Source organism: Centipeda flueggei ATCC 43531, from assembly GCF_000160695.1.
In the GTDB taxonomy this organism is placed as follows: Bacteria; Bacillota; Negativicutes; order Selenomonadales; family Selenomonadaceae; genus Centipeda; species Centipeda flueggei.
In genome coordinates this window covers 1-57553 of record NZ_GG694010.1, presented here as the reverse complement: position 1 = coordinate 57553, position 57553 = coordinate 1, and the positions used below count along the sequence as shown (strand labels likewise).

Annotated in this window: 55 protein-coding genes and 1 tRNA gene (1 of these 56 cut by a window edge); 49 read left to right on the top strand and 7 right to left on the bottom strand. The window is 57.0% G+C overall.

Annotated elements, in window-relative coordinates:
- The 24 genes from HMPREF0908_RS09580 to HMPREF0908_RS09465 form a co-directional block, all read left to right on the top strand.
- Positions 1-371, top strand: the final stretch of a protein-coding gene (locus HMPREF0908_RS09580) for a type I glutamate--ammonia ligase (protein WP_040572742.1). It extends 1519 nt beyond the left edge of the window; the window shows 371 of its 1890 coding nt (coding positions 1520-1890); the start codon falls outside the window, past its left edge; the stop codon is at positions 369-371.
- A gap of 131 nt (positions 372-502) precedes the next feature.
- Entirely contained in the window at positions 503-3076 is a 2574-nt protein-coding gene (clpB, locus tag HMPREF0908_RS09575) for an ATP-dependent chaperone ClpB (protein WP_006691295.1), read from the top strand.
- A gap of 165 nt (positions 3077-3241) precedes the next feature.
- Positions 3242-4687 carry a DUF438 domain-containing protein gene (locus tag HMPREF0908_RS09570; protein ID WP_006691294.1) on the top strand — a complete coding sequence of 482 codons (1446 nt, stop codon included), beginning with the start codon at positions 3242-3244 and terminating at the stop codon, positions 4685-4687.
- 145 nt (positions 4688-4832) lie between these two features.
- Positions 4833-5198, top strand: coding sequence for a YlxM family DNA-binding protein (gene ylxM / locus HMPREF0908_RS09565; protein ID WP_006691293.1), 366 nt, complete (start codon positions 4833-4835; stop codon positions 5196-5198).
- Positions 5195-6571 carry a signal recognition particle protein gene (ffh, locus tag HMPREF0908_RS09560; protein WP_006691292.1) on the top strand — a complete coding sequence of 459 codons (1377 nt, stop codon included), beginning with the start codon at positions 5195-5197 and terminating at the stop codon, positions 6569-6571. Before ylxM ends, ffh begins: the two co-directional genes overlap by 4 nt.
- Positions 6572-6603: 32 nt before the next feature.
- Positions 6604-6879 (top strand): 30S ribosomal protein S16, encoded by a 276-nt coding sequence (gene rpsP, locus HMPREF0908_RS09555; protein ID WP_006691291.1) that lies wholly within the window; start codon positions 6604-6606, stop codon positions 6877-6879.
- A gap of 90 nt (positions 6880-6969) precedes the next feature.
- Positions 6970-7197 (top strand): KH domain-containing protein, encoded by a 228-nt coding sequence (locus HMPREF0908_RS09550; protein WP_006306836.1) that lies wholly within the window; start codon positions 6970-6972, stop codon positions 7195-7197.
- Between the two features lie 80 nt (positions 7198-7277).
- Positions 7278-7688 carry a YlqD family protein gene (locus HMPREF0908_RS09545; protein ID WP_006691290.1) on the top strand — a complete coding sequence of 137 codons (411 nt, stop codon included), beginning with the start codon at positions 7278-7280 and terminating at the stop codon, positions 7686-7688.
- Positions 7660-8169, top strand: coding sequence for a ribosome maturation factor RimM (gene rimM, locus HMPREF0908_RS09540; protein WP_006691288.1), 510 nt, complete (start codon positions 7660-7662; stop codon positions 8167-8169). Before HMPREF0908_RS09545 ends, rimM begins: the two co-directional genes overlap by 29 nt.
- A 133-nt stretch (positions 8170-8302) precedes the next feature.
- Positions 8303-8779: a tRNA (adenosine(37)-N6)-threonylcarbamoyltransferase complex ATPase subunit type 1 TsaE gene (gene tsaE / locus HMPREF0908_RS09535; RefSeq protein ID WP_006691286.1), complete on the top strand. Its 477-nt coding sequence runs from the start codon at positions 8303-8305 to the stop codon at positions 8777-8779.
- Positions 8760-9482, top strand: a complete 723-nt coding sequence (gene tsaB, locus HMPREF0908_RS09530; protein ID WP_040572711.1) for a tRNA (adenosine(37)-N6)-threonylcarbamoyltransferase complex dimerization subunit type 1 TsaB — start codon at positions 8760-8762, stop codon at positions 9480-9482. The genes tsaE and tsaB overlap by 20 nt, the downstream gene beginning before the upstream one ends.
- A complete protein-coding gene (gene rimI / locus HMPREF0908_RS09525; RefSeq protein ID WP_006691284.1) occupies positions 9479-9970 on the top strand; it encodes a ribosomal protein S18-alanine N-acetyltransferase in 492 nt (163 codons plus the stop codon). The genes tsaB and rimI overlap by 4 nt, the downstream gene beginning before the upstream one ends.
- Entirely contained in the window at positions 9933-10955 is a 1023-nt protein-coding gene (tsaD, locus tag HMPREF0908_RS09520) for a tRNA (adenosine(37)-N6)-threonylcarbamoyltransferase complex transferase subunit TsaD (RefSeq protein ID WP_006691283.1), read from the top strand. The genes rimI and tsaD overlap by 38 nt, the downstream gene beginning before the upstream one ends.
- Positions 10956-11100: 145 nt before the next feature.
- The gene (locus HMPREF0908_RS09515) at positions 11101-13170 is read left to right on the top strand and encodes a BglG family transcription antiterminator (protein ID WP_040572710.1); all 2070 of its coding nucleotides are present in this window, start codon (positions 11101-11103) and stop codon (positions 13168-13170) included.
- Positions 13171-13254: 84 nt separating this feature from the next.
- On the top strand, positions 13255-15153 hold the full coding sequence (locus tag HMPREF0908_RS09510) for a PTS mannitol transporter subunit IICBA (RefSeq protein ID WP_040572709.1): 1899 nt from the start codon (positions 13255-13257) through the stop codon (positions 15151-15153).
- Between the two features lie 12 nt (positions 15154-15165).
- Positions 15166-16317: a mannitol-1-phosphate 5-dehydrogenase gene (locus HMPREF0908_RS09505; protein WP_040572708.1), complete on the top strand. Its 1152-nt coding sequence runs from the start codon at positions 15166-15168 to the stop codon at positions 16315-16317.
- Between the two features lie 261 nt (positions 16318-16578).
- On the top strand, positions 16579-17598 hold the full coding sequence (locus HMPREF0908_RS09500; protein WP_040572707.1) for an aldo/keto reductase: 1020 nt from the start codon (positions 16579-16581) through the stop codon (positions 17596-17598).
- Positions 17599-17814: 216 nt separating this feature from the next.
- Positions 17815-18456 (top strand): ABC transporter ATP-binding protein, encoded by a 642-nt coding sequence (locus HMPREF0908_RS09495; RefSeq protein ID WP_211204805.1) that lies wholly within the window; start codon positions 17815-17817, stop codon positions 18454-18456.
- On the top strand, positions 18413-19069 hold the full coding sequence (locus HMPREF0908_RS09490) for a heme exporter protein CcmB (RefSeq protein WP_040572706.1): 657 nt from the start codon (positions 18413-18415) through the stop codon (positions 19067-19069). Before HMPREF0908_RS09495 ends, HMPREF0908_RS09490 begins: the two co-directional genes overlap by 44 nt.
- A 12-nt stretch (positions 19070-19081) precedes the next feature.
- The gene (gene ccsA, locus HMPREF0908_RS09485; RefSeq protein ID WP_006691276.1) at positions 19082-19699 is read left to right on the top strand and encodes a cytochrome c biogenesis protein CcsA; all 618 of its coding nucleotides are present in this window, start codon (positions 19082-19084) and stop codon (positions 19697-19699) included.
- Positions 19692-20066: a cytochrome c maturation protein CcmE domain-containing protein gene (locus tag HMPREF0908_RS09480; RefSeq protein WP_006691275.1), complete on the top strand. Its 375-nt coding sequence runs from the start codon at positions 19692-19694 to the stop codon at positions 20064-20066. The genes ccsA (HMPREF0908_RS09485) and HMPREF0908_RS09480 overlap by 8 nt, the downstream gene beginning before the upstream one ends.
- The gene (ccsA, locus tag HMPREF0908_RS09475; protein WP_006691274.1) at positions 20063-22204 is read left to right on the top strand and encodes a cytochrome c biogenesis protein CcsA; all 2142 of its coding nucleotides are present in this window, start codon (positions 20063-20065) and stop codon (positions 22202-22204) included. Before HMPREF0908_RS09480 ends, ccsA (HMPREF0908_RS09475) begins: the two co-directional genes overlap by 4 nt.
- Before the next feature lie 16 nt (positions 22205-22220).
- Positions 22221-22703, top strand: coding sequence for a cytochrome c3 family protein (locus HMPREF0908_RS09470; RefSeq protein ID WP_006691273.1), 483 nt, complete (start codon positions 22221-22223; stop codon positions 22701-22703).
- Positions 22696-24000, top strand: a complete 1305-nt coding sequence (locus HMPREF0908_RS09465) for an ammonia-forming cytochrome c nitrite reductase subunit c552 (RefSeq protein ID WP_006691272.1) — start codon at positions 22696-22698, stop codon at positions 23998-24000. Before HMPREF0908_RS09470 ends, HMPREF0908_RS09465 begins: the two co-directional genes overlap by 8 nt.
- Before the next feature lie 92 nt (positions 24001-24092).
- Here the strand turns inward: HMPREF0908_RS09465 and HMPREF0908_RS09460 are convergent, their stop codons facing one another.
- Positions 24093-24437, bottom strand: a complete 345-nt coding sequence (locus HMPREF0908_RS09460; RefSeq protein WP_040572705.1) for a cupin domain-containing protein — start codon at positions 24435-24437, stop codon at positions 24093-24095.
- 181 nt (positions 24438-24618) lie between these two features.
- Here HMPREF0908_RS09460 and HMPREF0908_RS09455 point away from each other — a divergent pair, with 181 nt between their 5' ends.
- From HMPREF0908_RS09455 to HMPREF0908_RS09370, 18 genes are all read left to right on the top strand, one after another.
- On the top strand, positions 24619-24996 hold the full coding sequence (locus HMPREF0908_RS09455; protein ID WP_006691270.1) for a hypothetical protein: 378 nt from the start codon (positions 24619-24621) through the stop codon (positions 24994-24996).
- Between the two features lie 78 nt (positions 24997-25074).
- Positions 25075-27489: a replication restart helicase PriA gene (gene priA / locus HMPREF0908_RS09450; RefSeq protein ID WP_006691269.1), complete on the top strand. Its 2415-nt coding sequence runs from the start codon at positions 25075-25077 to the stop codon at positions 27487-27489.
- Positions 27490-27593: 104 nt separating this feature from the next.
- Positions 27594-28451, top strand: coding sequence for a 4-(cytidine 5'-diphospho)-2-C-methyl-D-erythritol kinase (gene ispE, locus HMPREF0908_RS09445; protein ID WP_040572704.1), 858 nt, complete (start codon positions 27594-27596; stop codon positions 28449-28451).
- Between the two features lie 23 nt (positions 28452-28474).
- A complete protein-coding gene (locus HMPREF0908_RS09440; protein ID WP_040572703.1) occupies positions 28475-29227 on the top strand; it encodes a GntR family transcriptional regulator in 753 nt (250 codons plus the stop codon).
- A 71-nt stretch (positions 29228-29298) separates the two neighbouring features.
- Complete coding sequence (gene glmU, locus HMPREF0908_RS09435) at positions 29299-30663, top strand: bifunctional UDP-N-acetylglucosamine diphosphorylase/glucosamine-1-phosphate N-acetyltransferase GlmU (RefSeq protein ID WP_006691266.1); 1365 nt, start codon at positions 29299-29301, stop codon at positions 30661-30663.
- 134 nt (positions 30664-30797) lie between these two features.
- A complete protein-coding gene (locus HMPREF0908_RS09430; protein WP_006691265.1) occupies positions 30798-31751 on the top strand; it encodes a ribose-phosphate diphosphokinase in 954 nt (317 codons plus the stop codon).
- Between the two features lie 69 nt (positions 31752-31820).
- Positions 31821-32681 (top strand): NAD(P)/FAD-dependent oxidoreductase, encoded by an 861-nt coding sequence (locus HMPREF0908_RS09425; protein ID WP_006691264.1) that lies wholly within the window; start codon positions 31821-31823, stop codon positions 32679-32681.
- A gap of 45 nt (positions 32682-32726) precedes the next feature.
- Complete coding sequence (locus HMPREF0908_RS09420; RefSeq protein ID WP_006691263.1) at positions 32727-33437, top strand: Crp/Fnr family transcriptional regulator; 711 nt, start codon at positions 32727-32729, stop codon at positions 33435-33437.
- A complete protein-coding gene (locus HMPREF0908_RS09415; RefSeq protein WP_006691262.1) occupies positions 33437-34138 on the top strand; it encodes a hypothetical protein in 702 nt (233 codons plus the stop codon). The genes HMPREF0908_RS09420 and HMPREF0908_RS09415 overlap by 1 nt, the downstream gene beginning before the upstream one ends.
- Positions 34139-34170: 32 nt before the next feature.
- Positions 34171-34245, top strand: a tRNA-Arg gene (locus HMPREF0908_RS09410).
- Positions 34246-34370: 125 nt separating this feature from the next.
- Positions 34371-37034, top strand: a complete 2664-nt coding sequence (locus tag HMPREF0908_RS09405) for an Hsp70 family protein (protein ID WP_006691261.1) — start codon at positions 34371-34373, stop codon at positions 37032-37034.
- A gap of 23 nt (positions 37035-37057) precedes the next feature.
- The gene (locus HMPREF0908_RS09400) at positions 37058-37351 is read left to right on the top strand and encodes a late competence development ComFB family protein (protein ID WP_040572741.1); all 294 of its coding nucleotides are present in this window, start codon (positions 37058-37060) and stop codon (positions 37349-37351) included.
- A gap of 167 nt (positions 37352-37518) precedes the next feature.
- Positions 37519-38253: a serine O-acetyltransferase gene (cysE, locus tag HMPREF0908_RS09395; RefSeq protein ID WP_006691259.1), complete on the top strand. Its 735-nt coding sequence runs from the start codon at positions 37519-37521 to the stop codon at positions 38251-38253.
- A complete protein-coding gene (gene cysS / locus HMPREF0908_RS09390; RefSeq protein ID WP_006691258.1) occupies positions 38250-39680 on the top strand; it encodes a cysteine--tRNA ligase in 1431 nt (476 codons plus the stop codon). Before cysE ends, cysS begins: the two co-directional genes overlap by 4 nt.
- 7 nt (positions 39681-39687) lie before the next feature.
- A complete protein-coding gene (locus HMPREF0908_RS09385) occupies positions 39688-40218 on the top strand; it encodes a Mini-ribonuclease 3 (protein ID WP_006691257.1) in 531 nt (176 codons plus the stop codon).
- On the top strand, positions 40178-40816 hold the full coding sequence (gene thyX, locus HMPREF0908_RS09380; protein WP_006691256.1) for an FAD-dependent thymidylate synthase: 639 nt from the start codon (positions 40178-40180) through the stop codon (positions 40814-40816). The genes HMPREF0908_RS09385 and thyX overlap by 41 nt, the downstream gene beginning before the upstream one ends.
- A 20-nt stretch (positions 40817-40836) precedes the next feature.
- Positions 40837-41634: a 23S rRNA (guanosine(2251)-2'-O)-methyltransferase RlmB gene (rlmB, locus tag HMPREF0908_RS09375; protein ID WP_040572740.1), complete on the top strand. Its 798-nt coding sequence runs from the start codon at positions 40837-40839 to the stop codon at positions 41632-41634.
- 1 nt (position 41635) lies between these two features.
- Positions 41636-42169, top strand: a complete 534-nt coding sequence (locus HMPREF0908_RS09370; RefSeq protein ID WP_006691254.1) for an NYN domain-containing protein — start codon at positions 41636-41638, stop codon at positions 42167-42169.
- A gap of 41 nt (positions 42170-42210) precedes the next feature.
- Here HMPREF0908_RS09370 and HMPREF0908_RS09365 read toward each other — a convergent pair whose 3' ends face one another.
- The 3 genes from HMPREF0908_RS09365 to trkA are packed head-to-tail and all read right to left on the bottom strand — an operon-like array spanning position 42211 to position 46454.
- Entirely contained in the window at positions 42211-43659 is a 1449-nt protein-coding gene (locus HMPREF0908_RS09365; protein ID WP_006691253.1) for a TrkH family potassium uptake protein, read from the bottom strand.
- A gap of 6 nt (positions 43660-43665) precedes the next feature.
- Positions 43666-45105 carry a TrkH family potassium uptake protein gene (locus HMPREF0908_RS09360; RefSeq protein ID WP_006691252.1) on the bottom strand — a complete coding sequence of 480 codons (1440 nt, stop codon included), beginning with the start codon at positions 45103-45105 and terminating at the stop codon, positions 43666-43668.
- Complete coding sequence (gene trkA / locus HMPREF0908_RS09355; RefSeq protein WP_006691251.1) at positions 45105-46454, bottom strand: Trk system potassium transporter TrkA; 1350 nt, start codon at positions 46452-46454, stop codon at positions 45105-45107. Before trkA ends, HMPREF0908_RS09360 begins: the two co-directional genes overlap by 1 nt.
- A gap of 240 nt (positions 46455-46694) precedes the next feature.
- Between trkA and tgt the strand changes: the two genes are divergently transcribed.
- The 7 genes from tgt to HMPREF0908_RS09320 all read left to right on the top strand — a co-directional run bounded on the left by tgt (position 46695) and on the right by HMPREF0908_RS09320 (position 55165).
- On the top strand, positions 46695-47819 hold the full coding sequence (gene tgt / locus HMPREF0908_RS09350) for a tRNA guanosine(34) transglycosylase Tgt (RefSeq protein WP_040572702.1): 1125 nt from the start codon (positions 46695-46697) through the stop codon (positions 47817-47819).
- Positions 47820-47832: 13 nt separating this feature from the next.
- Positions 47833-48114, top strand: coding sequence for a preprotein translocase subunit YajC (gene yajC / locus HMPREF0908_RS09345; protein ID WP_006691249.1), 282 nt, complete (start codon positions 47833-47835; stop codon positions 48112-48114).
- Positions 48115-48124: 10 nt separating this feature from the next.
- Positions 48125-48721 carry a 5-formyltetrahydrofolate cyclo-ligase gene (locus HMPREF0908_RS09340; RefSeq protein WP_006691248.1) on the top strand — a complete coding sequence of 199 codons (597 nt, stop codon included), beginning with the start codon at positions 48125-48127 and terminating at the stop codon, positions 48719-48721.
- A 33-nt stretch (positions 48722-48754) separates the two neighbouring features.
- Positions 48755-49984 carry a protein translocase subunit SecD gene (gene secD / locus HMPREF0908_RS09335; RefSeq protein WP_006691247.1) on the top strand — a complete coding sequence of 410 codons (1230 nt, stop codon included), beginning with the start codon at positions 48755-48757 and terminating at the stop codon, positions 49982-49984.
- Positions 49977-50894, top strand: coding sequence for a protein translocase subunit SecF (gene secF, locus HMPREF0908_RS09330; RefSeq protein WP_006691246.1), 918 nt, complete (start codon positions 49977-49979; stop codon positions 50892-50894). Before secD ends, secF begins: the two co-directional genes overlap by 8 nt.
- Before the next feature lie 73 nt (positions 50895-50967).
- Positions 50968-52956 (top strand): single-stranded-DNA-specific exonuclease RecJ, encoded by a 1989-nt coding sequence (gene recJ, locus HMPREF0908_RS09325; protein ID WP_245522947.1) that lies wholly within the window; start codon positions 50968-50970, stop codon positions 52954-52956.
- A complete protein-coding gene (locus HMPREF0908_RS09320; RefSeq protein ID WP_006691244.1) occupies positions 52946-55165 on the top strand; it encodes a RelA/SpoT family protein in 2220 nt (739 codons plus the stop codon). The genes recJ and HMPREF0908_RS09320 overlap by 11 nt, the downstream gene beginning before the upstream one ends.
- Positions 55166-55285: 120 nt before the next feature.
- Here HMPREF0908_RS09320 and HMPREF0908_RS09315 read toward each other — a convergent pair whose 3' ends face one another.
- The 3 genes from HMPREF0908_RS09315 to HMPREF0908_RS09305 are packed head-to-tail and all read right to left on the bottom strand — an operon-like array spanning position 55286 to position 57397.
- Entirely contained in the window at positions 55286-55837 is a 552-nt protein-coding gene (locus HMPREF0908_RS09315) for a hypothetical protein (protein WP_006691243.1), read from the bottom strand.
- Between the two features lie 21 nt (positions 55838-55858).
- Positions 55859-56641, bottom strand: a complete 783-nt coding sequence (locus HMPREF0908_RS09310) for a tRNA 2-thiocytidine biosynthesis TtcA family protein (protein WP_006691242.1) — start codon at positions 56639-56641, stop codon at positions 55859-55861.
- A gap of 18 nt (positions 56642-56659) precedes the next feature.
- A complete protein-coding gene (locus tag HMPREF0908_RS09305) occupies positions 56660-57397 on the bottom strand; it encodes a thiamine diphosphokinase (RefSeq protein ID WP_040572701.1) in 738 nt (245 codons plus the stop codon).
- Between the last annotated feature and the right edge of the window lie 156 nt (positions 57398-57553).

The following is a 57553-nucleotide window of genomic DNA, read 5'->3' as shown; positions in this document are numbered from 1 at the left end:
TCGCAGTGCTCACAGCCAGCGGGACGCTGACGGCGCGCATCATCGACTCGTTCCGTACCGGTGCCCTTCTGCGCTGGAAGATCGAGCTGATCAGCCGTATTATTCCGGAAAACCGTGATATCGTTCGCCGTATGACGGAGATCAAGAGCGATTTCGTGACGGATCAGGATGCCTATATGTGGAATAAGATTCGTGACCTGCGCGTCTACCTCGCGAAGGATACGATTGACGACAAGGCGCTCTTTACCCTGCTGATCAAGGCACTGAATGACGGCGATGATGCAACGGCATCGGCGCTGCAGCTCGAGATGTACGCGAAGATGGAGGAATTGAAGGGACTCTACGACAGCTATAAGAAGAATATGATCTGATATGAAAAAGGTTCTGCCGCGTATGCGGCAGATTTTTTTGCATAAAAGTCAAAAAAACAAAAATTATATTTGACTTTTTGACTTTATCTGTTATAATAGACACATAAAATAGGAACAGTGGAGGGATACCTATGGAACAGGATAAATATACTGCACGGACGCTGGCTGCGCTCCAATCGGCACAGCAGATTGCGGCGATGCGCTATCACCAGGAAATCACGTCGGCACATGTGCTGCTCGCACTTGCCAAAGAGCCCGAGGGGCTGCTCGCAACGATCTTTGAGGCCTGCAGCGTGGATCTGCCGATGCTCAAGGCTCGTCTGGAGAAGGAGCTCGCCTCCATCCCGAGCGTACACGGCTCGAACCGCCTCGGCATGGGGATGGATATGGTGCGCGTGCTCGGACGTGCCGAGGAGCTCGCAAAGTCCATGAAGGACGATTACGTATCGACGGAGCATCTGCTGCTCGCTATCGTGACGGACGGCAGCGAGGAGGTACAGGCGATTGCACGCGAGTTCGGTCTGACGAAGAGCAGCGTGCAGGATGCCATCCAGAAGAACCGCAAGCAAAACGTGACGAGTGATAACCCAGAGGAGGGCTATCAGTCGCTTGAGAAATATGGGCGCGACCTCACGGCGGCGGCTCGTGCGAACAAACTTGACCCCGTGATCGGCCGCGACGAAGAGATCCGCCGCACAATTGAGATCCTCTCGCGCCGTACCAAGAACAACCCTGTGCTCATCGGTGAGCCGGGCGTCGGCAAAACGGCGATTGTCGAAGGACTGGCACGCCGCATTGTGGCGGGCGATGTTCCCGAGTCACTGAAGAACAAGACACTATACTCTCTTGATATGGGCGCACTGGTTGCGGGGGCAAAATTCCGCGGCGAGTTTGAGGAGCGTCTCAAGGGCGTCCTCAACGAGATCGCAAAGTCCGAGGGGCAGATCCTCCTCTTCATCGACGAGGTGCACACGGTCGTCGGTGCGGGGGCTGCCGAGGGGGCAATGGATGCGGGCAACCTCCTAAAGCCGCTCCTCGCGCGCGGCGAACTTCGCTGCATCGGCGCTACGACACTGAACGAGTACCGCAAGTACATCGAGAAGGATACGGCACTTGAGCGACGTTTCCAGCCCGTCATGGTCGGCGAGCCGACGGTAGAGGACACTATCTCCATCCTGCGCGGCCTGAAGGATCGCTATGAGGTGCATCACGGCGTGCGCATCCGCGACGCAGCACTCGTTGCAGCGGCGACGCTCTCTGACCGCTATATTTCCGATCGATTCCTGCCCGATAAGGCGATTGACCTCGTCGATGAGGCAGCGGCAAAGCTGCGCACGGAGATTGAGTCCATGCCCGCACCGCTCGATGAGATTCGGCGCAAAATCCTCCAGCTCGACATCGAGGAAGAAGCACTGAAGAAAGAGACAGACGAGGACTCGAAGGAAAAGCTTGCGGCACTTGTCACCGAGAAGAAAGAACTTCACGCGGAGGAGCAGAAGCTCCAAGAGAAGTGGGAAGGTGAAAAGCAGGCGATCCTGCGCGTACGTGCCATCAAAAAGGAGATGGACGAGGTGCGCGGCGAGATGGAGGCGGCAGAGCGTGCCCAGAATCTCGCCCGTGCGTCGGAGCTGAAATACGGCAAGATGCCGGAGCTTGAGAAGAAGCTCGCCGACGAGGAAGCGGCACTCGCTGCAAAGGCGGATGGTGAACAGATGCTCAAGGAGGAGGTCGGCGAGGAGGATATTGCCCGCGTTGTCAGCCGCTGGACGGGTATCCCCGTCACGAAGATGATGACGGGCGAGCGCGAGAAGCTACTCCGTCTGGAGGATGTGCTTCATGAGCGCGTTGTCGGACAGGATGAGGCGGTGACCGCCGTCAGCGAGGCGATTCTGCGCGCACGTGCCGGCATCAAAGATCCGAACCGTCCGATCGGCTCGTTTATCTTCCTTGGTCCGACGGGTGTCGGCAAGACAGAGCTCGCCAAGACCCTTGCGGAGTCGCTCTTCGACGATGAGCGGAGCATGATCCGCATCGACATGAGCGAATACATGGAAAAGCACAGTGTTTCACGTCTCATCGGTGCGCCTCCGGGATACGTCGGCTATGACGAGGGCGGTCAGCTCACCGAGGCAGTGCGCCGTCGTCCGTACAGCGTCATTCTGCTCGATGAGATCGAAAAGGCGCATCGCGACGTGTTCAACGTGCTTCTTCAGATCCTCGACGACGGACGCCTGACGGACGGCAAGGGGCGTGTGGTGAACTTCAAGAACACCGTCATCATCATGACGAGCAATCTCGGCTCGCATGAGATCCTCAGCAAGGACTATGCGGAGGCAACGGCGGCAGTGAAGGCACTGCTCAAGGAGTATTTCCGCCCCGAGTTCCTGAACCGCGTCGACGACACCATCGTCTTTAAAGGGCTCACACAGGAGGATGTCAAGCGCATTGCGGCGATCATGCTGAAGTCGCTCAGCAAACGCCTTGAGCGTCAGGTGGACATCGCGCTCGCGTGGACGGATGATGCTCTGGAGGCACTAGCGAAGGAGGGCTTTGATCCTGACTTTGGTGCGCGTCCGCTGCGGCGTCTCCTCACGCATAAGATCGAGACGGCGCTCTCGAAGAAGATCATCGCAGGCGACGTGCGCGGCGGTGACACGGTCGAGCTTGGCTTCGACGGCACGGAGTTTACATTTAAGACGCTGTAAGCGATTTGGGAAGTACCGACGAATTTATCAGTGCTTCCTTAGGACTGCTCTTTTTTGAAGGACAGTCCTTTTTTCGTACCAACGGTTACAGCATTTCTTCACCGTCCTGCGTTATAATTGTCACATCAAGGTGAAAATTATAATTGATATAAAGGGGCTTTCATTATGGAAAAGACACTGGATCTGAAGAAGAGCGTTGCCGAACTGGTGGAGGAGTATCCAGAGGTGCGGGAGATCATGGCGGAGGTCGGATTCAAGGAGATCACCAATCCCATCGCGCTCAACGTGATGGGGCGCATCATGACGATCCCGCGCGGTGCGGCGGTGAAGGGAATTGATCTTGCGAAGGTGATTGCCGCCTTCGAGGAGCACGGCTATACCGTGCTCAGTGACGATGCACAGTCGCGGCAGGGACGTCTGCGCGGCTTTATCGAGCGCCTGTCGGATGGGGAGGAACTGGACTCCGTCCGCAAGGATTTTGTCAAGGAGTTCAGCCATGTCGAGGCGCATGAGATCATGGATGCCGAGCAGTCCCTCATCAAGGAGGGCATGCCAGTCAGTGAGGTGCAGCGTCTCTGTGACGTGCATTCTGCACTCTTTCATGGGACGGCGTCTGCTCCGCCCGCAGGTGCGCTTTCGCATGATGAGATTCACGCGCAGGCAGCATCGGTCGACCCGAATGATATGGACGCACTGCCCGAGGGACATCCGCTGACGATTTTGCGCGCGGAGAATCATGCCCTTGAACAGCTGCTCGATACGATTACGGCGGAGCTGGACGGCGCAAAGCGCATGGAGGTCATGCTGACGCACATGCTTTCCCTCGGCGATCTGCGGATGCACTACATCAAGAAGGAAGAGCTGCTGATGCCGGTGCTCTATGACTACGGTGTCACGGGACCGTCGCAGGTGATGTGGGGCATTGACGATGAGATGAAGCGCGAGCTCAGCATGATCATCAAGGCACTCAAGGCGGATGCAGAGACACTGCCGCTCTATGAGTCGCGCATTCGTGATCTTGTGCAGCGCGTGCGCGAGATGACCTTTAAGGAGGAGCGCATCCTGTTCCCGCTCAGCCTGCGGTATTTTACGCAGATGGAGTGGTACCGCGCCTACCACGATCTCGTGACGATGGGATCGTCCTTCGGCGTCGACCTTCCCGCGTGGCCGGAGGCACAGGCATGGCTCGATCAGGAGGCGGCGCGCGTTGCCGATGCGCCGTCTGGGGGAGCGCTTCAATTTCCAACGGGCACGCTCACAATGGAGCAGCTGACGGCGATCTTCAAGCTCCTGCCCGTCGATATCACCTTCATCGACAAGGACGACGTCGTCCGCTTCTTTACCAACGAGGGGCAGGTCTTCACACGCCCCATGTCCGCGCTTGGGCGTGACGTGATCAACTGCCACCCGCCCGAGATCATTCCCGTCGTGCGCAACCTGATTGCAGACTTCAAGGCGAAGAAGCGCACGCAGATGGTCGTCTATCGCCGCATCCGCGAGCAGCCAATCCGCGTGCAGTATCAGGCAATGTACGACGCGGCCGGTGAGTATCTCGGCACGGTCGAGTTCGTGACCGATCACGCCGAGGCACTCGAGAAATTTTGCCGCTGAAAGATAAGATAAAAGAACCTGTCAAGAAAAATACTTGACAGGTTCTTTGTTTCCCGTTATACTTGCACAAGTATCTCCCATAACAGCCTTCCGCGCCTGCGGGGAAGGGAGACCACGCAGAGCGTGGTGGGAGGGGAGGAACGGATTGGATCAGCTCTACTATCGCGCAAAGCTCTACGATTTCTATGGAGGCCTTCTGACGGGGAAGCAGAGGGAGTGCCTGCATTTACATATTGCAGAGGATTTCTCGCTCGCGGAGATTGGTGAGGAGCTCGGCATCACCCGGCAGGCGGCGCATGACAATATTCGCCGCGCAGAGCGCGCACTGGCGGAGATGGAGGAGACGCTGGGGCTCTTTGCTCGTCAACAGGAGCAGGAGCGGGCGATCGCTGTCGTCTGTGCAAAGCTGCGTGCACTCAGAGAACCGATTGCGTGCACCGATGTATGCCGCATCGCGGATGAATTGGAACAATACACATCACAGGATGATACGAAGGAGGTGGGAGAATGATCTTTGAGAATCTGTCCGACCGCCTGCAAGGGATTTTCAAGAAGCTGCGCAGGCACGGCAAGCTGACCGAGGACGACGTGAACGATGCGATGCGCGAGGTGCGCATGGCGCTGCTGGAAGCGGATGTGAACTTCAAGGTCGTCAAGGATTTCGTGAGGCGTGTCAAGGAGCGTGCCGTCGGGCAGGAGGTGCTCGACACACTCACGGCGGCACAGGCCGTTGTCAAGATCGTTGACGAGGAACTCACCGCACTGATGGGCGGGACGGAGAGCCGCCTCAACATCAGTCCGAACCCGCCGACTGTCATTATGCTCGTCGGCCTCCAAGGCTCGGGTAAGACCACATCGGCGGGCAAGCTCGCGCTCATGCTCAAGAAACAGGGCAAGCGTCCGCTGCTCGTTGCTGACGACATCTATCGTCCCGCTGCCATCAAGCAGCTTGAGGTCATTGGCGGCAAGGTCGATGTGCCCGTCTTTTCGCAGGGGCAGGAGGATGCCGTCGCCATTGCGCGTGCGGCAATCGCACATTCTTCCTCCCACGCCAACGACGTTGTCATCATTGATACGGCGGGGCGCCTGCAGATTGATGAGACGCTCATGCAGGAGCTGCGCGACATCAAGGCGGAAGTAAAGCCGCATGAAATCCTCCTCGTCGTGGATGCCATGACAGGACAGGAAGCAGTGAACGTCGCCGAGGCGTTTGACGCCTCGCTCGGCCTGGACGGCGTTATCATGACGAAGCTGGACGGCGATGCGCGCGGCGGCGCGGCGCTCTCCATCAAGGCGGTGACGGGCTGTCCCCTGAAATTCGTTGGTATGGGTGAAAAGCTCGAGCCGCTCGAGGTCTTCCACCCTGACCGCATGGCGTCGCGTATCCTTGGCATGGGCGACGTGCTCTCCCTCGTGGAGAAGGCACAGGAGAACTTCGATCTCGAGAACGCGAAGAAGATGGAGGAGAAACTCCGCCGCAACGACTTCACGCTCGATGATTTCCTCGACCAGATGCAGCAGGTTAAAAAGCTTGGTTCGCTCAGCAACATCCTCGGCATGATCCCGGGAATGGGCGCCCTGAAGAAGAAACTCGGCGATCAGGAGTTTGACCTCGATGGGAAAGAGATGCGCCGGCTTGAAGCGATCATCCGCGCGATGACGCCGAAGGAGCGCGCAGACATCACGATCATCAACGGCAGTCGGCGCAAGCGCATTGCCGCCGGCAGCGGGACGCGCGTGCAGGACGTCAACAAACTGCTCAAGCAGTTCGGCGAAATGCGCAAGATGATGAAGAAGATGAAGAAAATGAAGGGGAAGGGCGGGATGCCCGCCATGCCGTCCATGGGCGGCATGGGACTCCCCAAGATGCCGTTCTTTAGGTAGTGCGGCAGAGTCCAACGAAAGGTGGTGAAATTATGGCAGTCAAGATTCGTTTGAACCGTATGGGCGCGAAGAAGAATCCCTTCTATCGCATTGTAGTCGCTGATTCGCGTGCACCGCGCGACGGGCGATTCATCGAGATCCTTGGAAATTACGATCCGTCGAAGCAGCCCGCACTCGTCAATATCGACGAGGAGAAGGCGATCGATTGGATGAAGAAGGGCGCACAGCCGACAGACACCGTCAAGAACATTCTGAGCAAGAATGGCACGATGGCGAAGTTCGCTGAGGCAAAGCGTCAGAAGGACTGATGCGTGACGCGCGATTCGATGGGGGGATATCCTCTCCCGCAGAGGACTTCCCGTCGCGTGCGCACACGGCGATGAGGAGAGACGACGCGCATGAAAGAGATAGTCGAGGTTATTGCGAAATCCTTGGTAGATCATCCGGAAGCTGTCGTCGTTGACGAAACACAGGATGATCAGGAGATCATTTTAAGACTTCGTGTGGCGGAGGATGACATGGGAAAGGTCATCGGCAAACAGGGGCGGATCGCAAAGGCGCTTCGCAGTGTTGTCAAGGCCGCTGCCACGAAGGAGAATAAGCGGGCGACAGTCGAGATCGGCTGAGCCGGGCGGAGTGCCGATAAGGTGCACCCCTGTAAAACGGCGGCATATATTCCGTCGTTTTTTCATAAGGAGAGATTAGAGTGGATTCTATTTCAATCAAGGTACCCGTTACCGTTAAGGCGAAGCTGACGGAAAAATTGCGTGCGAAGATGCTCAAGGAGATGGAGGAAGGACTCAGCCGTGCGGAGCTCGAACTCCAGCAGCTTGGCATTCAGGAAAAGCGTGTGATGCAGGAAGCCGAGCAGGGCGAACTCACCCCGCAGGCAATCCAGAACATCAATAACATTCGTCAGGAGCGTCAGCGGCGCATGGACTACGTTGAGGAGACGCGCGCTCATCAGGAGGAATTGCAGAAGTTTGCCGAGGGAGCGGAGATTGTGCAGGGGACACTTGAACGTCAAGTCGAAGCCAAGGTCGGCGACGATATGCGTGAGCTGATGAACGTCGAGATTCTGGTGGAGGATGACAAGATTGTCGCAATCCGTTCCTGATGAGCGCATCGTCATCGGCCGCATCGGCGCACCGCACGGCGTGCGCGGCGATCTGCGCATTATCCCCCTGACGGATTTTCCCGAGCGCTTTGCACAGATGCGGGAGGTGATGGCAGGGGATGAGCTCCTTCATATCACTGCTGTCAAGCCGCAGGGGCGGAATATTCTCATGCATTTTCGGGAATATGATGTGCGTGAAACGGCACAGCGCCTCACGGGACGTGTGCTGACGGTGCCGCGTGCGGAAGCGGCACCGCTTGATGAGGGCGAGTATTATGTGTTCGACATCGTCGGCCTCACGGTGCGCGATGAGGATGGAAATGAACTCGGTACGGTGACGGATGTTCTGCGGACGGGCAGCAACGATGTCTATGCAGTACGGGATGCCGAGGGGCACGAACTCCTTGTACCCGCACTGCGTACCGTGGTGCAGAACATTGACACAGCGGGCGGCTGTATGACCGTGCGCCTGCCGGAATAGCGGACGGAGATGATCTCTGTCCGCGTTTTCTTTGCGCAAATTTCTGTGTCATGCTATAATAGTAAGAACTATGGGAGTACTGATACATTCAGCGATTTCCTAGGTCGCTATTTTTTTCATAAGGGGACGAACTATGCTCACGTGTGTTACGCATTCACCGGAAGAGACAGCGCATTTAGCGGGGACAATCGGCAAAATCATCCGTGAGGGGACGGTCATCTGCCTCGATGGAGAACTCGGCGTAGGCAAGACCCTCTTTGTGCGGGCTCTCGCCCGCACCCTCGGCGTGGAGAGCGATGTGACCAGCCCTACCTTCAACCTTATGAACATCTATGAGGCGGCGTGCCCGATCGTGCACTTTGATCTCTATCGTATCGCTTCCGAGGAGGAGTTGGAGGATATCGGCTTCTTTGAATATGCAGAGGCGACGGAGGGAATTGTGCTGATCGAGTGGGCAGAGAAGTTTCCCAATGCCATCCCCGCAGATCATCTCTCGGTACGGATTGATGCACTCGATGCTGAGAAGCGGAAGTTTACCTTTATTGCCGCTGGGGAAAAGAGCGAGGCACTCTTGGAGGAGTTGAAACGCATTGTTGATCGTGAGCCTTGATACGTCCTCGCAGGTATCGAGCGTGGCGGTGCTCTCTGAGGAGCGTGTCGCCGCCGAGGTGAGTATGCAGGGCGCATTGACGCACTCCGAGACACTCATGCCGCATATCAAGATGGCTCTGCAGATGGCGCGTGCTAAGAAAACGGAACTCGATGGGATTGCCGTCAGTATCGGGCCGGGGTCCTTCACGGGGCTGCGCATTGGTCTTGCGGCGGCAAAGATGATGGCGTACGCACTGAACATCCCCATGATCTGCGTGCCGACACTGGAGGCGCTCGCCTGTCACTATATGGGTTCTGTAGGGCTGCGCATCCTCCCGATGATGGATGCGCAGAAAGGCAACGTCTACGTGCAGGAATTCAGGTGGCGTCCCGAGGGGGAGGACGTGCGCCTTTCTGAGGAGCATCCACTCTCCATCCTGCCGCTGACCGAGGTGCTCGACGCACTCGCGGGAACGGAGCTGCCCGCCGTTCTGCTTGGCGATGCCACGCGGCGGAACGATTTCCCTGCGCTTCCTGCCAATGTCGGGATTGCTCCCCTGCATCTGCGCATGCCGCGTGCGGCGTGTGTGGGGCTGGCAGGACTTGCCAGGCTGCAGCGGGGGGAGACGGACGACCCCGTGACAGCGGTACCGCTCTATCTGCGCCGCAGTGAGGCAGAGGTGCTGTGGGAGCAGCGGCATGGCGGAGCGGCGGCATCATGATCTCCTTTCGTCCGCTTGCTCCGGAGGATGCGGACGCCGTGGCGTGCATTGAGCGAGAGAGCTTTCCGACACCGTGGTCACGCGAGGATTTTTGGCGCGAGGCGTTGAATGACTTTGCCTGCTATATCGCTGCACTTGAGGGCACGGCAGTGATCGGCTTTGCCGGCTGCTGGATCTCCTTTGAGGAAGCACAGGTCACGAATATCGCGCTGACAGCGATGCAGCGAGGCAGGGGCTATGGGCGTCTGCTCATGTGCGCGTTGATGCGCGCGGCAGCGGAGCGCGGCGTCGAGCGTATGACCCTCGAGGTGCGCCCGTCGAATCTGCCCGCCCGCCGCCTTTATGAGGGGCTGGGATTCGTGGAGATCGGTATCCGCAAGGGGTACTATCAGGACAACAACGAAGATGCCATTCTCATGTGGAATACGAAATTAAGGGATACACTGTCTGATGAAAGATGTGCAAGAGAGACTGACGCTCGGGATTGAGACAAGCTGCGATGAGACATCGGCAGCCGTACTTCGTGGGACACGTGAACTCCTGTCCTGCGTAATTTCAACGCAGATACCGATTCATCAGAAATACGGCGGCGTTGTTCCTGAGATTGCTTCGCGCAACCATATCCTGAGCATTCTGCCCGTCGTCCAGCAGGCACTCGACGAGGCGGGAACGGAGCTTGCGGCGATGGATCAGATTGCTGTCACGTATGGCCCTGGACTCGTGGGGGCGCTGCTTGTCGGTGTGTCGGCGGCAAAGGCATTGGCGTTTTCGCTCGACGTGCCGCTCATCGGTGTGAATCATCTCGAGGGACATATCTTTGCGAATTTTCTTGAGACGCCCGACCTTGTGCCGCCCTTTATCGCGCTTGTCGTCTCGGGCGGGCATACGGCACTCGTCGATGTAGCGGACTATGAGACGTTCCGCCTGATGGGCAGTACGCGGGATGATGCGGCAGGCGAGGCCTTTGATAAGGTCGCGCGCGTGCTCGGCCTTCCCTATCCGGGCGGTCCTGAGATCGATCGACTCGCACGTGCGGGGGATCCGCAGGCGATTGACTTTCCGCGTGCGCTCGCGCAGGAGGGCAACTATGAGTTCAGCTTCAGCGGGCTGAAATCCGCCGTGTTGAACTACATCAACGGCCAGCGCATGAAGGGGCGGGAACTCCGCGCAGCAGACATTGCGGCATCGTTTCAGGCCGCCGTCACCGAGGTGCTCGTCCACAAGGCGTTTGAGGCGATTCATGCGGCGGGGCGGGATACCCTTGTCCTTGCCGGCGGCGTTGCGGCAAATGCTGCCCTTGAGCAGCAGCTGCGTGCGCGGGCGGAGCAGGAGGGCATCCGCTATCTCTATCCTTCGCTGCGCCTCTGCACGGATAACGCCGCCATGATTGCCTGCCGCGGTGCCTATCAGGCGGCGGCAGGCAAGTACAGCGATCTCTATCTGAACGCTGTGCCGGGACTGGATTTTACTTGAATTTGTGAGAGCTGATGTGCCATGGTGCATCGGCTCTTTTTGTTTGTCCATAGCCCTTCATGACAAAGGGAAAGGTCTTTTCGTTGCAATGATGAATCCCATTCGTTATAATGAGGTCTATCAGGGGGCGAGAGGGGGCGGTCACATGGAACTAACGGCACGTATGCGGACAATACTGTCTTTGCTTCTTGCCGCGTCCGGCTATGTGACCGCTGAACATATCGCCGCAGAGCTCGGTGTCAGCGCACGCACTGTGACGCGTGAGATGCACGGGATTGAGACGGCGCTGGAACCCTATGGCGTAATGCTCCTTCGCCGCACGGGTGCGGGATTCATGCTCAGTGGGGATGCTGCAGCGCTTGGGCATCTGCGCACGGAGCTCTCTTTGGCGGATGTGCACAGCACACTGACGCCCGATCAGCGGCGTTCCATCCTGATCGCGCGTCTACTCATGGCGGATGGGCCGCTCAAGCTTTTTACTCTAGCGCATCTTCTGCACGTGACCGACAGTACCGTCAGTCACGATCTCGATCGCCTGCAGCCGTGGCTTGCCGCACGGCAGATCACGCTCGTGCGCCGTCCCGGACTCGGCGTCTACGTCGAAGGGGCGGAGCGGGATATCCGCCGCGCACTGGTTCGCATCATCCACGACTATGTGGATGAAAAGGAACTCCTTGCCCTCATCGGGGACGATGCGGCTGAGGAGGGGCCGGCGTACGCGGCGGATCGTGCCCTGCTCGGTCTCGTTGATCCCGCGCAGATCCGCCGCATTGATGATGCTGTTGCAGCGGAGACGCAGGATCGTAACATCCCAGACAGCGCACGCGTCGGGCTTGTCGTCCATCTCGCGCTCGCCGTGCGGCGGCTGCAGCAGGGTGATACGATTGCGATGGATGCGGGGACGCTGGAGGAGCTGCGGCAGACAGAAGAATTTTCTGTGGCAGAGACGATTGCGGCGCGGATGGGGGAGGTATTCTCCATTTCCATCCCTGCAGCGGAGATCGGCTATATCACCATGCATCTGCTCGGTGCACGCGGCATGACGCTCCCCTCGGGGGGCGGGCGCGTGGATAATTTCCGGCTGGTGCAGATTGCGCAGTCGATCATGCGGCGCGCCTCTGAAAAGAGCGGTGCGCCGCTCATGCGCAGCCGTACGCTGCTCACGGGGCTCGTGAATCACCTTGCTCCGGCATTGCATCGTCTGAAACTCCACATGGATATCCGCAATCCTCTGCTCGCGCAGATGGAGGAAGAACATCCGGAGCTCATGGAGATCGCACGGCATGCGATTCCCATGATGGAGGAGGAGGCAGGGATGCCGGTACCCAATGATGAGGTTGCCTATATTGCCATTCACATCGGTGCGGCACTGACGGAGGCGGGCGGGGATCACCCCGCCGCGCGTGTTCTGGTCGCCTGTCCGACAGGGCTTGGGACGAGCCGCCTGCTTGCGAGTCGTCTGCGCCGATCCTACGAGCGGATTCGTGTGGTCGGTGTCGTCTCCTCGCTTGCCCTTACTGCGCAGGAGATCCTGCGGCGTTCAGCGGACTTCGTGGTCTCCACGGTGCCGCTTTCGCCGCTTCCTGTTCCGGTCGTTGTTGTCAGTGTATTTTTGACGGCAGCAGATCGGGCACAGATCGATGCCGTCCTTGCCGGCTGCAGCGTACATCATGCGGATGTGCCGGCGGATCCCGCGCCGCTGCCGTTCCCTGCAGTGATGGCAGAGATTCATCGCCGCAGCGGATTGATCTGCGATCTGCTCACGGACTTTCACCTGCAGGAAAATGTATCGGCGGCGTCCATTGAGCAGCTTGCCAATGCGGCGGCGCATCTTCTCCTCGCAGAGGATGCGGCGGCGAAAGATTTTGCCGACGAACTCCTGCGGCGGGAGCGCATCGCTCCGACGTGGGCTGCGCCGCAGATGATTCTTCTCCATGGGTGTTTTGCACGGCAGGAGAGAGCGCGCTTCGGCGTTATGCATCTTGCGCATCCGCTCCCTTACGGAGGGGGTGCCGTACAGACCGCATTGGTCATGCTCGTGCCGGCGGGAGAGGCGGAGATGGAACGGCAGATACTCGGGCATGTTGCAGCACAGATTGCAGACCGCCCGACGTTTGCCGACATCCTCGCGCGCGGGGATGCGGCGGGGATACGCCGCGAGCTCGAATACGTTTTGGAAGAGCATTTTCGGGAACATCTCGAACAACTCTTGTAAAGAATCACTGATAAATTCAGTGATTCAACAAATAACGGGGCTGAAATGCTCCATATCGTTCTGCTTTTACAAAGGGGGATTTTTATGAGTCAGCAAGGCGGAGGGGCACAGGAGGCCATGCAGAAGTTTGGCCGCTTCCTGTCCGGCATGGTGATGCCGAACATCGGCGCATTTATCGCATGGGGCTTCCTAACGGCACTCTTTATTCCGACGGGCTGGATGCCGAACGAGTATCTGGCACAGGTCGGCGCACCGATGAGCAAGTGGCTCATCCCGCTGCTGATCGGCTACAGCGGCGGTGCAGCAGTCTACGGACACCGCGGCGGTGTCATGGCAGCGATTGCCACATCGGGCATCATCGCGGGCTCGGAGATTCCGATGTTCCTCGGCGCCATGATAATGGGACCTCTGGGCGGCTATCTGATCAAGAAGTTTGACAATGCCGTACGTGACAGCATCCCGGGGGGATTCGAGATGCTCGTCAACAACTTCTCGCTCGGCATCTTCGGCGGCATCCTCGCGATGATCGCCTTTGCTGTGGTCGGCCCCGTGGTCAGCGGCGCAAACAACATCCTGCGCAGCGGCGTGGAGGCGATTGTCGCGGCAGGACTTCTGCCGCTGGCATCCATCATCATTGAGCCCGCAAAGGTGCTCTTCCTCAACAATGCACTGAATCATGGCGTGCTCAGCCCGCTCGGCATTCAGCAGGCACAGGAATACGGCAAGTCCATGTTCTTCCTGCTCGAGGCGAACCCCGGGCCCGGCTTTGGTATTCTGCTTGCCTACTGGATGTTCGGCAAGGGCATGGCTAAGTCGTCCTCGCCGGGAGCCATGATTATCCACGTACTCGGCGGTATTCACGAGATCTACTTCCCGTACATCCTCATGAAGCCGATCCTCATCATCGCCGCGATCGCAGGTGGTATGTCCGGCGTCTTTACGCTTGGCCTCCTCGGCGGCGGCCTGATTGCTCCATCCTCACCGGGATCGATCTTCGCGATTATAGCGATGACTCCGAACACCTCGGCACTCGTTGCAAATCTTTCGGCATTTGCTGTAGCGACGGCGGTGTCCTGCGCGGTTGCTTCTGTCTTTATCAAGATGTCGAAGGACGTCGAAGATGAATCGCTCGAGTCGGCGCGTGAGGATATGGCAGAGCGCAAGAATCGCGGCAAGGAGCTGCCCGCAGAGAAGAAGGTTGCGGGCAAGGATCTGAAGGTCATCGTCTACGCCTGCGATGCGGGCATGGGCTCGTCAGCACTCGGTGCGGCAGCACTGCGCAAGAAACTCAAGAAGGACGGCTATAAGGATATCTCTGTGACGAACTGCGCCATCGGTGCAATCCCGCAGGAAGCACAGCTGGTCATCTCGCATGAAAAACTCGCAGAGCGTGCCCTTGCGGATTCGCCGCAGGCAGAGCATATCTGGGTGCGCGACTTTACGCAGAACAACGTCTATGAGATCGTTACGGCTCGCCTGAAAGAGGCGGCAGTGGAGACCTCTGCACCGGCCTCCGACGCACGGGAAGAGACAGCAGAGACGGTGAGCGCAGATGTTCTGCGTCAGGAAAACGTGAAGATCGGACTCCCGTCGGTCAGCCGCGAGGAAGCAATCACGGCGGCAGGCAAGATGCTCGTTGCGAGCGGCTACGTCGATGAGGGCTATGTACAGGGCATGCTCAACCGCGAGCATGATCTTTCCACCTACATCGGCAAGGGCATTGCCATCCCGCACGGAGAAAACGCAGTCAAGGATACGATCAAGAAGACGGGCATCGTCGTCTGTCAGTATCCCGACGGTGTGAAGTTCGGCGATGAGACGGCATATCTCGTGATCGGCATCGCGGGCGTCGGCAACGATCATCTTGCGATCCTTGCCAATATCGCAACGATGGTCGGCGACTACACGGACGAGCAGCTCGAGCAGCTCTTCAAGACGAAGAGTGCCGATGAACTCTATCACGTCTTTACGAAAGCGGATTGAAAGGACATGACCATGAAACAGGCAATCCATTTCGGCGGCGGCAACATTGGCCGCGGCTTTATCGGGGAACTGCTCGTGCGCTCGGGCTATGAGGTCACCTTCGTCGATGTGGCGGATGCACTGGTGGATGAGATCAATGCGCGCCGCTCTTACGACATCGAGGTGGTCGGCGATACGCCGAAAAAAATCCATGTCGAGCACGTCAAGGCGATCAACAGCAACAAAGATCTTGAGGCACTGCTCGATGCGTTCGTCACGGCGGACATTGTCACCACGGCGATCGGGCCGAATATCCTGAAATTCATTGCGCCGAACATTGCCAAGGGGATTGCGCGGCGCCTTGAAAAGACGGATGCACCGCTGAACATCATCGCGTGTGAGAATATGGTCGGCGGCTCGACGGTGCTGAAGAACTTTGTCTATGAGCATCTCGCTGACGATATCAAGGAGAAAGCCGCGCACTGCATCGGATTCCCTGACGCGGCGGTTGACCGCATCGTGCCGATCCAGCACAACGAGGATCCGCTGCTTGTCAAGGTTGAGCCGTTCTGTGAATGGGACGTCGACCGCACGGGTGTCGTCGGTGCAGAGCCGCAGATCGAGGGGCTGACGTGGGTCGATAACCTCGAAGCCTACATTGAGCGCAAGCTGTTCTCCGTCAATACGGGACATGCTTCCATTGCCTACATGGCATATTTGAAGGGCATCGAGGATATCGCCTCGGCGATGCAGGACGAGGAGATTGTCGCGTTTGTCCGCCGCGTCTGGGCGGAGACGAGTGAACTCCTGATCGAGAAATACGGCTTTGACCGTGAAACGCATGCAGAATACATCCGTACGGCAGAGTCACGGTTCAAGAATCCGCATCTCTCCGATGCTGTGACGCGCGTCGCACGCGGGCCGAAGCGTAAGCTCGGCGCGAAGGATCGCCTCGTCTCGCCCGCCAATCAGCTTGTCGCACGCGGGAAAAAACCCGAGGCGCTTGCGACGGTCATTGCCGCTGCCCTCCATTTTGACTACGCGGAGGATCCTGAGGCGGTCGAGGTGCAGACGTATCTCAAGGAGCACGGCTTCGAGAAGGCGCTCACGCACTTCACGGAGATTCCGGCAGGCTCGGAGCTGTTCAAGTTCGTTACAGAGAAGAATGCAGCGCTGAAAAAGTAAATTCCAAGGAGGGGCTGTTGCACGAAGTTGCAAACTTCGTGCAACAGCCCCTTCTTTGTGCCCCTTCCACCGCTTGCGCGGTCCCCCTTCCCCGTGATAACGGGGAAGGCTTAGGATAACGGCATATTAGGATGGGGGGATATGCAACACCCCCTTTCTCATAGGGATGACGGTACAATCGACGTATCGTCATCCTTTTTTATATTCTGATTCCTGTGTTATAATGAAAGAAGTACTTCTTTTGTGATAGGGAGGATTTACATGAATTACCGTAAATTAGGGAATCTCACGGTCTCATCCGTTGGGCTTGGCTGTATGGGGATGAGCCAGAGCTATGGTGCACCCGCCAACAAGAAGGAGATGCGTGAGCTGATCGCCGCTGCCGTGGATATGGGCATCACGTTCTTTGACACGGCGGAGGTATACGGTACGCCCGATGATCCACATGACAACGAGCGGTTGGTCGGCGCAGCCCTTGCGCCATATCGGGATAAGGTCGTCCTCGCGACGAAGTTCGGGATCCATTTCGATATGAGACTGCTGAAAGAGGGCAAAAGCCCCATCGTCCCCGACGCACGCCCTGCGGTGATCCGCGCATCGGTGGATGCCTCTCTGCAGCGGCTTGGGACAGATCACATCGATCTCTTCTATCAGCATCGCGTCGATCCAAAGATTCCTGCTGAGGAGGTCGCGGGTGTGATGGCAGAGCTGATAAAGGAAGGAAAAATTCTTCACTGGGGGATCTCGGAGGCCTCGGAGGAGGATATTCGCCGTGCGTACGCCGTTTGTCCACTGACTGCCGTGCAGAATCGTTACTCCATGATGGCGCGCACGCATGAGCGGATTTTCCCCGTTCTCGAGGAACTGGGAATCGGCTTTGTCGCGTTTTCGCCCTTTGCCAACGGCGTGCTGACCGGTGCGTATGACAGGACGTCGGCCTTTGCAGAGGGGGATATGCGTGCGCGTATGCCCCAGTTCAGCGCAGCGGCGATGGCGGAGAACGCAGAGCTTCTCGCTCTCCTGCGTACGCTCGCGGAGGAAAAGGAGGCGACGAGCGGACAGATTGCGCTCGCGTGGATGCTCTGTAAAAAGCCATACATTGTGCCGATCCCAGGAACGCGCAAGCGTGCGCGGCTGACGGAGAATGCAGGAGCCGCCGATATCCTGCTTTCGACAGGAGAGGTCGCCGCCATTGATGCGGAGCTTGACGGGATGCCAATGTCTGCCGTCTTTGGAGAAATTCGTATGAAAAAGCAAGGAGGTGTAAGGAAGATCACATAGGCGTGATAAATATTATATATCGTTAAAAATGAGGAGAAGTATTCGGAACGTGACGAGAAGCGTTCGGATACTTCTTTTTCTTCAATAATCACGCGATATGAAGTGAATTCATTTTTGAAATAGTCTACACACATAAAAATATTTTATACAAAAAAAGTATTTCATATTCTATTCAGATACGTGTTAAAATAAATCAAAGTTATGGAAGGAATGAATATGGTTGAAATCTCCTTTAATCAAGTCAGTCACAGCTTCGGATCCCATGAAATTCTGCGGCAGCTGACATGTTCCTTTCATGGCGGCGTCATTACCTCCGTTGCAGGGGGGAACGGGAGCGGCAAATCGACGCTGCTCCGTCTCGCCGGTCGTCTGATCCTTCCAACGAAAGGGAAGATTGAGACGACACTGGATGGCAAGTCGATCTGTGGAGCGGACTATCGCCGCATTCTCGCGATGGCGACACCCGAGATGGAGCTATATACCCGCCTTTCCGTTTGTGAGAATCTGACCTTCTTTCTCTCCGCACGCGGGATCTGCCCAGCGGATGGATTGCTGGAGGGACTCTTGGAGCGTGTGGGACTGCCGTCCGAGGTGCTGCCGCGCATGGCGGGGGAACTCTCGACGGGCATGCGTCAGCGTGTACGACTCGCCGTTCTCCTCGGAGCAGACGCACCCATCTGGCTCCTCGACGAGCCGGGACTTGCCCTCGATGTGCACGGACGGGAACTGCTCACTGCGGAGGCGCGGCATGCAGCTGAGCGCGGACGCCTCATCCTGTGGGCGACGAATGAACCGGAGGAAAGGAAGGCGGCGGATGCGTGCATCGATCTTACCGATAGTTCTGCACGTTGCTGCTAAGGAACTGCGTGACGGCGTACGCCACCGTGCGGGCTATGTCACGATGGGGATGTTCGCACTCACGGTGATCGCGTTCATGAGTATGTCGCTTGCGTGGGGGACGATGGATGTCCGTCTTGCCGCAGCGCTGTTCTGGATTGTCCTGTTCTTTGCAGCGACGCTGCAGGGAGAACGGCTTTTTGCCGAGGAGGAGGCCGCGGGAACACTGCTTTTCCTTCGGATCTATGTTCCGGCACAGGCCGTGCTCTTCGGCAAGATGGCAGCGCATCTCGTCACACTCATCGTGCTTGCTGTCATTACCTTGCCTCTTGTGATCATTTTGATGGATGCACCGCTTGTCCTCAATGCCGTTTTTCTCGGGACACTGCTTCTGGGACTTTGGGGCATGGCGGCGGCGGATACGCTCCTCGCGGCGGTCGCCGCAGGGGCAAGCGTACGCGGTGGGCTCGTTCCCGTGCTCCTGCTTCCGTCGATGCTGCCGATTCTCCTGCCTGCGATCTCTCTCTCGGCGGGTGGAGGAGAGCCGGTACTCCTTGGCGGTATCGCACTCTACGATATGATGCTCACGGTGGGGGCATCGATGCTGTTTGATTCTCTCTGGATCGAGAGTTAGATAGGAGTCTTAATGCTTGTCGGAGTGATTGCCGTGCTGACACTCGCATCGCTCGGTGCTGTGTTCTTCATCGTTCCGCCCGCCGAAGGGCTGGGGAACTATGTGCGCATCGCATTCTTTCACATTCCAACGGCATGGGTCGCCGTCGTCGCATTTTTTGGTGCTGCCTACTGGGGCGCACGCTATCTGAAGACACGGGAGCTGCGCTATGACGCAAAGAGCGCCCGCTCTGCTATCCTCGGTCTGATCTTCACCCTCATGGCGACGGTGAGCGGAGCGGTTTTCTCTAAGCTGACATGGGGTGCCTACTGGAACTGGGATCCCCGGCAGACGACGATCTTCGTCCTCCTGCTGATCTACGCCGCATACGTGACACTGCGCATGACGATGCGGGACGAACGTGCCCGCGCATCCTCCTCTGCCGTGTATGCGCTCTTCTCCTTTATCGCTGTTCCTTTTCTGGTCTTTATCCTGCCGCGGATGTTCTTCTCTCTCCATCCATCACCCGTCCTCAATGAGACAGGACGCATCGACATGGATGCAGTGATGCTCGGGACACTCGTGCTTTCATTGATTGATATGACACTGATCTACATTTGGCTGATGAAACGGGGGGAACCCAATGCGTAAATATTTTTTCCTCATTCTGATTCTGGGATTTATCGGCTATGCCGGCTACTTCTTTGCCGACTCGGTCACGCCGTACGTCAGTGTAGCAGATGCGCGCGCCGCACAGCGCAATGTGCAGGTCAAGGGCATCCCCGACGACACGGTTGCCCCGCACATGGAGGACGGACATTTTGTCTTTTCCATCGCCGATGAGGAGACGGGAGAGACGATGCTCGTACGATATAAGGGCGCCAAGCCGGATACGTTCGACGACGCATATCACGTTGTCGCCATCGGAAAATATACGGGCGATGCCTTTGCAGCGGATAAGCTGCTCATCAAATGCCCGTCCAAATATGAGGAAGAAAAAGGAAAGGCTCGCGCATGATCGGTACGGTACTCTTAGGTTTTGTTCTTCTCTTTGCACTCAGTGCAGTGTTCTTTGATGCCAAGGGCAGTGATTGCGGCAGCCGCATCTCTGCCATCCTCGCAGGACTTGCTGCCGTCGGTGCGTCAGCTGTTCTCTTTGCCGTTATCCTGTCCAATGATTTCAGCTACTCGTATGTGGCGAGCTACTCCTCCATCGATCTCCCGCTGATCTACAAGATCTCGGCATTCTGGGCAGGGCAGCAGGGCTCGTTCCTCCTCTGGCTCCTCATTCACGCACTTGTTGGTACGTATATGGTCTGCACCAACCGTCTGACGGCGACGGGGCGGATCATCTATCATCTCCTGACGGCGATGCTCGTCATTCTCGTATTCATCAAGAGTCCCTTTACCCCCGCCGAGCATATCATGCCCGACGGGTACGGGATGAACCCGCTGCTGCAGGATCCGTGGATGGCCGTGCATCCGCCGATCATCTTTATCGGCTATGCGCTCCTCGCCGTTCCCTTTGTATACTCGCTTGAGAGTATGATGCGCAGCCCCGCAGACGGAAACTTTCTCGCACCGATGCGCCGCTGGACGCTCATCGCGTGGTCGTTTCTCGGCGCAGGCATCTTTATCGGCGGCTACTGGGCATACAAGGTGCTCGGCTGGGGTGGCTACTGGGGCTGGGATCCCGTGGAGAACTCCTCGCTCGTACCGTGGCTGCTCTCCTGTATTCTGCTCCATCTGATCGCCGTTGCACGTACGCGGCGCGGCGCATTCTATCTCGTCCATCTCGCGGCGGTCTTCTCCTATGCGTTCGTTCTCTATGGGACGTTCCTGACCCGCAGCGGTATCCTCGGAGACTTCTCCGTACACTCCTTTGCGGGATCGGACATCGGCTTTTACATTGCCCTTGCGAATGGCATCATCCTGCTCTTTGGACTCATCGTCCTTGTGCGTCAGATGGATCGTCTTCCACAGGGGGCAGTCTACAGCGAGCACCGCAGCCGCAGCTTCCTCATTCTGCTCGGCATGCTGCTCCTCGTCTTCATCACGGTTCTTGTCTTCTTCGGTATGTCGATGCCGCTGATCTCGGGGCTCATGGGTGAGAGTGCGGCGGTGGATACGAGCTACTACGTGCGGACGACCCTGCCGATTGCCATTGTGCTTGCCCTTTTGATGGGGCTCGGCTCGCTCATGTCGTGGAACGGAACGATGGGGAAGCGTCCCTACTGGATCTTCGCTCTCACCGTTCTTGGCGGTGTTGCAGCGGGGGCGGTCGGCGTCACGGACATCCCCTCCGTCCTTCTGGCATCCTTTGCGCTCTTTGCGGCAGCAGCGGCTGCTGAGACCTATCGTCGGCATCAGATCGGTGTTGGCGGACTGCTGGCTCACGTCGGTACAGGCATGGCGCTTCTCGCCTTTATCCTCTCGGGCAGTGGCAGTCAGACGACCTCCGTTGATCTGACGCCGGATGTTCCGCAGGAGGTCTACGGACACACGGTGGTCTATCGCGGACAGGATTTTGCCGAAAATGGCAAGGAAAAGTCCTATCGCTACGAGGTGGACGGAACGCCCACCGAAGCAGTCACGAAACTGCGCGGGAGCGGCGAGGATGCAGCACGTGAGCCCGCGATTGCCAGAAGTCTCGCCGGAGATATCTACATCGCTCCAACGCCGACGACGGCAGAGCATGACGAGATGATCCTGCGGCGCGGCAGGACGGTTATGGGCATCAACGACTATGCCTACCGCTATGAGGGGGTATCCTTTGAACCGCAGGGCGGCGGAAAGACCCTCGTCACAGCGCAGATCGAGCTGACGGACGGAGAGGCAGTGGATACGGTCGAACCAACGATACTTGCCACCGATACGGGAGGGACATCCCGCCCGATCGATGTGATGGATGGAAAATTCCGCATACGCCTCACAGGTGTATCTGCGGATGAGCGTGATATACGGCTGGAGATTCTGCCCTCCTTGGCGGAGGAGATGGCGATGCCGGTGACGGCTTCCATCAGCACGAAGCCCGGTATATCGCTCCTGTGGCTCGCCTGTGTGCTCGTGACAATCGGCGGTCTCGTTGCGGCACGGCAGACGGTAAGTCCTGCCAAAGGGGGTGACGCGGAAGATCCGCTCGGTAAGAAATCATAGAAGGGAGGAAGGACACATGAATTTGAAGGAGTTCGTGCAGCAGAACACACTCCGCTGCGTCATCGGCGCATTTGTTCTGGGCATCATCGTCGTTGCGGGCGGTATGGTCATGGACAAGGCGTCGGCATCACCGAAATTCTGCGGAACCTGTCACGCCATGAAGCACGAAGCGGCGACACATGCCATGTCGACCCATGCGAATGTTGCCTGTGTGGAGTGCCATCTGCCGCACGAGAATGTCGCCATTTACTACATTGAAAAAGGGCAGACCGGTATGCACGATACGCTGCATCAGGTGCTGAACGACTACCCCGTGCACATCAAGATCTCGGATCATGGGCGGGATATCGTCAACAGCAACTGCCTGCGCTGTCACAGCTCGACAATGGGCAATGTATGCGTGGATAAGGGCAAGGACGGAAGTGCGACCTGCACGAAGTGTCACAGCCGGATTCCACATGGTTCCAATCCTTTAGAAGGGGGGATAAGAGTTGAGTAACAGAAAGAAAATCATTGCGGGTGTTGCCGGCGTCTGTGCCCTGTTCTTTGGATTCGTTGCCGTTCGTATCGGTGCGCAGCCGAATGACGACAGCGTAAAGCTGGTCGCCATCCAAGGCGGAACGGAAGCCAAGATCGGCAAAGAGGCGTATAAGGATGCCTATCCGCTCCAGTACAATTCCTTCATGAAAAACAATGAGGAAACCCCGTCGCCCACGGGCTACGGCGGCAGCATGGAGGGCAACAGTCATCTGGAGCACCAGCCCGAGATGCTCGAGAACTTCAAGGGCTACAAATTTGCCCTTCAGTATGACGATGACCGCGGGCATACGTATGCGGGCTACGATCTCCTGCATACGAAGAGGCTTCCGGGACAGAAGGGGAGTTGTCTACAGTGCAAGGGTTCGTATGTTTATGATGTGTACTTCAAAGAAGGTGGATGGGCGTATGCATCGAAGCCGTTTGATGAAGTTGCGGCTCCCATCACCGACGATGAGTGGTTTGGCTGCTCCACCTGCCACGATCCCGATACGATGCAGCTGCGCGTCTATCAGCAGGGCTTCGTCGAGGCAATGGCACGCCGTGGTGTTGACGTCAATGCCGCATCACATAATGATATGCGCGCCTATGTCTGTGCGCAGTGCCATACGGAGTACTACTTCACCGCTGAGGACGGACGTGTGAACCACCCGTACGACAACGGCCTTGATGCCGAGTCCGAGTACAAGTTCTATCAGACCGGACAGGCAGGCGGATTCAAGGGTGACTGGATGCATCCCGACTCCAAGACGATGATGCTCAAGGCGCAGCATCCGGAATTCGAGACGTGGGCGACGAGCGTTCATGCCGACGCCGGTGTTACCTGCGTGGACTGCCACATGCCCTATATGCGTGACGGAGGCAAGAAGTACACATCGCACTGGATGTCGAGTCCGCTGAAGTACACGAAGGAAGCATGTCTGAAGTGTCATGATGAGAGCGAGGAGACCCTCGTCGCCCGCGTCAAGACCATCCATGACAATACCTTTAAGGTTCAGCGCATCGCGGGACAGTCGGTCGCAAAGGCACATCTCGCGGTCAAGGCTGCGATGGATGCGGGCGTGCCCGACGCATCGCTCGAAGATGCACGTGCGAAGCTCCGCGAAGCACAGTGGTATTGGGATTGGGTCGCTGCCGAGAACGGCATGGGTTTCCACAACCCCGATAAGATCATGCGCACCCTCGGGCTCTCGATTGACCTGGCACATCAGGCGGTCGAGTCCGCACAGGCTGCACAGTATGGGATCAAGCCAATTTAAGTTTGATTTCTGAAAACAGTAAAGACAGCCGTATGAAGGTATTGCCTTCGTACGGCTGCCTTTTTATGTTGTCAAATCGCGTTTGTCCTGTTTTACACTTCCGGGAATGCGACGACGAGGAGCATCTTGAACGGCACATCCTTTGCCGCATAGACGGAATGCGGGTGGTTGGCGGGCATGACGATGCTCTCACCTGCGTGGAGTTCGTATTTCTCACCGTCGATGGTGATGATGCCCGTGCCGTCGAGCGCTGTGACGAACGCGTCTCCCTTGGATTCATGCGTGCTGATGCCTTCGCCCTTGGCGAAGGCGAAGAGCGTGATGCCGAGACCTTTATTTTGGACGAGCGTCTTGCTGACGACCTGTCCGTCTGCATAGGCAACCTGGTCCTTGAGTGACAGCACCTGTGCGTGCTCGATATTGTTTAAGATTGACATGGTAATCCCTCCTTTATGATGATAGTATAACATCTGGTTTGTCAAAAAGTCAAAGACATGCAGAAAAAATAATATTTATTCTCAAATAAAGATTTATAATAGTTATGTTTATTTGGCTGTTTTCTGTTGTCAAACACTGTGTCATGCCCTATAATAACAAATAGATTATGTTATCGTATCAATGACTTCGAAGGGAGATGTTGTTGTGGCACTCAGTCGTGAAGAGGTGATTGCTCTAGTAAAGAAATTGGCAGAAGCACCGTCGGTCTATGCGGGACTGAAGGAGAAGGCAGAGCATTTTCTCCGCGCAGCGGGAACTGCAGAGGAGCACGCTTCCTTCCACACGCTGGTCGAGGAATTGAAGGGCGATGTGCTGACGATTGATCAGCTCATTGGGTTCACGAATTCACCGGACGGAGTCAAGGCCTTTGGTGAAAAGAAGGCGCAGGAACTGACCACTGCAGCGAAGAAGGCGAAGGAGCAGGGCGAGGATACCTGCATCTGCCCTGCCTGTCAGGCTGGCAAGGCGATTCTCGCCAACCAGGCGGTCATTGGATAATCAGACGAACGGGAGGGAAGGAGCTGCTGCACGGATGTGTTCGTGTGACGGCTTCTTTTTTGCGGAAAAGGGGAAGGCATGACGGTTGCCGATGTCTATGTCAACATTCCCGTCAAGAGTATTGCCACGGCGTTTACCTATGTCGTGCCGGATGCGCTGCCGCAGATCGATGTAGGATGGCGTGTCTTCGTTCCGTTTGGCAAGGTGCGTGTCGAGGGATTCGTCGTCGCCGTACGCCCCTACGATGCGGCCCGCGACGGTGGTCATCGTCTGCGCGCGATTCTCGAGCCTGTGGACGAGGAGGCGTGGTTTACGCCGCAGCTGCTTGCAGCGGCACAGGAGCTGGCGGCATTTTATCTCTGCTCTGCGGCGGAGATGATGCGGCTCTTTATGCCGGGCAAGAGTGGGCTGCGTATTTTTTCCGCCTATGTGCCGGCAAAGAATGTGGATGAAACGCATCCCATCCTCATGGATGCGGCAGCACGCGCCGTTTACGACTGCCTCTGCGAGTATGGCGAGCAGCGCGGGGCACAGCTGCGGACGGCTCTGCCGGCGTGCGATGTGGATGGGGCATTGGAAAAGCTCCTGCGCTATGGCCTCATACGCAAGGAATACCGTGCCGACCGGCGTGACAAGGCAAAGTATGAGAAGTACTATACGGCGGGTGAGATTACGGAGGAACTGCTCCGTGCATTCACGCGGAGACCAGCGCAGCGGCGTGCATTGGAGCTCTTTCGCATGGAGCGCGAGCACACGCTCGCAGAACTGAAGCAGGCAGGGATTACGACCGCGACCATCCGACATCTGACCGATGCGCATATCCTCACGGAGCACCTGCGCCGTCAGGTGCGTGACAGCTATGCGGCAGGGCAGCGTGAGACGTGCGGAGAGACGCTGACGGAGGCGCAGCAGCGTGCCGTCGCCGCGCTGCAGGCGGGCGCTGCCGCGGAGACGTTTCACGGCTATCTCCTTCATGGGGTGACAGGGAGCGGCAAGACGCGTGTCTACATGGAGACGGCTCGAGCCGTTCGGCGCGCAGGGCGGCAGGTCATCGTACTCGTGCCGGAGATCGCGCTCACGGGTCAGCTCATCACGGCGTTTCAGGAGGGCTTTGCCGGAGATATTGTCGTCCTGCACAGCCGCCTTTCGCTCGCCGAGCGGAACGATGCCATCTTCCGCGTGCGGCGCGGCGAAGCGGGGGTCATCATCGGCGCACGGTCCGCGCTCTTTACACCGGCGGGAAATGTCGGCTGCATCATCCTCGATGAGGAACAGGATATGTCCTACAAGCAGGATGAGTCACCGCGCTATCATGCGCGCGTTGTCGCAGAGATCCTTGCACGTCGGCATGGGGCGATTCTCGTTATGGGGAGCGCAACGCCCTCACTTGAGACGTATGCGAGAGCACTCTCCGGGGAACTGACACTCCTCCGAATGCCGGAGCGCATCGGTGCGCAGTCCCTGCCGCGCGTGCGTGCTGTCGATATGCGTGCGGAGCTGCGCCTCGGGCGGCGCACGATCCTCTCCAACGATCTGCGTGACCTCCTGACGGAGACGCTGGCACGCGGCGAGCAGGCGATCATCATGCTGAATCGGCGCGGTTATTCGACATTTGTCCTTTGCCGTGCCTGTGGCTTCGTACTCTCCTGCCATGCGTGCGGGCAGCCGATGGTCTACCATGCCGACGGTACCCTTGTCTGCCATCACTGCGATCTGCGCGCCGATGTGCCTGTGGTCTGCCCCAAATGCGGCAGCCGCTGCATCAAATACTTCGGGGCGGGCACGGAAAAGCTTGAGGCAGAGCTGGAGCAGCTGCTCCCACAGGCTCGCGTGATCCGCATGGATCGTGATACGACGGGCCGCAAACACGCCCATGAGGAGATCCTCGCGCGTTTTCGTCGGCGTGACTACGACATTCTCCTCGGCACGCAGATGGTGGCAAAGGGGCATGATCTGCCCGGCGTTCAGACGGTCGGCATCATCAGTGCGGATGCGAGCCTCAATCTTCCGGATTTTCGCGCGGCGGAGCGGTGTTTTATGCTCATCACCCAGACGGCGGGACGCGCAGGGCGCCATGGTGCGCGCGGCGAGGTCATCGTCCAGACGTACAATCCGGAGCACTATGCGGTGCAATCTGCTCTGCGGCAGGACTACGAGGCATTTTATGCACAGGAGATCGTGCTGCGGCGGGAGCTGTTCTATCCGCCGCTGAGCCGTCTCGTCAAGCTCCTCTTTCACCACATGGATCGCCAGCGTGCATGGGATGCAGCAGCTGCGTTCGTGGACGTGTTTCAGAAGGCGTTTCATGGGCGACAGGGATATATGGTGATTGGTCCGTCCCCGGCACTCATCGCAAAGGAGCGTGGGGAGTATCGTTTTGTCGTACTTATCAAGACATTGGTTCTTACCGACATACAGAAATTTTTGCGGGCACAGGGACTGCACCTGCGCAATGATATCGCCATCGATATCGATCCAATCACAATTTTTTAATTGGAAACTATTGAATATAATTCAAAACCCTGCTAATCTTGGGGTAGAAGGAGATCTTTGGCAATGCGGCGATGTTTTCCTGCACAATGGAAGAAGGAATGCCTATGGTGACGGTACACGGGTATGCGAAGATCAATCTGCTGCTCGATATCCTAGGGCTGCGAGCGGACGGCTACCACGAAATCGCGACGGTGATGCAGTCTCTTGCACTCGCCGATACGCTGACGCTCACCAAGCAGGAGGCGGGGATCACGCTGACGGTTGATCTGCCGGGACTCGAGGCGGACGAGCGAAATCTCGCCCACCGCGCGGCGGCACTTCTCCTGAAGGAGTGTCGTGTGAATGGCGGTGTTCACATTCGCATCGAAAAGCGGATTCCCATCGCAGCGGGACTGGCCGGCGGGAGTGCAGATGCGGCGGCGGCACTGCGCGGTGTGAACGAACTCTATGGACTTGGACTGTCCGATGCGGAGCTTTGCCGTATCGGGGCGCAGATCGGCTCGGACGTACCGTTCTCCCTGATGGGTGGAACGGCTCTTGCCACGGGGCGCGGAGAGGTGCTGGAGCATCTGCCCGCCGCATTTGATCTGCCGGTCGTGCTCGCGAAGCCGCCTGTGGAAGTCTCAACGCCATGGGCATATCGTGCCTATGATGCCAATCCTCCCGTGCAGCATCCGGATTGTGCAGCGTTTCTGCGTGCGCTCCATGCAGGAGATACGGCGGCGTGCCTGTGTATGGCAGCAAATGTGCTCGAGCCTGTGACGGAGGCGGCACACCCCGTCGTTGGTGACTATCGTGCTCGTCTGCGTTCGGCAGGGGCAGTCTGTGCGATGATGTCGGGCAGCGGGCCTACTGTATTCGGTATTTTCGCAGTAGATGAGGCTGCTGCGCGTGCGGCAGAGAAGATGCGCCGGGAGACGGATGCTGAAGTACATCTGACGCATACGATGCGTCAGATGTGAAGGATAAGCAGAGGGATACGTATATGCAAGGAAAGTTATCGCCCGTTGTGGTCAACAGTTATCAGCCGCTGCGTGAGATTGTCTGTGAGGTGCTGCGCGATGCAATTCGCGGAGGTATTCTAAAACCGGGTGAGTGGCTGAAGGAAAATGATCTTGCCGATGAGCTACTGGTCAGCCGCACTCCTGTGCGCGAGGCGATCCGCAAACTGGAACAGGAGGGCTATGTCGTTACTGTACCGCGGCGCGGTGCATACGTGGCAAGTGTTTCGATTCGTGATATCAACGAGATCTTCGAGATTCGTGCGGCACTTGAGGCACTTGCGTGTGAACTTGCGGCAGAGCGGATTACGGAGGAGGAGCAGGAGCGATTGGAACGGCTGCTGGTCGCCATCGGCCGTGCAATTGAGGAGCATGATATGGATCGCATTGTGCGGACAGATATTGAGTTTCATGAATTGCTCTATCAGGCGGCACGCAATGAGCGTCTGCTCACGATCATCGGAAATCTGCGCGAGCAGCTGACGCGATTCCGTACGATTTCCATGTCATATCCCGGACGCCTCAAGGCAACGCTGGATGAACACCGCTCCATTGTTGATGCCATCGGTTCAGGCGATGCCCGCCATGCGCGCAGGGTGGCGGTGCGGCACATGGAGAACTCAGAGAAAACACTGCTTAATGCGATTGAGGAACAGGAAAAGAAAACGGGAACGTCCTTGGTGAATCGGCGCTCTCAGCAGTTTAAGGATAATGCTGGGGAGTCGCTGACCCAATGAAGTCTGCCCCAAGGGAGCAGCTGAATTATCAGTGCTCTTGTCGAAGAAGGCGGAGAAACGGGAGGAGAATTATGTTGGATTTTGTAACGGTGATATTGGCAGCAGGCAAAGGAACACGTATGAAGTCCAAACTGCCAAAGGTGCTGCACCCTGCCGCCGGAAAGGCAATGCTGCAGCATGTCATTGATGCGGCGAATGCAGCGGGAGCACGCCGCAATATTGTTGTCACGGGCTTTGGCGGTGAGACAGTGCGTGAGACGATCGGGGACAGTGTGGAGTATGTAGAACAGAAAGAGCAGCTCGGGACAGGACATGCCGTCCTGCAGACGAAAGAGTTTCTTGGAAATGAACGTGGAACGATCATGGTGCTTTGCGGCGATACACCGCTCCTTACAGCGGAGCTCCTGGCACGATTCCACGAAGAGCACGTTCATGCGGGGGCAAAGGCAAGTGTCCTCACCGCCATCATGCCGAATGCCAAGGGCTATGGGCGCATTGTACGGCGCGAGAGCGGAGAGGTGCTGAAAATCGTCGAGCACAAGGATGCGACGGAGGAGGAGCGTCAGATTCATGAGGTCAATGCGGGGATTTACTGCTTTGACGCACAGGCACTCTTTTCGGCACTGGCCAAGGTGACGAACGATAACGCGCAGGGAGAGTACTACCTGCCTGATGTACTCAGTATTCTGCGCGATGCGGGGGAGAAGATCTGGGCGGTCACATCGGATGACTATGAGAGTACGCTGGGGATTAACTCGCGCAGTCAGCTTGCTGTCGCCGAGCGCATCTTGCGGCGGCGCAAGACAGAAGAGCTGATGGCGGAGGGCGTGACGATCATCGATCCGCACACAACGTTCGTGGATGCCGATGTGCGTGTCGGGATGGATACAGTCATCTACCCATTTACCTTTCTTGAGGGCGATACGATGATCGGAGAGGACTGCTGCATCGGTCCCAATGTACGCTTTCAGAACATGGCGGTCGGCAACGGTGTCAAGGCACACTATGTCTATGCGCATGATGCAGAGATCGAAAGCAATGTGGAGCTCGGGCAGTTCAACCACATTCGCCCTGGCAGTCATATCTATGCGGAGGCAAAACTTGGCAATTTTGTGGAGGTCAAGAATTCCAATATCGGCGAAGGATCAAAGCTTCCGCACCTTTCCTACATCGGGGACTGCGATATGGGGGCGCACGTCAATATGGGCTGCGGTACGATCACGGTGAATTATGATGGAAAGAAGAAATATCGCACCTCCATCGGCGATGATGCCTTTATCGGGTGCAACTCAAATCTTGTTGCTCCTGTCGCGGTAGGAGAGAATGCCTACGTTGCGGCGGGATCGACCATTACCCATGACGTCCCCTCTGGTATGCTTTCCGTTGCACGCGCGCGTCAGAAGGAAATTGAGGGCTGGCACGACAAACGGAAGTGAGAGGGTTTTTCTCATAGTCGGCGGTGAAAAAGACCTCCTGTAACTCTTCCCAAACGATAGTGTGCGTGCTATACTATATACGAATTGTGTATTCAAAAGCAGCCGCATGTCCGGCATTTGGGAGGAACAGAGAAATGAGTTTTCCGGCCGATAATGTATGCATCCTGACGGGAAATGCGAATCCACAGTTGGCAAAGGCTATTGCAGACCGCATCGGGATCCCGCTCTGCGAGGCGTTTGTCGGACATTTCAATAACGGTGAGATCCAGGTGATGATCGAAGAGAGTATCCGTGGGAAAGATATTTTCATCATCCAGCCGACCAGCTATCCTGTGAATGACAATCTCATGGAGCTGCTGATTATGACAGATGCGTGCAAACGGGCATCTGCACATAGTATTACAGCTGTTGTCCCATACTATGCATATGCGCGGCAGGATCGCAAGACGCGCGGGCGTGAGCCGATCTCAGCGAAACTCGTCGCTGATCTCATGACAACGGCAGGCGTGACACGTGTCGTTACTGTCGATCTCCATGCTGGACAAATTCAGGGATTTTTTGATATTCCTGTGGATCATCTTGCTGCAGCGCCGGTACTTGCGAATTACTTTCGTGAGCAGGCGATTGAGGATCTTGTCGTTGTCTCGCCCGATCTGGGTGGTGTGACACGTGCGCGCATTATGGCGGATTTCCTCCATGCACCGATTGCTATCATCGAGAAGCGCCGGCCATGTCCCGGCTGCGCTGAGGTCATGAATCTCATCGGAGACGTGGAAGGCAAGGCGGCACTTCTTATTGACGATATTGTCGATACGGCGGGGTCACTCTGCGAGGGCGCAAAGGCTCTTTCCGCACGCGGAGCAAAGCGCGTGCTGGCAGCATGCTCGCATGCAATTTTGACGGATCCTGCGATGGAGCGCATCAATGCTTCTGTAATCGATCAGCTTGTCATCACGGACTCGGTTCCGCTTGCGCCAGAGAAAGAATCAGAGAAACTGGTTGTACTCTCACTTGCACAATCGCTCGCTGATGTCATTGTACGTATTCAAAGCCATCGTTCAGTGAGCCTGCTCTTTAATCATCACTGAGCCGCCTCCCACAGGCGGAGGAAGGGGTGTCAGATGGGACGCCCCTTTTTTCATATCCATGGAGGAGATATGCATGTTGTCATCATTGGGGGAGGACCAGCCGGTGTGTCTGCCGCCCTCTATGCACGGCGCAGCGGCGCCGAAGTGACTGTTGTTGCCAAGGACGGCGGTTCACTTGCTTGTGCTGAGAAAATTGAGAACTACTATGGCGTGGGCTCGCCCATCTCCGGAGCAGAACTTCTGCGTCGAGGTGCCGCCGGTGCACGCCGCCTTGGCGTGGCGTTTCATGCGGATGAAGTGGTCGATATTCAGCCTCAATTTGAGGACGGCGGTTTTATCGTCGAAGGAGTCAGTCGCACTTATACTGCCGATACTATTGTCCTGGCAACAGGCGCACGACATTCTTCATTCACTGTGCCCGGGATTAAGGAATTTGAAGGGCATGGAGTCAGTTATTGTGCGGTCTGTGATGCCTTCTTCTATCGCGGCAAAAGGATCGCCGTCATTGGTGCGGGAGCGTATGCACTGCATGAAGTACAGATTCTTCTGCCGCACGCTGCAGAGATAACACTCCTGACCAATGGAGCGGAACTAAAGGCGGATTTTCCCGACCGCACTGTCTTGGACACACGGAAGATACACTCCATCGCAGGGGAAGGGCGTGCGCAGCAGATCATCTTTACTGAAGGAGCGCAGATGGACGTGGATGGTGTCTTCCTTGCCGTCGGTGTGGCAGGGAGTACGGAGCTGGCGCGCAAGTTGGGTGTTTTGCTCGACCACGACAATATTGTGGTCGATGCACACATGGAAACGAACATCCCGGGGGTTTATGCCGCAGGAGACTGCACGGGAGGGCTGCTTCAAGTTGTCAAGGCTGCATATGAGGGAGCACAGGCGGGACTCTCTCTTGTGCAGAGGAAAACCCGTTAGGGAATCGGGCAGAGCACATGAAAGAGGAAAGAAGGGGGGGGGAATATGCCGGCCAGAGAACGGAAAGAATATCATTTTCGGGATTATATTGACCGATTTGATCTGTGGAGGCCTCTGACAGAGGAACAGCGCGTCCTTCTGACAGCACACACATATTATCGGTTCTGTGCAAAGGGGGAGACACTCCATCGCGGTGCACTTGGACATCTTGGTACGCTGCACATTGTATCCGGCACGCTGCGCGTCTATGTCGTCACCGATGAGGGGCGTGAGGTGAACCTCTGCTTCATGCGTGCCGGCGAGGTCGCCCTCCTTTCGAGCGCCGCATTCCTTGGCAGTGTCTCCTGTGAAGCTGCGATCGAGGCGGCAGAAAATACAGAACTGTTCTGCTCAGAGACGGGAATCTGTCATAGAATTATTGATGCAAATATTCATGTACGTCTGTTGGCGTATGAAAGTGCCGTCCACCGTCTCTCAGAGATGTTATGGCGCTTTCAGCAAATGCTCTTTACACCCGCCGACCAACGCCTGGCGAAGTTTCTTCTTGCGGAATCAGAACGCACAGCGGGCAGTGAGATTCGTCTGACCCATGAGCAAACGGCGCAGGCACTAGGCACGGCACGCGAGGTCGTCAGCCGTCTCATTGGCGAGTTTTCACAAGAAGGAATGGTACGCGCTTCACGCGGCTGCATTCATATTATGGACCGTGCTGCCCTTCGTCGTCGTGCAGATGAAGGTGTGGGAGATCGTAAATAATGTTGATTTATGCCCTTATTGTTCTCGTCCTTCTTTTACTTATTCTGTTGTTTCGTTATCTGCCGCATCGCATTTTCTTTGTTTTTGTGGTGCTTCTTGCGGCAGCCGGCGGCATCATTGTTCAGATGCAGAGCGCCGATCATGCACCTCCTCCCTTGACTCAGGAGCAGCGTACAGCGATTGCACGCGATCAGGATTACTTCATGCCATGGTGGGGGACATATCAGAAGCAAATTGCGGAACTTGACCGTAATTGGACGCGCTATCATCAGATTATAGCCGATGCCAAGGAAGGGAATACCCGCCTTTCGGTAACCTATGAGCGTCTTTCAGCACTCGAGAAAGAAATGCAGAATCTGCGCGGCCGTATTGAGCAAAATGCACCGCCGATCGAACTTTCCGATGGCGTCTATGACCATCTGGCTGTTATTCTCAGCAGAACGGACGACTATGCCGCGGCGCAGCAAAAGGCAATAACACTGACCCGTGCAGCTGCTGATCCTACCGGAATGAAGGAGAAGAATCCTGCTGCGCAGGGACGCCTCTTGGAACTTGTTATGCTGCGCGAGTCTCCTGTGGCGCTCTTTGTAGAGGATGACATTTCAGCGGTTCGCGACTACTTTGCACCGATTTCGTCGGCACACCATGCCGATGATACGGACGATAATGCCGAGGCCGGCGAAAAAAATATCGACAAATAGATCCTTTTGCGCTATAATGCGCTATGTATTGTGCGCTCGTAGTCCAGTGGATAGGACGTTAGCCTCCGGAGCTGAAAGCGTGGGTTCGACTCCCGCCGAGCGCACCATGATGAATGAATTGCCCTGCAGGATGTGCGGGGCTTTTTTCATACACCACAGAAAAGGATTTTTCTGAAATACGAAGAATATTTACAAGAAGAAGATTTTTGCTTTTTCGTTAGGAGATGAATCAATGGCGCGAAAAGAGGTGCAGGTGACGGTGCGTCCGGTGCTCATGCGCAGTTTACATTTAAAAAAGGACACCTTCCGACAGTTCTTTTATGAGAGTTCGCTTCGTTTTGGCAGACAGATTGGCAATGATATCGCTGAACTCAAAGATGAGACAGCGTCGATTGTCAACAAGAAGTACATGTTTTCGCTTGGGATGGAAACGAGCGGCGCACACAGTTTCCTGAAATGGATTTCAGACGAGTTTAACGCGGAGGACGTCTCGCATGAGCAGGAAGAGCGTCTGCGCCGTTTAGTGGCGGAATATCCGAAGATCCGTGCCTATATCCGCATTGAGGAAGACCAGCTCATCTTTGATCATGAACGGTTTGCTGAAGATGTTGTGGCAGGGCGTTTCAAGGAGACGATCTTTGGAATTACCTTCGATATTCAGAGTGTTATTGAGACGGCAATCAATACGGGGTCGGTGGCGCTTGATTTTCCCATTGAACCATTTAAGAAATCCCTTCTCTATACTGACTATGTCCGTGCAAATATCCAGCCTTACGCGGAGCGCATACTGACAGATATGAGCCTTGGACATTGGGATCTCTATGAGGAATTGACGGACGAGGGACGTGAGGATAGTGTATGTCTGCGCCTGCCGCCGACGGATTTCCTCGTAGCACGTCCGCCGCAGATGGATGTTATCATGAACGGAACCTGTGCGATCGACTTCGGTACGCGCAGTACGGTCGTCGTCTGCCGTGACCGCGAGGCGCGCCTCCTGCGTATTGGCAAAGGCGACTACTCCAATGCGCCGACGATTCAGGATTACGAGAATCCAACGGCGATCGAGCTGATCGATATCGAAAAGTTCAAACAGCTTTATCGCGCCCGTGAGGGACGCCCCTATACGGAGTGGTCGCAGGTGACAGCATCCCATCAGGCTGCGGATGCGATCTTTGAGCGTCAGTCAACGGAGGGGATTGCTGTTTATTACTCTGTGTTCAGCGAGCTGAAACGCTGGACGCGCGATACGGCGAATTCGCCGATTCTGAAGGATCGGCACGGCTATATCCAAGAGGTCAAACCCTACGCGGAGACACAGCCGCTCGATGCAGGCGGCTTCGATCCCATCGAGATTTACGCGTACTATCTTGGTCTTTATATCAACAATATGCACCGCAATATCTATCTCGATTACATTCTCTCCTTTCCCGTTGGGTACGAAAAAAGTGTGCGCGAGCACATTCGCTTGAGTTTTGAGCGCGGTCTCAGAAAGACATTGCCGAAGGCTCTTCTCGATGATCCGGAGATGATGCGCCGTTTCCGCGTGTACGACGGGGCAAATGAACCTGCTGCATACGCGATCAGTGCCCTTGAGGCGTATGGGCTCGAGCCAAAGCGCGTGGGTGAGGAGGTCGCCTACGGTGTATTCGACTTTGGCGGCGGCACGACGGATTTTGACTTTGGTGTGGAGTCTGTGCCGGAGAACGGACGGCGTAAATTCATTATTGAGCAGTTTGGCTTTGGCAGTGATATGTATCTCGGCGGTGAGAATATCCTCGAACTGCTCGCCTATGAGGTGTTCAAGGACAATTTGCCCGAGATGCGTCAGCACAAGATCACGTTTGCACTTCCTCCGGAGAGCGAAACCTTTGCAGGGGCGGAGGCACTCGTGCGCGAGACCAGAGATGCGGCATCACATCTCAACAACAAGATTCTGGCAGAACGGCTGCGTCCCTTCTGGGAGCGCGGAGCGGGCTATGAGGAGTTTGCAGCAGGAGATGCGTTCGATACGGAGCTCACACTCTTTTCCTCGGAGAAGACAGGCAATGCGGGCAATCGTGCAGACGTCCGTCTGCATATTGATGTAAAGAAACTGGAGCGGACACTAGAGAACCGCATTCGCCGCGGCGTAGATAACTTCTTCCAGGCGATGGCTGCGGCATTTAAGGGGCGTGATGTGCGTCAGGTGCACATTTTCCTCGCCGGAAATTCCTGCAAGGCACCGATGGTGCGCAAGCTGTTCGATGAGTACATTGCCCGTCAGATCAGTTCCCTGCAGCAGATGTCAAAGCCTGCATCGCATGAGAAACAGGATGGGAAGAAGCAGGACGTGTCCAAGAGTACATCGGCACAGAGCAAAGATGCGCCATTCCTTCTCTATCTTCCGCTCGGAATGGAAGACGAAGAGAAAGACAGCGGCAAAAGAATGCTGGATGGTTTTGATCGTCTTCGCACGGGAAAAACGGGCGTGGCGTTCGGACTCCTTCGCTGCCGGAAGGGCGGGAAGGACGTCAAGATTATCAATAAGAACGTCGATGAGCACGATGAACTGCTGTTCCCCTATTTCCTCGGCAGCCTGAACGAACATGGCTGTTTCCATGTGGATATCGATGCACGCGTCGACTACGGCACATGGACGTATTTTACCTATGCGGATGAAGACGAATTTGAGCTCTACTATACGCAGGAACCGCGTGCACTTAAAGGGCATATGAAGGCTGCGGAGGTACGCATGGTGCGCTGCATGATTGACGACGATGATGTGAATGATGGTGATGAGGTCGGTGTATACATTCGCAAGAAGTCGCCGAATACCATTGAATATACGGTAGCCTCGGAGCATACACTCGCTGCAAAGAATTACAAGGGAACGATCTATACTGTTCGTCTTGGATGATGGCCTTCGGGGAGGGCGATGCGATGAACCACCTGCCATTTAAGAACTATATGGAGGATGTTGTCGGGGATATGCTGACGCGGCTCGCAGCGCAGTATCCGGACGTCTGCATGTGTGACCGCTGTCGTACGGATATGATGATGATTGCACTGAATAATCTGCCGCCGTGCTATGTATCAACACATAAGGGCAATGTTCTGAAGCGTGTTGAGGGAATGGAGCCTCAATGTGAGGTGGAGATACTCGCTGAGACGCTGCGTGCGATGCAGATTGTCAATGGACAGCCGCATCATGAACGGAATGAGGAGGGCATCTGATCATATTGATGGTGCTGATGCGTGGAAAAACACTCGCGGAGATTCTCCCCGCGGGTGTTTTCTTGTGGTTGCACGGCCCTGTCTTTTTTGATAAAATAAAAGCGCACTGATAAATTACTGAATTTATCAGTGCATCCTATATTGTTCACCGAAGAGAGGAATCTGTCATGTTTGCACAGATCAGGCGCGATATTCGTGTCGTTTTTGAGCGCGACCCTGCAGCGCAGAGCGTGGCCGAGGTGGTGCTCTGCTACGGCGGGCTGCATGCCATCTGGCTGCACCGTATGGCCCACGCACTTTTTGTGCGCGGCTGGGTGCTGATCCCGCGCCTGATCTCGAACTTTGGGCGCTTCCTGACGGGGATTGAGATCCATCCGGGAGCGACCATCGGAGAAGGGCTTTTCATCGATCATGGAACGGGCATCGTCATTGGTGAGACGGCAGAGATCGGGCGGAATGTTACCCTCTATCAGGGTGTGACCCTCGGCGGAACGGGCAAAGAAAAGGGAAAGCGTCATCCGACGCTCGGCAATAACGTCGTCGTGGCATCGGGGGCAAAGGTGCTCGGCTCCTTTACGGTGGGCGATCACGCGAAGATCGGCGCGGGATCCGTTGTCCTGCGCCCTGTTCCCGCGCATGCCACCGTGGTCGGCATCCCCGGGCGTATTGTCGTGATGAAGGGGCAGCGTGTCCGTACAGAGGCAGAGCTGCTGAAGGCACGCGCTTACTCCATGGAGTGTGAGGAGAGTGCTGAGGAGATCGCGAGTGAACTGGATGTTGATCTCGATCATGATATGCTGCCGGATCCGGAGGCCGAGATGATCGAACAGATGCGTCAGGAGATCGCCGCACTGAAGGAGCGGTTGGATGCCCTTGAAAATGCGAATAAGGAGATACGATGATTACTGTTTACAATACAATGACACGTAAAAAGGAAGAATTTCATCCGCTGCGTGAGGGCGAGGTCAGTATTTACTGCTGCGGGGTAACGCCCTATAATGACCCGCACATAGGAAATGCACGTCCTTTTGTGACATGGGATGTCATTCGGCGCTATCTCGCACACAAGGGCTATCGCGTTCGCTACATCCAGAACTTCACCGATGTGGACGATAAGATCATCAATGCGGCGAACCGTGAGGACGTGACGTGGAAGGAGATCTCTGACCGCTATATCGCTGCCTACTTCACAGCGATGGATGCGCTGAATGTGCGTCGTGCCGATGTATTCCCGCGTGTCTCTGAGACGATGGACGATATCATCCGCATGATCGAGACGCTGATTGAGCGCGGCTATGCCTATGTTACAGAGACGGGCGATGTCTACTACAGCGTCGAGGCATTTGCTCCGTACGGATGCCTCAGCGGACGCAGTCTTGACGACATGGAGGCAGGCGCGCGCGTTGAGGTCAACGCGACGAAGCATCATCCGATGGACTTTGCTCTATGGAAGGCGGCAAAGCCGGGCGAGCCCTCGTGGGACAGCCCATGGGGGAAAGGACGCCCGGGCTGGCACATCGAGTGCTCGGCAATGTCCGTGAAGTATCTCGGTGAGGCGTTTGACTTCCACGGCGGCGGCAGCGATCTGATCTTCCCCCATCACGAGAATGAGATCGCACAGGCAGATCCGTGCATCGACGCTGACGTGAAATTTGCACGCTATTGGCTGCACAATGGCTTTATCACCATCGACAATGAGAAAATGTCGAAGTCAAAGAATAATTTCTTCACAGTCAAGGACATTCTGAAGGAATATCCGGGCGAGGTGATTCGCTTCTTCATCCTCCAGACCCACTATCGCAGCCCGCTCGATTTCAGCGACGAGCGTCTGCAGGAGGCGCAGACAGCTCTCGCGCGTCTGAAAGGCGCGAATGAGGTGATCGACGAACTCCTGAAACGTGAGGGGACGGCGGACACTGCGGCGGATCTTGCCGCGCAGTCGGAGGCATTTTTGCGCGACTTTGATGCAGCGATGGACGACGATTTCAACACGGCACTGGCGATCAGCCAGATGTTCGGGCTCGCGAAGGAGATCAATCGCTATCATCAGGAGGTTGAACGCGGCGCAGTGTTTGATGCGGCACATTTCCGCACGGCGGCCGAGGCATATCGCAAAATGGCGGGGATCATCGGCATCTTCGAGCAGGATGATGCGGCTCCCGCAGACGATGGACTGACCAATGCCGTCATGGACTTTGTTATCTCCCTGCGGCAGGAAGCACGCGCGGAGAAGAACTGGGTGCTTGCGGATAAGATTCGCGACGGGCTGAAGGAGGCGGGCGTTCTGATCGAGGACACGCCGACCGGTGTGCGCTGGAAGCGGGCGTAACAAGCGCATGAAGTTTGAACGCTTTCAGCAGCTTGTCCATACGATGTTCCTGCCGGATGACAACGGGAATCCAGCCGCGCGCTATGATCATGTGGATGCCGCACAGGTGCACCCGCTCGTGCTTGCCTACATTGGCGACGCATATTTTCATCTCTATGTGCGCATGCGCCTCCTTTCGTACGAACAGACGCAGGTGCAGGGGCTGCATGCATTCAGCGCTCAGATCGTCTCGGCGGTCTGGCAGGCACGCGCCTACCGCGGTATTGCCGATATGCTGACCGAGGAGGAGCAGACGATCTACCGCCGTGCACGGAATACGAAGAGCCATGCGCCGCGCAGTGCTTCTGTGGCAGATTATCATGCCAGTACGGGATTTGAGGCGCTCCTCGGCAGCCTATACATCCGCCATGAGACAGAGCGACTCAAGGAGATTACGGAAACGGCATTTCAGATCATTGCCAAGGCGATGATGGAACAGATGCAGGGAGAAAAAAAGCATGGAAATCAAACTGATATCGAAGACGCCCAATTACCTTAAAACCTGCTGGACAGCGGCACGCACCTGCTACAGCGCAGACTCGCCCATCGAACTGCTCACCGAGGAAAAGACGGAGGAGGAGATGCTGCGCCTTCTCACGCGCATTATGACGAGCAAGCACCTCTCTGTCGTCGAGCACTGCTCCATGACGTTTGCCGTTAAGGATGTGTCGCGCACGCTCCTCGCCCAATACAGCCGTCATCGCATCGGCGTTTCACTGAGCGTGCAGAGTCAGCGCTATGTCTCGGAGCAGTCCGCGAAGCAGACGGACGGGCTCTTTGGGCATGTCGTCCCGCAGACCGTGGCGGAAAACGCGGAGGCGTATGCACGTTATATGGCTTGTATGAAGGAGATCCAAAAGACATACGACGAGCTTCTCGCGCTCGGTGTCGCGAAGCAGGATGCGCGCTTTGTTCTGCCGGGCGGAGCGTGCACGAATTTCGTCACGACGCTCAATCTGCGCTCTTTTATGGACGTCTATGAAAAGCGCGTCACAACTCCTGGGGCGCAGTGGGAAATCAAAGAGATGATGCTGCGGATGCGCGATCTCATCGTCGCAGAGGAGCCGTGGCTTGAAGAGTTTATCCCGCGCAGCTGATGATGCAGAAGGTGGATCCGATGAAAGAAAAGCATGTACAGCGCACCGCTGTGCCGCAGGAAGAAAAGACCCCACCCATCTTGGCGGGACGGCATGCCATCATCGAGGCGATCAAGGCGGGGCGCGGCATCAACCGCATTCTGCTCGCCGACGGCGTGCGCGGCAGCGGCGTCAACGAACTGCGGGATCTCGCACGCGAGCACGGCATCATGGTGGACACGGTCGGCCGCAGCAAACTCGATGCTCTCGTGTCGCAGGATGTACGGCATCAGGGGGCAGTCGCCTATGTCGCACCCGTCGCCTACGTCGCTGTGGAGGAGGTCATCGCAGGGGCGCGGGCGCGCGGGGAAGATCCGCTTCTCCTGCTCCTCGACGGCATCGAGGATCCGCAGAATCTCGGCGCCCTGCTCCGCACGGCAGATGCGGCCGGCGTCCACGGGATTCTGCTCCCGCGCCGTCACAGCGTGCCCCTGACGGAGACCGTTGCGCGTGTCTCAGCAGGAGCACTCGAATACGTACCCGTCGCGCGTATCGGCAACATTGCACAGACCATACGCGCGCTGAAAGAGCAGGGCTTTTGGATTGCGGGGGCGGATATGGGCGGCGAGGAGATCTATGACCGTGCCAATCTCACGGGGGCTCTTGTCCTTGTCATCGGCAGCGAGGGACGCGGCATGAGCCGTCTCACGCGTGACCTCTGTGACTTTACCGTACGCCTGCCCATGATGGGGAAGATCAACTCCCTCAATGCCTCTGTTGCGGGGGCGATCCTCATGTACGAGGCACAGCGGCAGCGCAGGGCAAAGGCTGCGGTGTGACATGACAATGCAGCGGGAGCCCGCGTACTACCTCATCGACGGCTACAATGTCATCAACGCGTGGCCGGAGCTCATCCGCCTGCGCAGCAACCTCGACGAGGCGCGTGATGTCCTCGTTCGTATTTTGACGGAGTACGGTGCATTTGAGAACTACGAGATGACCGTCGTCTTTGATGCATTTGCTACGGACGAAGAGGAGCATGCCGTGGAGATCAGCAGCCGCATGCGCGTCATCTATACGGCGACGGGCGAGACGGCGGACAGCTGCATCGAGCGGCTTGCCTACACAGCAGTGCGAATGGGGCGTGAGGTGCACGTCGTCACGTCGGACGGAGCAGAGCAGAGTCTCATCCTCGGTGCAGGCGCCTATCGCATTACCTCGCCCGAGCTGCGCCGTTCGGTAAAAAAGGCAAAAAAATTGATGCGTACGGAGTACATCGGCACGCATACAAAACCGCTCGGGCGCATCGAGGTGCACGAACGGATCGACCGAGCGACACTGGCGCGGCTCGAAGAACTGCGGCGTAAAAAATAGGGGCTGTCGGCGAAGCTGTTTCGCCGGACAGTCTCTATTTTTTACCACCGATGCGTCCTGCGCCAGAACGACGGCTGCAGGAGAATGAGCAGGGTGAAGATCTCAAGGCGGCCGAGGAGCATCGTGAGGCAGAGTATCGCCTTTGAGAAGTCGGAGAGCGGTGCGTAGGTGGAGGTCGCGCTCACGATCCCAAATGCGGGGCCGATGTTGCCGATGGTCGTGATGGCGACGGCGACAGCATCGAACGGGAGAAGACCGTCCATGGCGAGCAGGAACGCCGTGACAAAGATGACGGCGAGGTAGAGAAAGAAAAATGTCCCGACGCGCAGCAGCATTGCGCCGTCGACATGTGCGCCCGTGAGCGTGATATCCACCACGCGGTTCGGATTCAGCTTTTGGAGGACGACGGCACGTGCGTTGCGCACGAGGAGGATGAGGCGTGCCACCTTGATGCCGCTTGCTGTCGAGCCTGCGCAGCCGCCGATCACCATGAGGAGGAGCAGTACCATCTTGGAGAAGGTCGGCCACGTTTCAAAGTCCGCCGACACGAATCCCGTCGTCGACAGCGAGGTCACCTGAAAGATTGCGACGCGTGCCGCCATACTGCCGTCCATCCCCATCGAGAGGATGAGGTTGAGCGCGATGAGGAGCGTCGCCGCAAGAACGATGCCGAGATAGGTGCGAAACTCCGTGTTGTGCAGAATGACCGCAGGTCCCTTGACATAGGCACGGTAGTAGAGTGAGAAGCTGCCGCCTGCGAGGAACATGAAGAGGGCCGTCCACAGCTCGAATGGGAGATTGTGAAAGTGCATCGTGCTGTCGTCGTAGGTGGAGAATCCACAGGTTCCGATGGTGGACATTGCATGGGCAAGAGCAATACTGAAATCGACACCGCACACCATAAAAATAGCCGTTGTTATGACGGTGAAGATCAGATAGATCTTAAAGAGCGCGACGGTCATCTCATGCAGGCGCGGCATGACACGGTCGAGCGTCGGACCGCTGCCCTCGGCACTGTACATATAGATCGTGCTTGCCCCGGACTGCGGGAGCAGCGCGATAAAGATCACGATGATGCCGAGGCCGCCGATCCACGCCGTCATCATCCGCCAGAAGAGGATGCTGTACGGCACTCCATCGAGTGTGCCAAAGACCGTCGCGCCCGTACCGGTAAAGCCCGAGATACTCTCAAAGAGTGCGTCGAGAAAACCGAGGTAGTGGCCGAGGAGGTAGGGAAGCATCCCGAGAAAAGTCCCCGTGAACCAGCCGAACGCTGTAATGGCGATCCCCTCGCGCGGGGTCAGATCATCGGAGCGTTCCCCGTAACGGCGAAAGGCGATGCCGAAAAAGATGCTGACGAAGACGGACAGCATGAACGCCTCGCGGCTTGCCTCCTTGCCGACGATGGCGAGGACGAGGGGGATCGCGAGTGCCGCCGCCATCGCAAAAGAAAGGCGTGACAGGATATAGTTGACCGCATAGATATTCATAGTGTCCTACCAGTTATGCCCGGTGTCCTTGAACAGCGCACCGATGAAAAGGAAAAAGGCAAAAATCTCGATGCGCCCAAGGATCATGAGAAAGGCACAGATGATCTTTGTCCATGCCGGAAGTGCCGCTGCTGTGTCCATGTGTACCAGCCCCGCGACACCGCCCGTCGTTGTGAGACAGGAGACCGTCAGGGCAATCGTCTCGATGGGGGCAAGGTTCGCCAGAGAGATGAGGAGGCTGCTGACCGAAAAGACTGCGGCGAAGAAAAAAGAGAGGACGAGCACCCGTCCGACCGAGTGGATGGGGATCGGCATTCCCCCCTGCCGCACGGCGAATACAATGCGCGGGTGAAGGGTGCGCCGTAGTTCCGTCCATGAAAGCGAGAGCAGTACGAGCAGGCGCGAAATGCGGAAACCGCCTGCTGCCGAGCCCATGCAGCCGCCGATGATGGCGAGGAGCGTCAGGAGCAGCACGGCACCGCCGTGGACGGGGATCGCTCCCGCGAGCAGCAGCCCATTCGTGGAGAGAAAGGAAATGGCGTAGAAAAATCCGTGGGCAATGGCATCGATGGGGGAGGATGTACCGCGCAGCAGGGGCGGCATGGTGAGCGCCAATCCAGCGGCGAGAAAGAGCAGGCAAAAGGCGTGCAGCTCCGTGTGGCGCAGCACGTCCACCTCACCGCGTCGGCGCAGGAGCTGTCGGATCGTGAGGAGCGGAAGTGCTGAGAGCAGTGCGCTGAGACCGCCCGCGAGCATCAAGGATGGTGTCGGCGGGAGGTCGCCCACCATCGGCCCAGCCCCCGAGGCAATCGTATAGAGGGCGAGCAGCAGTGCAGAGAAGACCGTGTCGCCCCCCGCGAGATAGAGGAGAGCCGCAGCAATTGTGATGGCGATATAGAGCAGCGTCATCTCGTGCATGGGGCGCGTCATACGGTTCCAGAGAGGGCTGAAGAGTCGCTCCTGCCGCACCGAAAAATCCACGCCGAAGCAGCCGCCGACGACGGGCTGCACCGTCACAAGAATGACGACAAAGAGCAGTCCGCCGAACCAGCTCATGAGTCCGCGCCAGAGGAGGAGTGCGGGCGGCAGATCCTCGGGCAGAGCCGTCAGCCCCGTCGTCGTAAGCGCTGAGATAGATTCAAAGAAGGTATTGATCGGCGAGAGATGTAGCCCCGCCAGATGAAAGGGCAGCATGCCGAGTAGCGCGAGGAAAAACCACACGACGAGCAGAAAGAGCGTCCCTTCCTGCACAGATAACTGGCGCATGTGGCTGCGCCCCATATTGCCGAACACCATGCCGAGGATAAAGGTCAGTACACTGAGAACGGGAAAAAATCCGGTCGAGGCATCTCCGACGATTATCCCATAGGCAAAGGGAATGAGATAGAGCGGAGCGAAGACATACGCCGTGCGCCCCATGAGCACCCAAAAGAGATCAAAGCGCATCAGTCGTCTCCAAAGTAGGTGAGAGCCTTATTGGCAAAACTCTTCAGAACGAAGAGAATGACACGGTCGCCCGGCTGCAGCTCTGTCATGCCGTTCGGGATCGCCGCTTTTTCTCCGCGCACATAGGCGCAGACGAGACATTCGCGCGGGAGCCGTGCGTCCATCAGTTTTTTTCCTGCGACGGGAGCACCGGGGCGGACGATCACCTCGAGCGCCTCTGCACGTGCGCCCTCGAGCAGGGTGACACGCGCCACATCGCCGCCTCGCGCAAAGGCGAGCACCTCGCTTGCGGAGAGCAGACGCGCCGAGAGCGCGATGGTTACGCCGACCTTCTCCATGAGATCAATATACTCGTTGCGGTTGACGCGCACCAATGACTTGATGCTGCTGTTTGAGAGATGGCGTGCGAGGAGGGCAAGCATCAGATTCAGCTTATCGTCCTCCGTCAGACAGACGATGGCATCCGCCTCGGCGATCCCCTCCTGTATCAGGAGATCCATATCCGTACCGTCGCCGCAGATCGCAAGCCCTGTCGACATCATCCCCGCGAGCAGCTCACAGCGCTCACGGCTGCGGTCGATCACCTTTACCTGTACCCCTTGGCGCTCGAGCATGAGCGCGAGTGCGCGTCCCGTCCGCCCCGCGCCGATGATGGCGACACGTGCGAGCTTCTTCGTGTCGCTGGGCACGAGGCTCTGGCTGAACTCCTCGATCCGTTCCTGCAGACCGATGAAGTAGGCATTGTCGCCCGGGAGAAACATATCATCGCCATGGGGGATAATCATTCGATGGTCACGAAAGATCAGCCCTGCCAAGACACCTTGCGGCAGGGTTAAGTCCTTGAGCGGAATGCGGGCGATCGGTGCATGGCGGCGGATGCGCGTCTCGAAGAGCTGCACTTTGCCCTGTGCAAAATCCTCCACATTGAGTGCGGCAGGGGTCATGAGGATGCGGTTGATTTCGTTCGCCGTGATGAGCTCGGGATTCAGCACGAGATCAATGTCAAAATTTTCCTTGAGATACTTGCCTGCCTCCACCGTGACCTTCATATCGCGGATACGGGCAATCGTATGACGAATGCCGTGTTTCTTCGCGAGGACACAGGCGACGATGTTCACCTCATCGCTCTCCGTCACCGCGATGAGAATGTCCGCACTGTTGATGTCGGGATCGTTCATCGTTATGGGGCTCGCGATGTTTGCCTCGACCGTGAGCACATCGAGCGTCGTCTTCGCCGCCTCCAGCTGCTTTGACACGCCGTCCACCACGACGACGTCGATGCCCTCCTCCGAGAGCAGCGAGGCAATACTGTATCCGAGCTGTCCCGCGCCTGCTACTACAATTCGCACATTCCTACCTCCTGCACACGATAAATCATGGTAAGTATACCACACCGCATGGCATGATGCCATACTTTGACCGATTTCGGCGCTATGATAAATGCTATGGTCGGTAAAATTTGGAGATTTGCTCATTGAATTGTCGCGAATCGGCTTGACAATGTCGGGCGTGATACATAATATAGTAGTGTTGTGAGTGGGAAGAGTTTGCGCCAATAGAGAGAATTTGGCAGGCGTGGAGGTGGATGATTGGCGGCGATTACCTATGAGTTGATTCGGAAAGATCCTGCGACGGGTGCACGTGCCGGTGTCATTTATACCCCCCATGGGAGCTTTCCAACACCGATCTTTATGCCGGTAGGGACGCAGGCGTCCGTCAAGGGCGTTTCACCCGATGAGCTGCGTGATCTTGGTGCGGGGATCATCCTCAGCAATACCTACCATCTCTTCCTGCGCCCCGGAATGGAGCTTGTGCGTGAGGCGGGCGGACTGCATCGCTTCATGCACTGGGACGGTGCGATCCTCACGGACAGCGGAGGATTTCAGGTGTTCAGCCTCGGCGATCTGCGCAAGATCACCGAGGAGGGGGCGACGTTCCGCTCGCATATTGACGGGTCGAAGAAATTCCTCTCGCCCGAGGTGTCGATGGAGGTGCAGCGCGCGCTCGGCGCGGATATCGTCATGGCGTTTGACGAGTGCATTCCGTATCCTGCCGACCATGACTATGCGAAGGCCTCGACGGAGCGTACACAGCGCTGGCTCATCCGCTGCCGCGATGCGATGGCGGGCGCAGAGGGGCAGGGGCTTTTCGGCATCGTGCAGGGCGGGATGTACCGCGACCTGCGCGCATGGCACGCCGCCGCTGCAACGGAGCTCGATCTGCCGGGCTATGCCATCGGCGGGCTGAGCGTCGGCGAACCGCATGCACTGATGGAGGAGATCCTCTCCTATACGACAGAGCTTCTGCCCGAGGAGAAACCGCGCTACCTCATGGGTGTCGGGACCCCCGACTACCTCCTCACGGGGGTACGGCACGGCATCGACATGTTTGACTGCGTATTCCCGACGCGCGTGGCGCGCAACGGCATGGCAATGACATGGACGGGGCGGCTCGTGATGAAGAACGCGGCGTATGCGCATGACCATACCGTCATGGAGGACGGCTGCGGCTGCTATGCCTGCCGCAATGGGTACACGCGTGCGTACATCCGTCATCTCGTACGGGCGCAGGAGATCTTTGGACTGCGGCTGCTCTCCCTGCACAACCTCTACTTCCTGCAGGAGTTCATGCGGCGGATACGTGCGTCAATTTTGGATGGGACGTTTTTATCGTTTTATCAGGACTTTATGAGTCACTATCATAGAAATAAGTGAAGGAGTTGTCTTTATGGATGCAGAAATGATGGCACAGCTGAGTTCGTGGGGCCCGATTGTTATACTGGTGCTCTTCTTTTACTTCCTCCTCTACCGCCCGCAGAAGCAGGCACAGAAGAAGCGTGAGGAAATGCTCAGCCGTCTGAAGGTCGGCGATGCGGTCATTACGCTCGGCGGGATGCATGGCAGGATTACTGCGATTGATGAGAAAACCGTTACCCTCAGTGCTGCCGAGAACGTCAGCATCGTCTTTGAGCGCTCTGCGATCAGCGGCGTGAGTGAGGGACAGGAGTAAATCCGCTGTGATGGCAGAGGATATACGTGCTGAGAAAAAGGCTCTGCGGCGGGAGATGCTGAGCCGCCGCCGTGCAGTTTCACCGGAGCAGCGGACGCACGCGGGCGGCATCATTACGGCGCAGGTCCTGCCGGAGCTGAAGCGGGCAGGAACAGTCATGCTCTATGCATCCATGCCGGAGGAGATTGATCTCTTTCCGCTGATGGAGAAGCTGATCTCTGCGGGGAAACGCATCGCTTTGCCCGAGATCACAGGGCGCGGCACAATGGAGGCACGGGAACTGGCTGCCATGGATGCTCTGATCGATGGTGCATTTGATATACCGACACCTGATCCTGCACGTGGGGCGCAGATTCCGCCCGAGGAGATCGATGTCGTCATCGTCCCCGGTGCGGCGTTTGATGCAGACGGCGGACGGCTGGGACTGGGCGGCGGATATTATGACCGCTTCCTGCCGCGTGCAGTGCATGCGGAACGTCTCGTTCTGGCATTTGATTTTCAGATCGTTCCTGCCGTTCCCATGGCGGCGTGGGATGCACGCGTTGATCGGATTCTGACCGAGCGGCGCAGCATGGACTGCCGAAACGGCAGAGTGAAAGAGGGGTAAAGGCTGTTGAGACAACATAGTCTGTTAAAGCTGGTGATTACGGTCGCCGTCATCATCGCAGCTTTTTTTGTGTGCGTTCGGCCGCTTGCGAGCTCCATACGACAGGGGCTTGACCTGCAGGGCGGTACACACGTCGTCCTGGAGGCGGTCGATACGGAACAGGCACAGGTCAACGACGATGCGATGAACCGCGTGGTGGCGATCATGGAGAAGCGCGTCAATGCACTTGGCCTCACCGAGCCGATCATCCAGCGCGAGGGTGAGCGGCGCGTCATCATCGAGCTGCCGGGCGTCAAGGATCCCGATGCAGCGATCAAGACCATTGGCAAGACGGCGATGCTCGAGTTCCGTGATGAGGAAGGAAATACCGTCCTGACCGGTACCGATCTGAAAGATGCACAGGCATCGACGAATCCGCAGACGGGGCAGAACGTCGTCAACCTCGAGTTCTCAGATGAGGGTGCACAGAAATTCGCCGACCTGACGATGAAGAACGTTGGGCGTACGATTGCGATCCTGCTTGACGGTGAGGTACTCACTGCGCCGAACGTACGCGAGCCGATTCTCGGCGGACGTGCGGAGATCACGGGACAGAAGACGCTCGAGGAGGCACAGAATCTCGCCGTCGTCCTGCGCAGCGGCGCACTGCCCGTGAAGGTCGAGATCATCGAGACGCGCACGGTCGGCCCGACGCTCGGACAGGACTCGAAGGACAAGTCCCAGTTCGCCTTTGCGGTCGGCCTTGGTGCGGTCGTCGTCTTCATGATTTTCTTCTATCATTTCTCGGGGTTCATTGCCGACGTGGCACTGATGGCATATACGATCATGCTGCTCGGTATCCTCTACCTGATGGATGCAACCCTGACTCTCCCGGGCGTTGCGGGCATCATCCTCTCCATCGGCATGGCGGTGGATGCGAACGTGCTCATCTTTGAGCACTTCAAAGAGGAGTATCAGATCAATGGGAAGTCCCTGCGCCTTGCCATGGACGCGGGGTTCAAGCGTGCATTTACAACGATCTTTGACTCGAATGTCACGACGCTGATCGCGGCGGGTGTGCTCTTCTTCCTCGGGACGGGGACGATACGCGGCTTTGCCATCACGCTTGGCGTCGGCACGATTCTCTCCATGTTTACGGCGATCACGCTGACGCAGTTCATGCTCAAGCTGATGATCAACTCGAAGCTGTCAGAGAATCCGCGCCTCTATGGTGCGACGGGCTTTATGCTCGAGGGAAAGAAGGGGGCTGAGAAGAATGCCTAAGTTCGATATCGCAGGACATCGCAAAATATGGTTTCTGATCTCCCTGCTCGTCATTATCCCTGGGATTATCTGTATGTGCGTGCGCGGCTTCAACTTCGGCATCGACTTCACGGGCGGCACGATCATGGATCTGCGCTTTGAGCAGCCTGTGACCTTGCAGGGGGTGCGCAGCAGCCTCGCAAAGTACGATCTGGACGGCAGCACGATCCAGTTTGCAGGTGCAGAGGCGGGAATTGATGCCTCTGAGAACGTGATGATCCGCACGATCGACCTTGAGGAGAACCAACGCAAGGAAGTCATGGCATCACTCACGCAGGATGTCGGTCCCTACACAGTGCTGCGCGAGGAAAAGGTCGGTGCGACCATCGGCGGCGAGCTGATTACGAACGCCGTGCTTGCTCTCGTGATCTCATGGGCACTCATTATCCTCTATGTCGCGTATCGCTTTGAGTGGCGTTTTGGGGTGTCGGCCGTGCTCGCGCTCATCCATGACATCATCATCGTCATGGCAGTCTTTTCGTTCACGCAGCGGCAGATTGACTCTTCGTTTATCGCCGCTCTGCTGACGATTGTTGGATACTCCATCAACGATACCATCGTTATCTTTGACCGTATCCGTGAGAATCTGAAACTGCATTTCCGCCGCGGCGGGGATGTGAACGAGCTGGTCAACCGCTCCATCTATCAGACGCTGACCCGCTCGCTCTATACGGTGTTCACCGTGCTGTTCACGACGTTCGCCCTGTACTGGTTCGGCGGCGAGACGACGAAGGACTTTGCCTTTGCACTGCTCATCGGCTTTGCGGTTGGCTGCTATTCCTCCATCTTCATTGCGAGCCAGCTTTGGATCGAGCTGCGCAATCGGACGGAGCATCGCCGCTCTGCGGTAAAACCTGCAGCGGCGGAGTGATTTCATAGGGAAAGAGCCTGCTTGGGTCGCTGAGCAGGCTCTTTTGATGAGGTGGGAAGAGGAGGAGAAAAACGTGCTGAAAGAATGGATCGTCGCACAGCATACGGACGAGGGGGACGCGCTCGCCGCAGAGATCGGCGTCACGCCCATCATCGGACAGCTCCTCTGGCAACGCGGCATCCGCACGGCAGAGGAAGCGCGAGCTTTTCTCCACCCCGCGGATACGCCGTTTCATGATCCCTTTCTCATGGCGGATATGGAGCGCGGGGCAGAGCGCGTCCTGTGTGCCGTCCGCCGTGACGAGCCGATCGTGATCTACGGGGACTACGACGTGGACGGCATGACGGCAACCGCCCTCCTGATGCGGAGCATCCGCACGCTTGGCGGCAATGTCTCCTACTATATCCCGAACCGTTTCACGGAGGGCTATGGGCTGAACGCCGATGCCCTGCAGCAGATCGCGGGGGAGGGCTGCCGCCTTCTTGTGACGGTGGACTGCGGCATTGCCTCGGTGGATACTGTGGCAGAAGCGACGGGCGGCATGGACATCGTCATCACGGATCATCATCTGCCGGGGCAGATGCTCCCGTCTGCCTATGCCGTGATGAACCCGCATCGTGCAGACTGCGCCTATCCGGAGAAGAATCTCGCAGGTGTTGGTGTCGCGTTTAAGCTCGTTCAGGCACTTTGGCAGATGGAGAGAGAGGAGTCCTTTGCAGAGTATCTGGACATCGCGGCACTCGGCACGGTCGCCGATCTTGTGCCGCTCGTCGGCGAGAACCGAAAAATTGTGCAGATGGGACTGCGGCAGATGGCAGAGCACCCCTGTGTCGGCATCCGCGCCCTCATCGAGGTCGCGGGGCTTGCGGACAAGAGCATCAACACGGGACAGGTCGGATTCCAGCTTGCCCCGCGTCTCAATGCGGCAGGCCGTCTTGAGACAGCACGTCATGGGGCAGAGCTCCTTCTGACCGAGGATACGGCGTGTGCCTCCCGCATGGCAGGGGAGCTGAATGCACTCAATACGGAGCGGCGTGATCTGGAGCAGGACATCTTGGCGGAGGCGGAGCGGCAGCTGGCGGATTTCACTCCCGATGTTCCTGCCATCGTCGTGGCAGGAGAGGAATGGAACGCAGGCGTAATCGGCATCGTGGCATCTCGCCTGGTCGAAAAATATTATCGACCGAGCATTGTCCTCACGCGTCGGGACGATGTCTATAAGGGCTCATGCCGCAGCATCGCGGGACTGCATCTCTACGAGGCACTTTCCGCCTGTCGTGACACCCTCATCCAGTTCGGCGGACATGCTATGGCGGCAGGACTGACACTCTCCTGTGAACGTCTCTCGGACTTTCGCCGTGCCTTTTCGGAGGCGGTGCGCACCAGACTGACCGCGCAGGACTTTATCCCGAAGGTCGCCGTTTCTGCTCTTGCCGCTCCTGCGGACTGGACCGTCGAGACAGTGGAGGAGCTGGCTCTGCTGGAGCCGTATGGGATGGGAAATCCGCGCCCGATCTTCGGCGTGCGGAACGTCCGTCCGCAGAAGGCATCGTCTATCGGTGCGGAGGGAAAGCATCTGCGCATGGACATCGGCACGCGGGAGCATCACATCACGGCACTTTACTGGAATGCGGGCGATCTCGCGACAGTGCTGACGGAGGAGGACAGCGACCTCGCCTATACGCCGAGCATCAACGAGTGGCAGGGCGAACGCTCCGTGCAGTGCATGGTGGATACGGTCACGCCCGCCGCACACGAACGCATCTTTCCGGAGCGGGAACTGCTTCGCAGGATCTATGCCTTCCTGCGTTCTCTTGCGGCGGAGGATGGGGCGATACGGGGGAGTGCACCTGTGCTTACCCACCGCTTTTCATATACGATGGAACATATCTCACATTACACGATGGACTGCGCCCTGCAGATCTTTTTGGAGCTCGGCGTGCTGAATGTATCGTCTGAGGGGTGGAATTTTGTTCCGCCGCAGGGTACAATGGAGCTGATGGATGCGCCGACCTATCGTCAGCATCAGGAGAGAAAGGAGGCGACAAAAAATGTCGGATGAACTGAAACCTGTGACACTCGATATGATCCTGGAGGAAATTGCCGCATATCAGCCAAACGCGGATATCAACAAAATTGTACGCGCCTACGAATTTGCGGCAAACGCTCATCGGGGACAGGAACGTGTCTCGGGTGAGCCATATATCGTCCATCCCATGCACGTCGCCTATATCCTTACAACGCTCCATCTTGACGATGAGACGATATGCGCCGCATTTCTGCACGACGTGGTGGAGGACACGCAGACTACCCTCGAGGAGATCGAGGCGGTATTCGGAAAGAACGTCATGACGCTCATTGACGGCGTGACGAAACTCGGGCGCATTGAGTCAATGTCCAAGGAGGATGTCAAACTCGAGAACTACCGCAAGATGTTTCTCGCCATGGCGAAGGACATCCGCGTCATCATGATTAAGCTTGCCGACCGTTTGCACAACATGCGCACGCTGAAGTATATGCGTGAGGACAAACGCCAGCGCATCGCACGGGAGACACTCGAAGTCTATGCGCCGCTCGCGAATCGCCTCGGCATCTCCGGCATCAAGGCGGAGCTCGAGGATCTCTGCCTGCGGTATTTGGAACCCGAGGCATACTATACGCTCGTGGAAGAGGTTAAGCAGAAGCGGCGTGAGCGGCAGGAATTTATTCAGGATGCCGTTCAAAAAATCCGTGCCCAGCTTGAGGCGGCGGGAATCGAGGCAGAGATCAAGGGCCGCGCGAAGCATTTTTACAGCATCTATCGCAAGATGAAGCGGGACAACAAGAGCATCAATGAGATCTACGACCTCTCAGCGGTGCGCGTCCTCGTCTCGACGGTCAAGGACTGCTACGGTGTGCTCGGCGTCATCCACGCGATGTGGAAGCCGATCCCGGGGCGGTTCAAGGACTATATTGCCATGCCGAAGTCCAACGGCTATCAGTCCCTGCATACGACCGTCATGACGGAGGGGGATCCGCTCGAGATCCAGATCCGCACCAAGGCGATGCACCAGATCTCCGAGTTCGGTATTGCGGCGCACTGGAAGTACAAGGAGGCGGGGCGGAGCGTCGGCGCGGGCGATGAGAACGATCAAAAGATGTCGTGGCTGCGTCAGATGGTCAGCCTCCAGAAGGAATACGACGATCCGAAGGAATTCTTTGAGGCGCTGAAGCTCGACGTGTTCTCCGACGAGGTCTTTGTCTTTACGCCGCGCGGTGATGTCATTGATCTGCCGAAAGGCTCGAACCCCATTGACTTTGCCTATCACATCCACACGGAGATCGGGCATCACTGCGTCGGCGCCAAGGTCAACGGGAAGATCGTGCCGCTCGAATACAAGCTGAAGAACGGCGATATCGTCTCCATCGTCACAAACAAGGCGAGCAGCGGACCGAGCCCTGACTGGCTGAACACCGTTGCCTCCTCGGCGACGCGCGGGAAGATACGCGCATGGTTCAAACGGGAGAACCGCGAGGCGAACATCGAGCGCGGCATGACCCTCATCCGCGATGAGGCAAAGCGTCTTGGCTATGCGGCAAAGGATCTCATGACGGATGGGCGACTTGCCAAGGTCGCGGAAAAACTCAATGTGCAGGGGGAGGAAGATCTGCTCGCCGCACTCGGCTACGGCGGTGTCAGCCTGCGCGGTGCGATGACCAAGCTGATTGAGCTCTATCAGCAGGCGATCAAGGACAGTACTCCGCCCGAGGTATCACAGATGCTCTCGGAGCTCAAGACGCCACGGCGCGGCAAGCGGAAAAAGGCAAGTCATGGCGTCCTCGTCGAAGGGGAGGGCGGCTACCTCGTGCGCCTCGCACGCTGCTGCAACCCCGTCCCGGGGGACCCGATCACGGGCTACATCACACGCGGACGCGGCGTCTCCGTGCACCGCTCCGACTGCCCGAACGTCCTCAATGATACCGAGTTTACGCGCATGATCGAGGTGAGCTGGGATATCGGCCTGGACAAGGAGTACACCGTCGGCATCGAGATCATCTGCAACGACCGCAACGGGATGCTCGCCGAGATCCTCGCCGTGCCGTCTGAGATGAAGATCAACATCCAGACCATCAACGCCACGCCGAACCGCCGCAATAAAACCTCCACCGTCCAGCTTGGACTCAGCGTCAGCAACATCGACCAGATCGAGCGGGTCATGACCCGCGTCCGCCAGCTCAAGGACGTCTACCGCGTCACACGCACCCTAGGCGCAGGCAGCGGAGAGGGATAACAGAATAAAAGCTCCGCATATCGGCAACAGAAACCGACCTGCGGAGCTCTTGTTTATTGAGAAAAGTGCGGAGCGGGGGGAAGCTATCCATCAAATTTTGCACAGATGTTACAGATTATCCTAACCATCACGCCACCGACTGTCACCGTATTTTGCGACTTTGCCCATGATGTCAAAATTACGAGAAATTGTTGGTTCGTACGTTCTGTGCTGCCACGGAGGAGAGCTTAAACAACGAAAGAATTCATTGGCACCGCAGAGAATTGTTGTGAAGAACTCCTTTTTCGGCAGCCAATAATTTTTCTTGTTCCAATTCGTATAAACCTTAAGGAAATTATTCTCATGAGCGGTGAAGTACATTTCGCACGGACATCCCCAAAATCTGCATATCGCTTTACCTGTGCGCAGGCATTCATTTACTGATTCAGCCATGTTATTCCATAACACGTCGATGTAATCCCACTCCTGTAACGTCAATATGTGCTGATCATAATAATCTAACAGGATCGCTCCTTCGATTTCCTCATATCCAATGTATTTTGCAATTTTACGCAGCGCTTCTGTGTCGTGAATGGAGATGAATCCGCTGGCGGGAATATTGTCCAAGGCTCTGGTTGCTTTCTTGGACAGATATAAAAATGATTGGCAGGAAAACATGTTGTCGATATTCATTTTACTCTCCAGGAATTCTTCTTATATATTCGCCATAAAGGCGCGGTAGGTATGCTCCATCTCCTTGCGGGTTTTGCTCGCAGGCCAGAGTTCGCCGAGGGCGCCTTCGCGCATCCCGGCGGCGAGGTGACTGTAGAGGCTTGGATTCTCCGCACTGAGGCGTGCGATAAGCTCTTTGACGGTTTGCCGTGTGGTGTTTCCGTTGTGCGGACATGGCGACGGGATGGGAGTGAAGCCGTGCAGGGGAATAGCGTCGATGATCTCCTGCTCACGGAAGTAGACGAGCGGACGGATGACGGTGATGCCCGTCTTGTCGAGGTAGGTCTTGGGACGGAAGGTGTTGAGCTGTCCTGAGTAGAACAGGCTCATGAGAAAGGTCTCCACTGCATCATCATGATGGTGCGCGTAGGCGACCTTGTTCATGTGATGTTCCTTTGCGTAGCGGTTGACCACACCGCGGCGGAAGAAGGCGCAGGTAAAGCAGGGGCTTTTTTCCTCCTGCTCTGCGATTGCTCCGGCAATGTCAACGTCAACGACCTCGTACGGAACGTCGAGGCTCTTGCAGAACGCCGCAATCACATCGGTGTCAAAGGGATCGTCGAACTGTGGGTTGACGGTGAATGCGGCGATGGTGAAGTCTTTCTTCAGCCGTTCGCGCAGAATGGCGAGTGCGTAGGTGAGAAAGATGCTGTCCTTGCCGCCCGAGACGCCGATGAGGATGTGGTCACCGTTTTCGATGAGCTCAAACTCGACGACGGCACGCATGAGTTTGCTGAAATAGGTCTGCGGGATGTTGATGTTCATAGAATTGAGTTGCTTCCTTTATTCCTTATGACAGAGATAGACGCCGAGAATGCCGCGTCTGAGGGCGACGGAGAAGCGATGCTCTATGTTGCCCTCGGCGAGGACGTTGCTGATTGCCGTAGATGAGTGCGAATGTATCTGTGAACCGTTCAGCTCCCATCGCAGTCCATTTGTCGTGATGCCGGTGCACTCCTCAGTGAAGGGGAGAAGGGAAATCGCCTGCGGAGGACTGTCACATGTGATGGTTAAGGATTCGTCGCCGTGCAGGAAGAACAGTGCCTCACGCTCATCGGCGAGGATACAGGGGAGAGCGGCGTGTGCCGCGACTGAGGCAACACTCGTGAGATGGTCGAACCTGCCGCCGAATGCACCAGTCAGGATAACGAGCGCACAGGGCATGAGCTCTGCGGCAATCTTGAGTGCAAGCTCCGTATCGGTAAAATCCTTTGCGGGCGGGAAGGCATGTACGCGTGCGCCATGTTCCTCTGCCCATGTCCATGCCGTGCGGTCAGCACTGTCCCCGTCTCCAATCAGATGTGCGGGGGGGAGCGAAAGAACCTGGCAGATGTTCACTCCGCGATCAATTGCCCAGATGGGGCGGTCAGTACCACCCTTTTCGGATTTCTGCACGATCTGCGTCAGCCAACTTTTTGCCGGTGTCCGCCCCCCGCCGATACAGACGATCTCTTGTGATGACGGGCAGGGCAGTACAGCGTAAAGCGTTGGAAGAATGAGATAGTGTTTGTATTCATGCATGACAACAGTTCCTTTGTCGAACTTTATGCTAGAATATGATTATATCACACGTTTTTTTCGTCGAAAAGCGAAAAAGGCAAAAAAGGGGTTGACGAACGAAAGGGGACGTGTTATATTATGACAGTCGCGCCGATGCGGGCGGCGGGCACGTGGGAG

What these genes read in the sequence shown, in the direction of transcription:
- cysE (WP_006691259.1), top strand. Translation starts at nt 37,519, where the DNA reads ATGTTTGCACAGATCAGGCGCGATATTCGTGTCGTTTTTGAGCGCGAC.
- rimM (WP_006691288.1), top strand. Translation starts at nt 7,660, where the DNA reads ATGACAAGATTGTCGCAATCCGTTCCTGATGAGCGCATCGTCATCGGC.
- tsaD (WP_006691283.1), top strand. Translation starts at nt 9,933, where the DNA reads ATGAAAGATGTGCAAGAGAGACTGACGCTCGGGATTGAGACAAGCTGC.
- HMPREF0908_RS09510 (WP_040572709.1), top strand. Translation starts at nt 13,255, where the DNA reads ATGAGTCAGCAAGGCGGAGGGGCACAGGAGGCCATGCAGAAGTTTGGC.
- rlmB (WP_040572740.1), top strand. Translation starts at nt 40,837, where the DNA reads ATGAAAGAAAAGCATGTACAGCGCACCGCTGTGCCGCAGGAAGAAAAG.
- HMPREF0908_RS09305 (WP_040572701.1), bottom strand. Translation starts at nt 57,397, where the DNA reads ATGCATGAATACAAACACTATCTCATTCTTCCAACGCTTTACGCTGTA.
- HMPREF0908_RS09495 (WP_211204805.1), top strand. Translation starts at nt 17,815, where the DNA reads ATGGTTGAAATCTCCTTTAATCAAGTCAGTCACAGCTTCGGATCCCAT.
- ccsA (WP_006691276.1), top strand. Translation starts at nt 19,082, where the DNA reads ATGCTTGTCGGAGTGATTGCCGTGCTGACACTCGCATCGCTCGGTGCT.
- HMPREF0908_RS09320 (WP_006691244.1), top strand. Translation starts at nt 52,946, where the DNA reads ATGTCGGATGAACTGAAACCTGTGACACTCGATATGATCCTGGAGGAA.
- HMPREF0908_RS09340 (WP_006691248.1), top strand. Translation starts at nt 48,125, where the DNA reads ATGGCAGAGGATATACGTGCTGAGAAAAAGGCTCTGCGGCGGGAGATG.
- priA (WP_006691269.1), top strand. Translation starts at nt 25,075, where the DNA reads ATGACGGTTGCCGATGTCTATGTCAACATTCCCGTCAAGAGTATTGCC.
- yajC (WP_006691249.1), top strand. Translation starts at nt 47,833, where the DNA reads ATGGATGCAGAAATGATGGCACAGCTGAGTTCGTGGGGCCCGATTGTT.
- rimI (WP_006691284.1), top strand. Translation starts at nt 9,479, where the DNA reads ATGATCTCCTTTCGTCCGCTTGCTCCGGAGGATGCGGACGCCGTGGCG.
- HMPREF0908_RS09550 (WP_006306836.1), top strand. Translation starts at nt 6,970, where the DNA reads ATGAAAGAGATAGTCGAGGTTATTGCGAAATCCTTGGTAGATCATCCG.
- HMPREF0908_RS09310 (WP_006691242.1), bottom strand. Translation starts at nt 56,641, where the DNA reads ATGAACATCAACATCCCGCAGACCTATTTCAGCAAACTCATGCGTGCC.
- HMPREF0908_RS09385 (WP_006691257.1), top strand. Translation starts at nt 39,688, where the DNA reads ATGAAGTTTGAACGCTTTCAGCAGCTTGTCCATACGATGTTCCTGCCG.
- thyX (WP_006691256.1), top strand. Translation starts at nt 40,178, where the DNA reads ATGGAAATCAAACTGATATCGAAGACGCCCAATTACCTTAAAACCTGC.
- HMPREF0908_RS09440 (WP_040572703.1), top strand. Translation starts at nt 28,475, where the DNA reads ATGCAAGGAAAGTTATCGCCCGTTGTGGTCAACAGTTATCAGCCGCTG.
- HMPREF0908_RS09415 (WP_006691262.1), top strand. Translation starts at nt 33,437, where the DNA reads ATGTTGATTTATGCCCTTATTGTTCTCGTCCTTCTTTTACTTATTCTG.
- HMPREF0908_RS09400 (WP_040572741.1), top strand. Translation starts at nt 37,058, where the DNA reads ATGAACCACCTGCCATTTAAGAACTATATGGAGGATGTTGTCGGGGAT.
- HMPREF0908_RS09365 (WP_006691253.1), bottom strand. Translation starts at nt 43,659, where the DNA reads ATGAATATCTATGCGGTCAACTATATCCTGTCACGCCTTTCTTTTGCG.
- HMPREF0908_RS09570 (WP_006691294.1), top strand. Translation starts at nt 3,242, where the DNA reads ATGGAAAAGACACTGGATCTGAAGAAGAGCGTTGCCGAACTGGTGGAG.
- HMPREF0908_RS09405 (WP_006691261.1), top strand. Translation starts at nt 34,371, where the DNA reads ATGGCGCGAAAAGAGGTGCAGGTGACGGTGCGTCCGGTGCTCATGCGC.
- HMPREF0908_RS09505 (WP_040572708.1), top strand. Translation starts at nt 15,166, where the DNA reads ATGAAACAGGCAATCCATTTCGGCGGCGGCAACATTGGCCGCGGCTTT.
- HMPREF0908_RS09515 (WP_040572710.1), top strand. Translation starts at nt 11,101, where the DNA reads ATGGAACTAACGGCACGTATGCGGACAATACTGTCTTTGCTTCTTGCC.
- HMPREF0908_RS09500 (WP_040572707.1), top strand. Translation starts at nt 16,579, where the DNA reads ATGAATTACCGTAAATTAGGGAATCTCACGGTCTCATCCGTTGGGCTT.
- rpsP (WP_006691291.1), top strand. Translation starts at nt 6,604, where the DNA reads ATGGCAGTCAAGATTCGTTTGAACCGTATGGGCGCGAAGAAGAATCCC.
- ffh (WP_006691292.1), top strand. Translation starts at nt 5,195, where the DNA reads ATGATCTTTGAGAATCTGTCCGACCGCCTGCAAGGGATTTTCAAGAAG.
- HMPREF0908_RS09360 (WP_006691252.1), bottom strand. Translation starts at nt 45,105, where the DNA reads ATGCGCTTTGATCTCTTTTGGGTGCTCATGGGGCGCACGGCGTATGTC.
- HMPREF0908_RS09315 (WP_006691243.1), bottom strand. Translation starts at nt 55,837, where the DNA reads ATGAATATCGACAACATGTTTTCCTGCCAATCATTTTTATATCTGTCC.
- HMPREF0908_RS09425 (WP_006691264.1), top strand. Translation starts at nt 31,821, where the DNA reads ATGCATGTTGTCATCATTGGGGGAGGACCAGCCGGTGTGTCTGCCGCC.
- HMPREF0908_RS09480 (WP_006691275.1), top strand. Translation starts at nt 19,692, where the DNA reads ATGCGTAAATATTTTTTCCTCATTCTGATTCTGGGATTTATCGGCTAT.
- glmU (WP_006691266.1), top strand. Translation starts at nt 29,299, where the DNA reads ATGTTGGATTTTGTAACGGTGATATTGGCAGCAGGCAAAGGAACACGT.
- secF (WP_006691246.1), top strand. Translation starts at nt 49,977, where the DNA reads ATGCCTAAGTTCGATATCGCAGGACATCGCAAAATATGGTTTCTGATC.
- HMPREF0908_RS09470 (WP_006691273.1), top strand. Translation starts at nt 22,221, where the DNA reads ATGAATTTGAAGGAGTTCGTGCAGCAGAACACACTCCGCTGCGTCATC.
- HMPREF0908_RS09460 (WP_040572705.1), bottom strand. Translation starts at nt 24,437, where the DNA reads ATGTCAATCTTAAACAATATCGAGCACGCACAGGTGCTGTCACTCAAG.
- HMPREF0908_RS09370 (WP_006691254.1), top strand. Translation starts at nt 41,636, where the DNA reads ATGACAATGCAGCGGGAGCCCGCGTACTACCTCATCGACGGCTACAAT.
- HMPREF0908_RS09420 (WP_006691263.1), top strand. Translation starts at nt 32,727, where the DNA reads ATGCCGGCCAGAGAACGGAAAGAATATCATTTTCGGGATTATATTGAC.
- clpB (WP_006691295.1), top strand. Translation starts at nt 503, where the DNA reads ATGGAACAGGATAAATATACTGCACGGACGCTGGCTGCGCTCCAATCG.
- cysS (WP_006691258.1), top strand. Translation starts at nt 38,250, where the DNA reads ATGATTACTGTTTACAATACAATGACACGTAAAAAGGAAGAATTTCAT.
- HMPREF0908_RS09490 (WP_040572706.1), top strand. Translation starts at nt 18,413, where the DNA reads ATGCGTGCATCGATCTTACCGATAGTTCTGCACGTTGCTGCTAAGGAA.
- HMPREF0908_RS09455 (WP_006691270.1), top strand. Translation starts at nt 24,619, where the DNA reads ATGACTTCGAAGGGAGATGTTGTTGTGGCACTCAGTCGTGAAGAGGTG.
- tsaE (WP_006691286.1), top strand. Translation starts at nt 8,303, where the DNA reads ATGCTCACGTGTGTTACGCATTCACCGGAAGAGACAGCGCATTTAGCG.
- ispE (WP_040572704.1), top strand. Translation starts at nt 27,594, where the DNA reads ATGGTGACGGTACACGGGTATGCGAAGATCAATCTGCTGCTCGATATC.
- HMPREF0908_RS09430 (WP_006691265.1), top strand. Translation starts at nt 30,798, where the DNA reads ATGAGTTTTCCGGCCGATAATGTATGCATCCTGACGGGAAATGCGAAT.
- ccsA (WP_006691274.1), top strand. Translation starts at nt 20,063, where the DNA reads ATGATCGGTACGGTACTCTTAGGTTTTGTTCTTCTCTTTGCACTCAGT.